Origin of the sequence: Chryseobacterium sp. NFX27, from assembly GCF_049887855.1 — a bacterium.
GTDB lineage: Bacteria > Bacteroidota > Bacteroidia > Flavobacteriales > Weeksellaceae > Chryseobacterium.
The window spans coordinates 1-57,671 of record NZ_JAGEKK010000017.1 but is presented as its reverse complement, the minus strand read 5'-3'; the positions used below and the strand labels follow the sequence as shown (position 1 = coordinate 57,671).

Here is a 57,671-nt window from a genome sequence, read left to right as displayed (position 1 = left end):
CTTGATTGTGAGTTTTAGAATCCTTGTCAAGGTTTTAAACCTTGACAAGAATTTTTACCCTCCATAAAAAATCTTAGTTGAAGAAATGTTTTATTAAAAATGATAATTACTTTTACAGTACAATCAGAATTTATTTATTTAAAACAGGATATGGAATTACAATTTTTCAAAGACTTTGATTTTACGGATTTCTGGAACGAGAGCAGTTATTCCGTAAGAGATTATATAGAACCGTTCCCCGATGATGAACTTATTGCTTCCGTAGAAGAAGAGCTTGGCTACAAACTTCCGGCTTCTTATATCGAATTGATGAGACTGCAGAACGGAGGATTGGTGGAGAAATCATGCTTTCCTACGTCACAAGAAAATTCCTGGGCGGATGATCATATTGCCATTACCGGAATTACGGGAATCGGAAGAGAAAAAACCTATTCCATCTGTGGAGAGCTCGGAAGTCAGTTTATGATTGAAGAATGGGGATATCCGGCAATAGGTGTTTATATCTGCGACTGTCCTTCGGCAGGGCATGATATGGTTTTGCTGGATTATTCCAGTTGCGGAAAAGATGGCGAACCCGAAGTAGTTCATATTGATCAGGAAGATAATTACAGAAAGATATTTCTGGCCAAAGATTTTGAAACTTTCATAAAAGGGCTGAAAAGTGAAGATGAATTTGACAGTGAATAAATAAACCGGTATTTTTAAACTTTAAATCGAATCATAAAAAATAAAGTAATGAACGAAAGCTGGATGCAAAAATGGGAAGTGGTAAAAGATATCCTTACATGTCCCGTAGATTTGGAAACCTATTTTACTTCGGATGAAATTCTGGAGCAGAAAATGGAAATCATGGAGATAGGAAATGTATCCCTGCCGTCCGGAAAAGTGATCGTAAGAGATCCTTTGGTTTTTTTGAGGGCAGGAGAAAAGCCTTATTTTCTTCAGGCTCCAAAAGGAGATTTTCCTGTAAAAATTGCTGTTGTAAAGTCTGAGGAATGGGGTAGCCGTTATGCTGCCGTAAAAGTTGAATTTACCAAAGAAAAACCTGTGCTGTACAGAGAAGCTCTGATCGGGGTGGAAAATCTTGAAGATTTGCATGAAGGAGACTACTTTGGGTTCATGGTAGATGCCGGACTGGGATGTATTACTGATGCAGAAGTGCTTCCCTATTTTGATAAATTCCTTACCGAAGTGAATGTAGAAAATGTTTACGACAATTATTTCGCCGGACAGTTTGCCCAAAGTTACCAAGAGCATCCGCAAAATCAGAGAGAGCTGGGAGACTGGATCAACTGGAAGGTTCCCAATACAGAATATCATATTCCAATGTTTGCAAGCGGTTTTGGAGACGGTGGTTATCCTGTTTATTTTGCATACGATGAAAAAGGAGAAATTTGCGGATTATATATTCAGTTTATTGATATAGAACTGGCATTGTCTGATGATGAGGAATAAAACCTTTGCTGATAAAGTCATAGAATTCAATAAAAATCTTCAGTTTTCAGGAAATCTTCCTGATGGTTTTAAGGCCATGAATCCGTATCTGGACAATCCTGAAACAATGATGGTCATGCAGGAATTTTATCAAAAATACTACAATGACAGGAATCCCCGGAAATTTATGATTGGGATCAATCCCAGCCGGCATGGAGCCGGAGTAACGGGCGTTCCGTTTACCGATACCAAAAGATTGGAAGCTGTTTGTGGAATTAAAATGAAATCGGCCCGTACCCACGAAGTTTCTTCCGTTTTCATGTACGATATGATCGCTGAATATGGTGGAGCAGAAGAATTTTACAAAGATGTTTATATCAATTCACCCTTTCCGCTGGCTATTGTAAGAAAAACAAAAACGGGATGGCTGAATGCTAATTATTATGATGATAAAAAACTCTTTGAAACCATAAAAGAGTTTATGATCGATTCCCTGAAAAAGCATATCAGCCTTGGTGTGGATACTTCCGAAGTCTTTGTTCTCGGTAAAAAGAATTCAGAATTTATTGCTGCATTGAATAATGAGGCGCAGTTATTCGGGAAAATGACCGTTCTTGAGCATCCCAGATATATCCAACAATATAAAACAAAAGAAAAACAGCTGTACATCGACAAATATATTTTAGCATTGAAAAAACAAAAATTCCCTGAATAGTCAGGGAATTTTTCATTTATGCATTAGAATCTTTTCGCGGTACAAAACACTTTTGTAATTTTACTTTTTGATGATTTTCGAAGATCCGGATGAAGTTTTGAAAATGTAAACACCATTTGGAAGTTCCGAGATATCTGCCTGATTGATTCCCTTCTTCATTTCAAAATTTTTCAGCAGTTTCCCGTCCTGACTGTAAATTTCAGCCTGTGTATTGTCTTCCGTTTTAATAGAAAGAGGTCCGCTGGTAGGGTTAGGATAAATCCTCATACCTTTTTGTGAAGAAACAGTTTCACTCGTTGCCAATACAGTACCAATGTCTTTTACCCAGGTGAAAGCATCGAATCCTGCATATCTGTAGTTTCCGCCTAGCGTAATTCTTAGCTCATCAATAACGATATTTGAGTAATTCTGGCCGTTTAAATTGGTAAGATCAATAAGGGTATATCCGTTCGTAGGGGTCATGGAAGTAGCAAAACCTGTAGTTTTTGTCTGGGTAAACTTAGTTACCCCGTTCAGCTTTCCTGTAACAGTTAACGTTCCCTGTACTGCCAAATCTAAGTTAAGAGCAGACAGATACATCCAGAACCGGTTGACCTTAAACAGATTCGATGTGGTTTTAATGCTGAAAGACGGTGGCGATGCAGTATCGTTGGAGTTGTCGATATACCTGTTGTCAACGGATGTTCCATTCCAGCCTGTAGCCGGGTAGTTAGCCTGAATGTCAAAAATTCCTACATGAGAAATGACATTGAATATCACTCCATTATCGGTAAAACTCGGACTTCCGTGAGATTCCGTTTCAAATTGCTCTGTACTGGTCTGTCCAAAAGAAAAGAAAGTTATGAACAGACTACAGATGGTTAAAAAAATAGATCTTTTCATGATTTAGGTTTTAAATAAGTTGTTTTTTTTAATCACGTGGAGGATAAATTCCCTCTACACAAATGATGTAATTAAGCCCTAAATAAGGCGGCATATTATTCATCGGAAGATTCTGCCCGATGTAAGAGATCGATCTTGCATTAAGGGCGGTATCAGGATCAGCCTGTACAAAGCTTGGAATCGCCGTAAAATCTCTTCCTATTTGGTTTCCTGTAATCGCAATGGAAGTGTTAACAGATGGAGCAGGCAAGGTTGCATTGGCGTTCGCCACTTTCAGCTGAAAGCCAGACCCAATGCTTGGAAGATTTTGTGCCATGATCGTATTTTGTGCAGTTCCTGCCACTACTCCTAGAGGGTAATATTCATTACTGTTCACACTTCCGGCACCGATGGCCATTCTTCCTTTTAGATTTGGAAGAGCGAAAGTATTGACTCCATCACCACCATAAATGGTTCCCAAAATTGAAAATAATGCAGAATTAGTTGAGATTTTTAATAAGCTTCCGTCACAGAACATCCAACCCCTAGGAGCAAAATTTCCAGCAAATAGTTTTACAATTCCCATGTATTCTTCCATGATAATAGTTTTTTCAGTTGTTAAATTTTCCTACTCTCTTTTGGCTTTTCGGATTCCGCCTGTGGTTGTTGGTTTTATTAAGCCAAAGGAACAATATATAAGAAGGCAGTACTAGAGTAGAAAATACCAAATTGGGGAGTCCGTATTTATACGTAATGGGAGTTCGTATTTTCTTATGAATAGAGAATATATGAGGCAAAAGGAACAGATATTCTATGGAGTTGTTTAATACGTAATTTATGCCCTATAATTTGCTCAGGAAGATCGGTATTTAGTATTTTTGTAATAATCCAATTAAAATAAAAAATGAACGAATTCGTAAGATCAGAAATTAAAAATAATATCGCCGAAATTACCTTCGGAACCCCAAAAAGCAATTCGCTTCCGGGTGCCATTTTAGAAAAATTGGCTCAGACCATCCTGGATGAAGGAGCTAAAGAAGAAGTAAAAGCTATTTTAATAAAAAGTGAAGGTGAAAAAGCGTTCTGTGCAGGAGCAAGTTTCGATGAGCTTTTAGCTATTGAAGAACTGGAAGCATCTACAAAATTTTTCGGTGGTTTTGCCAAAGTTCTGAATGCGATGAAAAACTGCGGGAAAATTGTCGTGGTAAGAGTTCAGGGAAAAACAACAGGTGGGGGCGTAGGGATCGCTTGCGGAGCAGATTATTGTTTTGCTACTAAAGATTCGGCATTAGCACTTACAGAAATCAATTTAGGAATAGGGCCTTTCGTGATCGGACCTTACGTGGAAAGAAAAATAGGAAAATCCCAGTTCTCTGCAATGGCTATTGATGCAGATTTCAGATCGGCAGAATGGGCAGAACAGCACAATATTTATCATTCTGTATCCGAAAATATTGAAGAAATGGATTCTAAATTAGATAAGTTCATGCAGACACTGGCTTCCAGAAGCAGTGATGCATTAGCTTTGATTAAAAAAGTTTCCTGGGAAGGAACGGATTATTTCAATGAACTGATGCCGGCAAGAATCCACATGAGCGCAAGCTTAATTCTTGAAGATTCTGCTAAGAAAAATATTGAATCTATTAAAGAAAGATTGAGAGCAAAATAAGTTTTGCTTAACATAAAAAGAGAAAAGGTTACCCAGAAGGGTAACCTTTATTTTATTAAAATTTGATGATGAAATTCGATTTTTAATCAAAAAGAGATCCGCTTCAATTACGAAACGGATTCTCTGAAGTTAATATGAATGTTGAATTAAAGTTCGTTTTGTTGTACTAAATTTTGAGATGCATTGATCTCTGCCTGAGGAATCAACCATGTCCATCGCTTATCTCCGGCAGGAACAGTCATTAAATTATTAGTAACAGCAGACACATGATTTGCACCAGTCCTGTTTAAAGGAAGATTTAATCTTTTCAAATCAAGAAATCTGAAGCCTTCTCCCCAAAGTTCTAATCTTCTGCTGTTTAAAATTTCAGTAATATAAGCCTGACCTGTAGTTGTAGCACCAGCATATGCAGGGTTTCTATTTTTTGTAAACTCATTAAATACAATTTTAGAGTCTGCCTCTTTATTGTCTTTTGCTAGTGCTTCGGCCTCTATAAGATACATCTCTGCAGCTCTCATAAATGGGATGTCACCTAAGCTTGAATTATTATCAACTGCTCCTGATGCATTTACAGAAAGAAATTTTTGCGAAGTATAAGTAAATTTGCTGTAGGTAGAAGGTAATGGAAGTGTAGGATGTAATCCGGTAGGATCAATAACCTGTGTTCTCACATCAGTGGCCGGAAACTGCGCATATAATAAATTATTGACAACTTTAGGAGCCTGTCTAATTTGTGTTGAATTATAATTTCTGGACATATAACCCATAAAATTTCCAAAAAAGTCGGTTGTGGCATCAATTGGTTTGTAGCCCCAAACCCATTCTGAATTAGAATAACTATTGAAGCCTGATTTATACTGAGTATTGTTCATTAGTGCAAACCCCTGTCTTGCTTCTTTTGCATATAGAGCTGCGTTAGCATATTTCCCTTGTACTAAAGCCACCCTTGCCATTAGACCTCTTACAACATTCGCGTTGAAGTGAGATTTATCCGACCTTGTTTTACCGTTTAAATAAGTGTAAGCCTGTGCCAAATCTGAATTTATTGAAGTATAAACCTCTTCTAAAGATGCTCTTGGAATAGGATTGAAAGAATCATCCAGCCTAAGTGGTACTCCGGGTTGCGAATTCGTTGTTCCCTCTACATATCTTTTTGCATAGATTTGGGCAAGCATAAAATAGCAATATGCCCTGAAAGCATGAGCTTCGCCCATTACCTTGTCCTTTAGTGCCTGGTCTCCTGTAACATTAGGAGCTGCCTTTATGATAATGTTTGCAATTCTTATCTGTCCATAGAAAAAATCGTATGGATAAAATAAATTTGCAGAAGTGGCATTAGCATTATCCAGCCATCGTAGAGTGGTTACAAACCATCCGTTACCTGTAGTAGGAAAAACCAAGTCCTCTCCCATTACATCCATATAAATCATTACTCCGGTAGCACCATTCTGCCCCTGGCTGCTGTTTTGTCTGTAGTACATATTTCTATGCATCCCATTAATGGCTATATTTAAGTTATCTAAACTTGAGGTTACTAAAAGTTCACTCGCTGCTTCTGTTGGATCTTTCTCCAGATCATCTCTTTCACAGGATGATAAAATACTTAATATGGAAAGACCGGAAATTAAAAGTGTTTTATTTGTAATAAATTTCATTTTGATAATTTTAGAAAGTTGTACTTAAACCGAAAGTAATAATTCTGGAAGGTGAATATCTGTTACTTACAGTACCGTTAAATGTAGAGTAGGGCTCCAAGCCTTTTCTCTTGCTGGCAACCCAAAGGTTTTCTCCACTCACGAACAATTTTAAACTGCTTACTCCTACGCTTTTCACAATATCAGGATTAAAGCTATATCCTATTGAAGCATTTCTCAACAGTAGATAACTGGCATCCACCAGCCATCTTGATGAAGCAGCATTTGAAGCAGCCACTGTTGAGGAGTTTAGAGCAGGTACATCAGTGATCTGCCCGGGAGTAGTCCATCGGTTATAAATATCAGTATGTGATGCTCCGCCCTGTGGAAACGCATCCATTAAACCTGCATAATTAGTATCATATATTTTCCCCCCAAACTGATAATTAAAGGATGCGGAAAGTTCCCAGTTTTTGAAATTAAACGTAGTTGAAAAATTTCCAAAGAAATCAGGAATTGCCGATCCGTGATATTCATATTTTGCTTTGTTCTGGTTAGTTGTAACCAAAACTCCGTTTACAGTTCTAATATCTGCTGTTGTAGTATCAGTAAATAAATCCTGATCCAAAACAAATAGTGGCGATCCATCAGAAGGATCCACTCCATACCATGATCTCAACCAGAAGGCGTATAAATCCTTACCTACCATCAGCTTTTTAGTACCACTGATAAATTCGTTTTGCGACAGGGCGGTAATCTCATTTTTATATGAAGTTCCATAGGCTGATACAGTCCATTTCAGGTTTTGATTTTTAATAATATCTGCGCTTAAAGTGATTTCATATCCTTTATTTACCAGATTGCCTACATTTCTGTCAATACTATTACCAGGAATACCTGCATTTATAGGAGTTTGAAATGGAAAAAGCAATCCTTTTGTTTCAGAATTATAATACTCTACAGTACCACGCACTCTTTTATTAAATAATTCAAATTCTAAAGCAATATCAGATTGCGCTTTAGTTTCCCAGGTAATTAATGGATCACCTACAGTAGTAAGCAAAATTCCTGGTTCTGTACCATTGTTGTAGCCTAAAGAAAATAAGGTTTGATAAGCATAATTCGTATCTAAAGCGTCGTTACCTACTTCTCCGTAAGACCCTCTTAGTTTTAAGAAATTGACGAAGTTGTTATCCTGAAGAAAATTTTCTTTTGAAATTACCCATCCGGCACCTGCTGACCAAAATGATTGCCATCTTACATCTGTGGCAAAACGGGAAGAACCATCCCATCTTACTGAGCCCTCTAAAAGATACTTTTCATTGTAATTATAGTTCAATCTTGTAAACCAGCTTTCTTTAGTTCTTTCTCTAAGATATGAATTAAGGGTATTGTTATCTACAAAGTTTCCGAATTCGTAGAAATTATCCAGTACCTGATTTCGTTTATAACCATATAAGTAATCTTGCTTATAATCAAAATTTTCATGTCCTGCAAGAACAGTTACATCATGTCCTCCTAATTTTTTATTATAAGTTAATACCTGGTTCCAGGTAAAATCTCTTGTCATATACATTGTTCTGGATGCATCACCAATTCCCAAAGCATCACCTATGAGTCTGTTCCCATATGTTTTGTTTAATGTTCCTCTAAAATTATACGCTGCATTGGTTCGGAACATCAATTCTGGTAAAAGTTTAAACTCCGCATATACATTAGACTGGAGGTTGTATGAATTGGTTTTATTATCATTTAGTAATGTTTCCCATATAACATTTCTACCTGCGGCAGCATCGACACCACGTAAAGAACCATCATCATAAAGAACCTCTCCATTTACATCATACAGTCTCTCTCCCGTAACAGGGTCATGTTGGTATGGGCTATAAATTGGTCCCATACCACGCGTCCAGGCATAAGGATTTATATAAGCAGAATTATTGTCTGCTCCATTAACTGCTAAACCTTGGCTCGTAATAACACCATTTAGGCTGGTGCCAATTTTAAACCAGTCTCTAACCTGTGAATCTGCATTGATCCTTAAATTAAGACGTTCAAAACTTGATTTTACAATATATCCTTGTTCATTGGTATAGCCTAATGAACTGAACAATGTAGTTTTATCATTTCCACCTGAAAAACTGATACTATGGTCCTGTCTTATGCCTACACCTATTAAAGGATCTGCCCAGTCAAAATCATTGTAACGCAGCTTTGCCGAAGGGTTAAGTATTCCATCAATAACTAACTGGGCATGTGGCACATCATAGACATTGGTCCTTAGGTTTCCGGAAATTAAATTAGTGCTAGCCCATGCGTTTGAGGCAGCAAGCGTTTCGTTAGGATTTGTAATCCTTCTGCCGTTACGCATTGCCTCCCAGGCAAGTACATAATAATCTGCTGTTCCTACTCTGTCATATTCCTGTACAAATCTATTTACGATACCTGTATTGGAATTAAGGGTAAATCTTGATGAATTTTTTTTACCTCTCTTAGTCGTTACCATAATAACTCCATTAGCAGCACTTGAGCCGTATAGAGCCGTTGATGATGCATCTTTTAACACAGTTAAACTCTCGATATCATTAGGATTCAATGAATTTAAATTTCCAGGAAAAGGAACTCCATCAACAATTAAAAGTGGTTCGTTTGAAACAAGATAAGAGCCTGTTCCTCTGATTCTTATTGATGAACCTTCACCTGGCTGGCCTGTACCTGCAGCAATCTGAATACCTGCTCCGGCCCCATCCAATGCCTGTAAAACATTGGAAATAGGACGATTTTCGATTTTTGCTGCATCTACCTGAACATTGGATCCGGTAATTGTCCCTCTTTTCTGTTTACCATAGGCAACAATTACTACTTCATCAATGTCTTTAGTTTTCGTTGAATCTTTCTGTGCAATTACAGCCTGGGCCGTAAAAAAGACTACTGCAGTAGATAGAATTTTTAGTTTCACATTCATATTAACAAAATTTAATAAATAATTTGTACAAATATGTTGTTTTTTTTTAAAACTGCAATGGTATTTTATTGAAAATCTTAAATTTTTGTTAATTATTATATTTTTTATATTGAATAATTAACGAATGTTGTTTTTTTGTGTGTTATGTATGATAATTTTAGTTAAATATTTTATTTTTAATGTATAATTTTCTCTTTAATAAGATTATAATGCATTGTTGCTGGCGAAAAATAATATATGCTAATAAAGTTCCTTGAGTTAAAGAATTGAATTTTTGACTAAAGACTTAAGATTTTTTGGATTTGAAGAGGCGAGTAGAGAGTATTCACAACTCCCAAATAGAAAGAAGTTTTTTACCATATGGTTATAAGCTTTTTGAAGATACAGCTCAATCCTATTTTATTAAATTTAAGAATTGTATTGAATTTGATGTGAAAAAATTATTATTAAAATGTAAAAAAATAATTGGCAGATTGAAAATAAATTATAACTTTGTAATTCAAAGTTCTTTTTTATGGATTCGAAAAACTATCACGAAGACTTGTCACATATCCGTTCCATGATGGAGCGGTCTTCCAGATTTATTTCTTTGAGTGGGCTGTCCGGAGTTTTTGCCGGTTTGGCTGCACTGATCGGTGCAGGATACGTCTATTTTATTTTTCTAAGGGAGGGAATTGATTACTTTGATGGTGATAGGAATTTCTTTAGTCCGGCATTGGTCAGAGAGCTGGTGATTGTAGGAACTGCAATTTTACTGGCAGCCATATTCAGCGGATATATTTTCACAGCGAATAAAAGCAAAAAGAAAGGCCTTAAGATATGGGATGGCACAACCAAACGTTTACTGTTAACTTTTGCCGTTCCTTTAGTAACCGGCGGAGTATTTTGCCTGGCCCTTCTTTTCCATCATTTATTTGTATGGATTGCGCCGGCGACATTAATATTTTATGGGATTGCTTTGGTCAGTGCAGAACGATATACCTTAACGGATATTAAATATTTAGGATATTGTCAGATTGTTCTGGGATTGGTTTCTCTTTTCTTCTTAGGGTGGGGCCTTGTGTTTTGGGCCATCGGTTTTGGGATTTTACATATTGTGTATGGTATGATCATGCATAAAAAATATAAATAAAGATTAAATTTGCAGCTTTTCCGGGAACAGCTTCTCTAAAACTGCAGTTAGCGACTTATTATGATAAAGATACATCAGCTCAATAAAGAATTCGAAAGCCGTGTGAGATTGGGTATAATGTCCGTTCTTATGGTAAACGACTGGGTTGATTTTTCTGAAATGAAAGGGATTTTAGAGATTACAGACGGGAACTTGGCGAGCCACAGCAATGCTTTGGAGAAAGCTGGATATATCGAGGTAAAAAAAGAATTCGTTGGTAAAAAGCCGAAAACCTCCTATCGTGTTACACAAAGTGGAAGACAGGCTTTTAACGAACATTTGGATGGTCTTGAAAAGTTATTGGGGAGATAGAAGCTATATTTTTTTGAAAATTAACTTTGAAATACAAAGTACTTTATAAATTTAAAATTAAAAAAATGATGACACAAAAACAAAAAACAATTCTTATTTACACTACACCCGCAGTTTTATTATGTATTCCGCTATTGGGGAATATTTTTTCTCAGGAATTCGACTGGTCACCGGGTGATTTTGTAATCGGTGCTGTTCTGCTTTTTGGAACCGCTTTTATCATCGATTTGATTCAGCGGATTGTCAAAAACAAAACGCACAAAATTCTGTTAGGCGGGGCCGTTCTTATACTGCTGTTTCTTGTCTGGGCAGAATTGGCAGTAGGCGTTTTCGGAACTCCTTTCGCCGGGAATTAACTGTAACTGAATCAAAAGTGATGACAAGAAAGCATTTTCTTAAACGGCTTTTTCAGCTTTCAGCAGTGGGCGCATTTCCTTTTCTGTATTCGTGGCAGGTAGAACCTTTCTGGGTAGAATTTGTTCAGAGAAAGTTGCCCATAAAGAATCTGCCTCAATCCCTGGAAGGAAAAATCCTGATGCAGATATCAGACCTGCATGTCGGGGATCGTTTCGACTGGAATTTTCTGATCGAATCTTTTCAAAAAGCGCAACAGTTTAATCCGGATTTTGTAGTCTACACGGGAGATTTTGTGAATCACGGAACCATAGAAGAGCAGGAAGATTTAAAAAAAGTAATGGGGCAGGCAGTCTACGGAAAGCTGGCAACTTTTGGAATACTCGGAAACCATGACTACGGAGAAAACTGGGACGACATTATTTGCTCAGAAAAGATCTGTCAGATTCTCAGGGATTTCGGAATCAATATGCTTAAAAACAGCAGTGAAGAAATTCACGGACTGAATTTTATAGGATTTGAAGATCTGTGGTCACCCAATTTCCATCCGGAGGAAATAATGACTGATTATGATCCCGCAAAAGCCAATATTATACTCTGCCATAATCCCGATGCCTGCGACAGAGATATATGGAACGGGTATCAGGGATGGATCTTAAGCGGACATACTCATGGAGGGCAGTGCAGGATTCCAGGCGTTATCACTCCGGTGCTTCCTGTTGAAAATAAGAAATATGTATCAGGAGAAATAGATCTTCAGGACGGAAGAATGCTGTACATCAACCGGGCTATTGGTCATTCTTTTCAGATCAGATTTATGGTGCGCCCGGAAATTACTGTCTTTACTTTAACTCAAGCTTAAAAATATAATATCGATGAAAGATCATCAAATAATAAACATTGGAAAATCCATTTTCGGATTATGCTTTCTGCTCGGAAATATCTGCCTTTTTGGTTATTTAATAACAGGAAACGAAGATTTTGCAGTCGGAGGCTATATGCTTTTTATTTTCGGAACCCTTCTGAATCTACTCTTTGTGATTGGATTAGTAATTTATGGAATTGCCATTCAATCTAAACTTAACGCATGTCTTAGAGCTATAGGTATTCTTATGATCAATATTCCTATAGCCATTCTTTATGCTGTAATAGGAACTAATATAATCTAAAAAAAATCTTATGAAAAAAGTACGTGTTCAATTTCTGCTTTTTGTTTATGATAAAACCCAGAAACTTTACAGAAAATATTTTAAAAAGAAAAAAAGACAATGGCAGTTCAATGAAGAACAGCTGCTGAAGTTTCAGGAAGATTCTCTCGGAAGAAAACTGGGTGAATTCTATAAAAAACATGGGTTCTCTATGATTCCCAAAATGGAAAACCACGATGTGCATCACCTGATTACCGGATGCGGAACCCAATTTGAAGACGAGATCGCCATGCAGTATCTTCTCCTTGGAAACGGCAAGCTCAATGCCCATCTCCTTGCAGCAATTGTATTGGGAACATTTATTCTTCCGGAATATATGAAACTATATATGAAAGCCTACAGAAAAGGGCAGAGCATGAGACCATTTTATCACTGGGACTTTGAAAGCCTGTTGTGGCAGAACTTCGACCACCTGAAAGATTATATCCAGCAGAAAGAAACACCGGTATTATATTAACGAATGCTAGGGAAAATTAAAGAAATACATTTCTGAACCTCATTCATCTTAATGTCCTGCAATCTTATTCTTTCTTAATGGTTTAAATCATTCAATTTTTAAATATTAAATTTTCCATCATGAAAACACATCATCATATATTTCTTACAGCCGCTTTGTTTGTCATTGTCTTTTACGATCAGGACATCGGACTGAATCTCGGTATTCTGGGGATCGTTTACGCAGTGCTGACCCTGTTCAAAACTCCTGAAAGAAACAGGACAAGAATTTTTCTGATACTTTTTGTTACAAGTATCCTGTCAAGTTTCGCTTTTGCATGGTTCAGAGACTTTCCGTCCCTGTTGGCGGTTGTAAGTTCCCTTCTGTTATTAGGCTATCGTTCAAAAAACAGAAAGCTGAAAATACTTTTCCTTATTCCTGTATTTATCATCAACAGTTTTACTTCCATTTTCCGGTTTTTCAACTTTGATTCATGGCTGCCGAAAAAGAATATTTCCGGTGTATGGCAGAAAACTTTAGCATTTATCATTATTCCTCTATTGTTTATCTCTATATTTTTCGGAATTTATTCTGTGGGAAGTGATCACTTTGCGGCTGTTTTCAGAGATTATGAGTTGGATATTAATATTTGGCAGGTACTGGCCCTTACCGTTTTGGGCTTTTTTATTGCTTTCAATTACTGGAACTATGCGGTGGAGAGATTGATATACCAAAAGAACTGCCTGCTGGATGATGACTTTCCGGATAATTGTAAGGTGCAGAAATCAACGTATTCCTTTCTTGATCTGGATGCAGAAAGAACCAGTGGGGTCATCTCCTTCTTTTGCCTGAATATTTTACTCATATTTTTTATTATCACTTACAATTATGAGCAGTTTTATGAAATTTCAAAAACTCCCGTGCAGCTTTCAGAAGAAACCCATGAAAGAGTCAATGCTGTGATTATGTCGATTATCATGGCCGTATTGGTGATCATGTTCTACTTTAAATCCGGATTTAATTTTGATCCTAAAGCGAAGCTGATGAAGCTTCTGGCCAGAATCTGGATCATTCTGAATGCCATTCTTGTATTTTCTGCCGCATTGAAAAACTACGAATATATTATCAGTTACGGATTGACTTACAAAAGACTGGGTGTATTTGCTTTTCTCCTGCTGGCACTCATCGGGCTGGCCCTTACCTTTATTAAAATTCAGAAGAAAAAAAGAAATGTATTCCTCTTCAATACAATGATCTGGTATTTTTATGGAACAATTTTAGCATGCAGTTATGTGAACTGGGGCGGAATTATTACCTCCCAGAATATGAAACGTAAAGATTTTGCAGTAAACTATCATTTTGAACAAATCAACTTCAGTGAAAGAGGACTGTTGAAGTATGCAGTAGAAAAAAATGATCTGCAGCTTAAAAAGAAAGTGCTGGAAAAAGCCAAACAAGAAAAATCCAAACCTTTCCTTTCAAAGATCCTTTACTTTGAAACATTAAAAGAGTAATTATTATGAAAAAATCCTTATTGTTAATTCCATTGATTATCATTTCATGTAAAAAAGAACCGGCTGTAACAGAAACCCCGGACAGGGACTCTGCTATAGTCACAGAAATGCCGGATTCTACCGATAAAGAAGATTCTGCTGCCCTTAGAAAAAGAGATTCAATCATTAACAATGCTCCCGTCACCAAAGAAGTACTGCGCAAAGGCGTGATGAGAAGCGAAAAAGAAGGCCAGATCATAAGAACGGCAGATGCATCACAGCTTCCTTTCACATTGGGAGAAGAATTTACAAAAGAAGGTCAGGAGCTGATTTTAAAACTGACTCATTATGATAAACCCAATATTAAAGCAAAAATTTCGACCAATGAAAAAGACTTTAATATCAGGTTCAACCAGATCAGACTTCCAAACGGAGATTATGACGGGCCTTTCGGAAGAGAGATTACCTATGAAACCAAAGGGGAAGGGGAAGTATGGCTGATTATAGGCAAAAGTAATATGGCTTCCGGAAACACGAAAGGAGGTTTTAATGTAAGTGTTGAGTAAGATTGACTATTTTGGTATAATTTCTGCAAACTCAATATCAATACTAAAGTTTAAAATTATGAAAAATATATTTTTAATGACAGCGGCGGTTTCAGCAGTAGTAATAAGCTGTGGAACTGTACAGTCACTGGTTCAGAATACATTCCCTTATACAGCCAATGTTTTGGTTTCTACGGGAGTGCCTGCCAATAAAGAAGTCTCATCTACGGCCACGGCCACGAATGTACAGACCTGGTTTGGAGGAAATAATAATGCGAAGATCAAAGATGTAAGAATCTCCGATGCCAAAATCTCTGTAGCTTCTCCTTCAGGCGGAAATCTGAGTGCGCTGAAATCCGTGAAAGTCTATGTGTCATCCAACGGAACAGGCGAAAAGCTTATAGCATCACGTTCTAATATAACAACAGATTCTTCCAGCTTAAACCTGGACCTTAATGATACAGGATATCTGGATGAGGTGGTAAAAAGCACCGGTCTTACGGTAAGAACAGTATATGAGCTGAAAAATCAGACAAGTTCGGATATGACGCTTAAAATAGCACTTAATTTCAATAGCGTTCCTGCGCAGTAATTTTTTGTGCAAATAAAAATAAAAGGTTGTCTGAAAAGACAACCTTTTTTGTTGATTAACAGTATTTCTTATACATCAGGTTATTCTGAGAGTTTTGTTAGTACTCCAATGGCCTTTTCGGTATCTTTTTTATTGATGAAAATATGGTCGTGATAATAGGCGGCTATCACATTACAGCTTATGTCATTCTCGGAAAGAGCTTTTGAAAAAGCAGCCGTTAATCCTACTGCTTCCAGAGAAGAATGTACAGTCAGTGTTATCCACGACATAATAACAGAATATTCAAGGTGCAATCTTTCTGCAATCTCCTTTTTAATAATAATGGTAAATCCTTCCTCTTCCTTAAAGAACATTTCAACATTCGTCAGGTCAAAGTTCTCTAGATTACCCAGCGTGCAAAAAACATAATCACCGGGATTGTGTTTAGGCTTCATACTTTTTAAAAGCTTTGCCAAATCTTTTTCTCCGTTCATTTTTTATTTAAATTAAAAGAAAACAAGATACACATATTTAGCTATTTTATATAATAACAAAACGGCCTGGAAAGTAGGCCGCTTGATTGCTTTTTAATAATCGGTATTAGCTGTTTTATAATTTAGTGAATTTTTCAACCACTCTTCTTGGTCCTTCAGTAATATTGATGATATACTGACCTGCTGCCAGATTGGATGTATTGATTTTTTCATCAGATGCTGCCGAGCCTTTTGCAACGGTTTGTCCATACATATTAATAATCTCAAAATCCAGTTTTTTACCCTCATTACCATGAATCGTAACATAGTTGGTAACAGGATTAGGATAAATCTTTATTTCTAAAGGAAGCGGGATCTCTGTTTTCTTTGTTTTAAGAAAGGAATTGCTTTCCAATTGCAATATGGCATTTTTTACATTCGGAAAAGGTCCTATTTTCTGGCCTGCAACAGTACCACCCTGAGGAATTCCCGTAGATATTAAAAGGTTTTTCATGGCAGCCGGACTTAAATACTGCCCTGTAGCCTGGTGGTAATAAGACTGAATTAAAGTAGCCGCAGATGCTACAACAGGAGTAGCAGAGCTTGTTCCGCTAAAATAATTGTAAGTTCGGTTATTATCGTTGTCATATTTTTGATATGAGCCATATCCTGCTGCTAAAACATTACTTCCCCAGCCCTGTACATCCACTCTGTTTCCGTATGTACTGAAGCTTAGTTTGGAATGGGTAGTATTGGGAGAACCTGCTCCTACAATGATCGCTCCGCTGTTTCCTCTTGCATTATAGGTGGCATAAAAAGGATCATCCAGGTTTTGATTTCCGTTACCTGCTGCTGCAATGATGATAATTCCTGAATCTGTCGCTGCTTTGGTCAAGTCCCAAATCACACTGTCATATTCAGCTGGGCAATACTGACCATCTTTTCCGCCTGTCTGCATTTCATATAAAATAATATCACCGGCCTGCGATGCATTGATCGATCTGCTTACCGCAGCGGCCCTGTTGTAGCCTACAGTCGTCCATTCCATATATCCTTTGATTTCAGAGGCGCTGTAAGCTGCTCCGGAAAGCCCGATATTATCTTTAACAGAACCTAAAATACTGACCACAGCTGTTCCGTGGTCCCGGTAATTGTTGCCCGATAATCCCGAATTCGGGGAATATCCCGGCTCAAGTTGAATCGAATTTTGATTAGAAAGCATCTCATGGGTCTTGTAAAAGCCATATTCTACATCGCGGATACGAATATTCTGGCCTGTAATTCCTCTGGACCATGCATATTTTGCATTGATTCCCGGATTGTCGTTGAGGTAAGTCTGAAGGCTTTCCAGGTCCGGAGTAGTGATAAACGCTTTCACGAATGGAGGCTCGATGGGCGTGCTGCTCATTACCGAAACATATTCTACCTCCGGAAACCTTTCAAGGGTGCGGGCCAGTTGTCCGGCTTCCTCATTAGTGTGTAAAGGGAGATTCACCTTAAAGATACGTTTCAGTTTTTCAACAGATTCACCCGAATTGCCGTTTGCCTTGCTGTTTTGGATCATTTCATCAAGCTTTCTGTCACTGAAGCCAAGATCATTGACGAATGAAATTTCGTTTGTTTTAACAAATTCTGCTAATGCCGGATTTCTGTCAAGTGCTATTTTTTCAGAATGAATATCTTTTGAAAAACACACATAAATGTTAGTGCTCAGCTTATCGTTTTTCTGGCCGAAAGAAAAGAAAAAGATAAAAATAAATAATGTGAAAAGTTTAATTTTTGTTCTCATAATATGATATTAAATGGTTGTTAACCAAATATATAATTTTAATGAGAAATATTAATCACTTTTTTGTGAAATTAAAATAATGATTTAATTTTTAAAAATTTCTAGCCACATATTCTGTCATTTTCAGCCTTTCGTAATCGAATCCATAACAATCGTTACAGGTCCGTCATTGATCAGAGAAACTTTCATATCTGCACCGAAAATCCCGCTTTCGGTTTTTAATCCTGATTGGGCCAGTTCCTCTTTGAAATAATCGAAAAGAGGAATCGCTTTATCCGGTTTTGCCGCTTTAATGAAAGAAGGGCGGTTGCCTTTTTTGTAATCTGCAATTAATGTAAACTGGCTGATGCACAGGATTTCTCCCGAAATATCCTTCACAGAAAGATTAAGTTTATCATCTTCATCACCGAAAATTCTTAGGTTTAAGATCTTCTGGACAAGCCAGTCAGCATCTGCTTTTTCATCATTTTCATCAATCCCGGTAAGAAGCATCAGCCCTTTCCCAATCTCACCGACAATCTTTCCATCTACCTTTACATGCGCTTCAGAAACCCTTTGTATAACGATCTTCATTTCTAGTAATAAATGTTTAAAGTTTTGGTGGAAGGATCATAATTGTAAGGATATGTTTTAGGGGGCAGGGAAGTGGCAGCTCCTGACTCCGGCTGGCCTGTTCTAAGAATCCAGCGGGTATTGTCTTTAGGGCACAGAATACTGATATTGTCTTTAACCTCAAGGGTGGTATTGGCATCAGGGCAAATATGAGGGGCATTCCTGTCGTATGCTTTAAAAGTATCTCCTACCCGGACTACAATCAGTCCTCTTGTTCCGGCCTGTTGCTCGTTTACATAAATCCAGCCTCCATCGTAGTTGAGATTGTTATAAGCGGGCAGATTCAGATTTAAGGTTACGTTAACAGGATTGTTCGGGAAACAGCTGACGGTGTCTTCTCTGCTTCCACATGAGTTTATAGTTAAATTACTGGAAATCAGTAGTATTAAAATAGATAGGATTGAAAAAGTTTTTTTCATTTCAATTTAAATTTTTATATATTTGTAAAAGTTAAACGATTATAACACGTAAAACATTGTCCGGCAAATGTCGGATTATTTTTTTATACCAAACCTAAATTTTGAAAATTATGGCAAGCTATGTAACAAAGGAGGGACAAGAGAAAATGAAAGCTGAGCTGGAACAGTTAGAAACTGTAGAAAGACCAAAAATTACCCAGCAAATCGCAGAAGCAAGAGATAAAGGAGATTTATCTGAAAATGCTGAATATGATGCGGCTAAAGAGGCTCAGGGAATGCTTGAAATGAGAATTTCCAAGCTGAAAGATATTATCGCAACTTCCAAGATCATAGATGAAAGTCAATTAGATACTTCAAAGGTTTCAATCCTTACCACAGTAAAGCTTAAAAACAATGCAACCAATCAGGAGCAGGTGTTTACACTGGTACCGGATAATGAAAGCGACCTTAAAACAGGAAGAATTTCTGTAAATACACCGATCGCAAAAGGATTACTTGGAAAAGTAATAGGCGAAACGGCAGATATTACATTGCCAAACGGAAACAAACTGTCTTTTGAAGTATTAGACATCACTCTATAGTCTAAGTAAGTATAATCCGGAATCAAACTTCTAATTTCTAACTTTTATAAACAATGAGCAGTATATTCACAAAGATCATCAATGGTGAAATTCCCTCATACAAAATTGCTGAGGATGATAATTTCATAGCACTCCTTGATGCCATGCCTTTGGTGAAAGGGCACACCCTTGTCATTCCTAAGAAAGAAGTTGATCTGATCTTTGATCTGGAAAGTGACGAATATAAAAACCTTTGGGGATTTGCCCAGCAGGTCGCCAAAAAGATTAAAAATGCTGTTCCCTGCGTAAGAGTGGGAGTAGCTGTTGTAGGACTTGAAGTACCCCATGCACACATCCATCTTATTCCCTTAAACAAGATGGAAGACATGAACTTCAGAAATGAAAGACTTAAATTAACAGACGAAGAATATAAAGAGATACAAAACTCAATTATTAATTCTTAAAAGCATAAAATCGTAAAAAAGAAATTTTTTACGATTTTCTTTAACATATATTATATAGTATGAATTCAAATCAGTGTTCTTTCTGCGGCAGAAAAAGAAATGAAGTACAGATGCTTATTTCCGGGCAGAGTGGCTTTATCTGCGAGAACTGCATCGAACAGGCGCATGTTATTGTAAAAGACAGCGTTTCTAAAACAGGATCTTCTCCTGCAGCCAATATAGACGAACTTAAGAAACCGAAACAGATCAAAGAATTCCTTAACCAATATGTGATTGGGCAGGATCAGGCCAAAAAGCAGCTTTCGATCGCGGTATACAACCATTATAAAAGACTGCTTCACGCGCAGGACGAAAACAGAGAAGTAGAACTGGAAAAATCGAATATCATTATGATAGGCGAAACCGGTACAGGAAAAACTCTTCTGGCAAAAACCATTGCAAGAGAGCTTAACGTTCCATTCTGTATCGTAGATGCTACTATTCTTACGGAAGCCGGTTATGTAGGGGAAGATGTGGAAAGTATTCTTTCAAGACTTCTTATGGTTGCAGATTATGATGTAGAAAAGGCAGAGAGAGGAATTGTATTTATTGATGAGATCGATAAAATTGCAAGAAAATCAGATAATCCAAGTATTACAAGAGACGTTTCCGGAGAAGGTGTACAGCAGGGACTGCTGAAGCTTCTGGAAGGAAGTATTGTGAATGTTCCGCCTCAGGGAGGAAGAAAACATCCGGATCAGAAATATATCCAGGTAAATACCCAGAATATCCTGTTTATTGCCGGAGGTGCTTTTGACGGGATCAAAGAAATCATCGAAAGAAGAATGAACAAACAGGCCATAGGATTCAGTTCAGAAAAAATCAATAAGACTGATGAAGAAAAATATGTACTGACCCATATTAACGCAATCGATCTTCGTTCTTTCGGTTTAATTCCTGAACTTTTAGGAAGATTTCCAATCATTACTTACCTTGATAAGCTCACTAAAGAGACCATGGTAAGAATCATGAAAGAACCTAAAAACTCGATCATCAATCAGTTTGTGGAACTTTTCAAAATGGATGGCACGAATTTGGTATTTACCGACGGTGCTATTGAAAAGATCGTAGAAGAGACTATCGAAAAAGGATTGGGCGCCAGAGGTTTAAGAGGAACAACCGAAAAGGTATTGGAAGACTATATGTTTTCAATAGGTGAAGAAAAAGAAATTATATTAACTGAAGATAATATTTTTGTTAATAAATAAGATTTTTTTTTTTCTTTAAAAAAAAATCTTACCTTTGCGGGTGAAGATTGTATTAACACACAAATAATTTATACAATGAGAAAAAGTTTATTTGCTATAGGTCTTTTAGCAATTAGTTACTCTGTTCAGGCGCAGATACTATGTCATGTTGACACTAATGCTAATATGTATGTAAGCGAAGGTACCCTAGTTTATAGCGGTGGAGGTGTACAAACAAAAGGAAATGGTCTTTTGGATGTGCATGGAAACGTTATGGTTGTAGGTGTATCTGGAGATGCTTTTAAAACAATTACTGCTACCGGTGCAGATAAAACCGATGGCGGAAATATCATTTTAAGACTTAATACTCCCACAGCTACTGACGATGTGTCTACTTACGGGCAGCTATATGTTGAAGGCTTAAGCCAAGGACAGATTACTGGAATCGTAAGTAAGGAATTCAGAACCAAAAAGAATGGTACTGGAAATTATTATCAACAAGTTGGTTTACCTTTCTTTGGTAAAACCATGAGTACTTTATCCACTGAACTGGGTAAAACATTTGGCACTGTAAGAAGAAGCCAAAACGAAATTTTAAAATGGAACAATACTGCAGCTATTGCTGATCACTATCCAAATTTATCCCTTACAACCAGTAATGGTTCTGCGTACTACATGCTTGGATCTAACAATAACAACTTAGATGTAAGTAGCGCTATGCATACTATTAATGGTCGTCCTTATGCAACATTTGCTTCTGCTACAACTCTTCAGAATGCAGGGAATGTTAATTTTGGGCCAGGTGGTACTGGTATCAACGGATACAATGAAAGGTACAATACCTACCTGCAGGATCAGTTTGAAACTACAATTACTCCTTGGACTCTTACTTATGGTAAGAATATCTACCAGTTCGGAAACCCTTTCCTAACTAACCTTGATTTATCAAGAATAGGTCAGCAAGAACCGGGAGGCGTTGGTGCAGTTAATGACGGAAACTATATTACAAATATCTGGGGTGTAAGATATGACCCGGGAACTGTAGTTGTAGGCTCGCAAGGGAATGCCTATAGTACTGGAGCATTGATTCAGACTTATGATGTAAATGGAGTTCCGGTTGGAGATGTTGGTATGATCATCAAGCCAATGCAAACTTTTGTTTTGAAATTGAGAGATAATTCTTCCCAGACATTAAATTTTAATACCCTAAGAAGATTTAGCTCAACTGTTAGAGCTGCTACTACTGATTACAGTGTTACTGCCGCTAGAAATGGAGCGAAAAGTATCGATGGTACAATAAAACAGCTTGGAGTAATTGGCCTAGATGCCTCAGGGAATGAAGTGGCAAGAACTTATTATGTAGTTTCACCTAATGCTGTTACAGGTCATCAGACTTCTGTAGCAACTACAGTTCAGGCTACGGCAGGAAAAAACATCATCGGTACATTTGAAGAAGCTTTGACTGGTGGTTATGATACAAACTATACTGCTAAATATTGGTTATACATTAATGAAGCCAATGAAAGTAACTTTCAAGGTAAGAATGTTAAACTTGTAAATTATGATACAGGTAAAGTTAAGTCTTACAAATTTGAAATAAGAGAAAATGGAGAGTTAGTTCCAGCAGGAACTCACTTATTATCTGCAGGTATCGGCTTTTACTATAAAGCATCGGACGGTACTCTACAGCCTGCAACACAAAATGGTATTGCATCTAATGCTGTTGCATCTTATGATTTATATTATGGTGAGCCAAGTAATGTGGTGTTAGCTGCAAAAGAAACGGTTGCTACACCTTCAAGAACAATGGTGGTATATAATCCAGAAATTACCAACTACATTGTTAGATTCGATCCAAACTGGAAAAAAGCAGATATTGAAGTTTATGATATGAGCGGTAAACTGGTTATCTCTAAAAAAGCAGTTAATACATCTACGGATTTTGTAATTGAGCTGAATGGAGCGATTAAAAATTCTTATGTTGTAAAAATTGTTTCTGATAAAGGAGAAACTGTTAACACTAAAATCTTAAAATAAATATTATGAAAACTATTAATAAACTAGTACTTGCTCTTTTCTTTTTTGGTGCCCTACTGGTCAAGGCGGCAGATGAAATACCACCAGCGCCAGAAGATGGTGGTACCGGCGGGGTAGGCCCCGGAGGAGTTGCATCACCTATCGATATGTATGTTTATGCACTGTCTGTAGTTGCCATTGCGCTTATTTTATTCTATACAAAGAAATTCAAGAGCCTAAAAGCCTAAAATTTTATTAAAATAACATTAAACTCTCTGATTAGTCAGGGAGTTTTTTTATTTTTACTTTATGAAAAAGATTTATATATTATCTGCAGTATTAACTGCATTTTCTTTGCAGGCTCAGTTTACTGTTACAATTCAGGCTCCTGCAGAATTCAAAGATCAGGATGCCATTCTATATACACTAAACGGTTCGAAAGATATAATCGTTACCAAAGAACAGATCAAGAATAATACATGGACCTTCAAATATCCAAACCATTATATGGGAATGATGAAGGTTTATTTTCCGGCTTCAAATAATGCGGTAAGCTTTGTTTCGGAAAATAAAAATGTAAGTATTAAAATGGATGTTCAGAATAATAAGCTCAAAGATGTTATCTATCTTGATGAAGTTAATGATCTGATGAGCAAGCAGCAGGAAGGTTCTCAGAAAAAAGAACTTATTCTTCCGGCTTTGGCGCAGATTAAAGAATATTATAAAGATAATACTGAGTTCGGAAAAGCGCTGAAAAGCGAGATGGAAAGACTTTCCGGAATGAGTAACAGTATTGATGCAGCCCAACATCCATTTATTTCTTATTATAATACCAACTATAATAAATTTCTGTCTAACTCGACAGATCCTGCTAAAAAGGTCAGCCAGGATGATATTGTCAACTTCCTGGATAAATCCAACGACATGCTTGAATCTTCTTCGCTTTTAAGGCCAGTTTTGGTTTCCTATCTTAATTCAGGAGGTAATACCAATGTGGCAGGCTCAGTAGATACCCTTTTAGACCGTTTAAAAGTCGAAACTCCCAGAGGACAGACCGTTTTGTCGGAGCTGATTGATATTTTTGATGTCTACGATATGGCAGAGCTCAAAACCAAATATCTTACACTTGCAAAAAACCTTAAATGTACCATCACTGACAGATTGGCCACAACTTTAAAATCCAATGCTAACGTGGAGATTGGGGCAGCATTTCCCAATGTTAAATTCCAGTCACCGGCCAATACAACTGCAAAATCACTGTATGATGTGAAAGCTGATAAGAAAGTAATTGTTTTCTGGTCATCCACATGCTCTCATTGCGAAAGCGAGATGCCTCAGCTTCTGGCAAAATACAATGATTTAAAAGCGAAAAATATACAGATTATCGGGCTGTCTTTAGATACGGATAAGAATTCCTATACCCAGAAGATTGCTGCATTTCCTTGGATCAATGATTCTGAATTAAGAGGATGGAACAGCAGTTATGTAGATACCTATAATGTTCATGCAACGCCTACCTATTTTATTTTAGATGCTAACAATAAGATAATCAATAAGCCAGACCATGTAGGTAATGTTTTGGAATATTTTAAGCTAAAATAATTTTGGTGGTAAACAAATATTTTCTATATTTGCACCACCAAAACGGCGAGGTAGCTCAGTTGGTTAGAGCGCAGGATTCATAACCCTGAGGTCACGGGTTCAATTCCCGTCTTCGCTACAATAGAAGGGAAAGTAATACATATTACTTTCCCTTTTTTATTTTGAATAAAATAATTATTATACTTTTTTAAGATGGATTAAAACTATTTACTCTAAGTTTTCAGTAATTCATTATCATAATTCGGATCCTTTTTACTCCGGGACTTTGGCCAAGGTTAGTAGTAATGTGAAACTGTCCTACGATTATGCTTCAACTTCACTCTTCGGGCTGGCAACATCAAAAAGACTTTATCGAACTCTATTAATATTATAAATAGAAAACCGTAGCTTATAACGGCTACGGTTTTATTCATATGTTTAAAGGGCAGATTAACTTTGGTACCCCAGTAATTTTCTGATCTGGTAGAAAAACCTCTCAATAAGCCGCAAATCCTGTGTTACAATCTCTGCATTACCTCTAAGCTCTTTATCAAAGGTAAGATTTCTGTTATAACTTGTTTTTAATCCCTTAGGAAGTGTGATATCTACATAATAATTTCCTTTATCATCAGGAATCAGGGAAATATTCTGTACTTTTCCTTCTACAATACCATATTCCTGGAAACGGTAGTTATCAAGTTTAATCAATACCTTTTGGCCTGTAGTTACCTTTCCTGAGTTAATAGTAGGGACAGACATTCTTCCTACCAGCTTTTCCTTGTTTGTAGGAAGTATGGAAAGAATAGGTTCTGCCACTTTTACGAATTGATTTTCTCCGAAAAACTGTTGAAAGCTGGCCATACCATCAGTGGAAGAAATAACAAGATAATTTTGTTCCCACTGCTTTAAAGATTTGCGAAGCTGTTCAAAAAGCTGTAAAGTCTGTGAAGAGTATGTAATTTTGTCTTTTTCCGTATTAATGGCTGTTCCGCTTTTAGTTTTATTCAGATTGGAAATTCCTTCATCCATTTGAGATATGGAAATATTAAGATTTTCAAGATTCTGCTGGGCCTGAAGATATTTTATTTTTTCATTTTCAAGTTCTACGGAAGCAATTACTCCCTGGTTGAAAAGTTCCTGTGATCTCTGATAACTTTTCTTTGATAATTCATATTTAGCTAATTCTAAGCTTTTCTGTTGTTTTAAGGTTGCAATTCTTCCTCTGTATTCTGAGATACTTTGATTGGCTGCAATATTTTCCGGGGCGTAAGGCTGAAGTCTGGTGAAAAGTTCCTCATCCTGAAAAGCCTTTGCAAAACTATTGTAATCCCCCTGCAATTCGCCAAGTTTGAACCTGGATGTCTGTGCAATCGGAAAAGAGCTGAGCTCATTGGGAGAAATAGAATCTACAAGTTTTTTCAGTTCCAGAACATCTTTATAATTTGCTGTAGACTGCATCACCATCAATACATCATTTTTCTTAACCTCCTGATGATCCTTAATAAAGATCTTTTCAATTTTTGAGCTGGTTCTGGCTTCTATTTTTTCAGGTGGATTTTGGGATGTAACAATAACGGGGGCGGAAACAAATTCCGGGTACTTGATGATATAGCTCATCACAAGGATAAGCAGGAGTATAATTAATATAATGCTGTTCCCCCAGCGTATCATCCAATGAGGAGGCTGCGTGAGAATGTCCTGAACACTTTCAGAGCGGAGTTCTATGTTATCTAAGATGTCTTCTTTCATGTTGTAAAATAGAATTTCCCTGTATTTAGGGAGGATATTATTAATTTCCTAATTCCAGCTGATTCTTAACCAGTCTGTAGTATTCTCCTCTTAGGGAGACCAATTCAGCATGGCTTCCTTCCTCTACCACTTTGCCTTTATCTAAAACTATAATTTTGTCGGCGTGTTTTACTGTTGATAATCTGTGGGCAATTACGATTGCCGTCTTCCCTTTAAAGAACTGCTCCAGATTCTCCATGATCACTTTTTCATTATTGGCATCCAAAGCAGAAGTAGCTTCATCAAAAAAGATAAATTCAGGAGATTTATAAACCGCTCTGGCAATGAAAAGTCTCTGCTTCTGGCCGCCACTGACTCCCACACCTTCGTTTCCTATCTTTGTATTATAACTTAACGGAAGGCTTTCTATGAAATCTTTGATATTGGCAATTTCAACGGCGCGCCTCAGTTTCTGTTTGTCAACGTGGTCTTCACCTACCGCAATATTATTGGCTATGGTATCATTGAAAACATAGCCTTCCTGCATGACTACTCCGCAATGATCTCTCCAGAATCTTGGAGAAATATTTCGTAACTGCGTATTTCCAAGCTTAATTTCTCCCGAATTAGGTTCATAAAATTTCATCAGAAGTTTCAGAAGAGTAGTTTTTCCACTTCCACTGGCGCCTACGATAGCTGTAGTTTTCTGGTAAGGAATGGTAAGGCTGAGATCTTCAAATACAGGAACATCAGACCCAATGTACCTGAATGACATATTATTGACATCAATGTCTTTCTGAGGTATCTCTCCTGCATACTGCTCATTTTTGTCTTCTTCATCTTCTTTATCATGGATCTCGCCCAATCTTTCCAGGGAAATCTTAGCATCCTGAGTCTGTTTGATAAAATCAATAAGTTGCAGCAAAGGACTGTTCAGCTGTCCAATGATATACTGCACCGAAAGCATCATCCCCAGAGTAAGGTTGCCACTCAGAACCAATTTAGCAGAAAGGAAACTTACCAGAATATCTTTCATCTGGTTGATGAAATTTCCTCCTACAGACTGCCATTGTTCCAGAGAGAGAGATTTTATTCTGATTTTAAACAGTTTTACCTGTAAGAATTCCCAGTCCCAACGTTTCTGCTTTTCTGCATTGTGCATTTTAATTTCCTGCATACCGTTGATCAGCTCAATAACTTTACTCTGCTCCTGTGAAACCTGAGAGAATCTTTTATAATCCAGTTCTTTTCTCTTGTTAAGGAAGAAACTGATCCATCCGATATATAAAGCTGCTCCTACAAGATAAACAATAAAAAGCCTGTAATCATAGAACAGCAGGACAATACTGAAGATAATCAGGTTGACAAGTGAAAAAAGCGTATTTAACGAGGAACTTGTCAACAGCTGTTCTATTCTATGGTGATCGTTGATCCTCTGCATGATATCTCCCGTCATTCTGGTGTCGAAAAAGCTTATAGGCAGCTTCATCAGTTTGATAAAGAAATCCGAGATAATAGAAATATTAATCCTTGCGGAAAGATGGAGGAGGATCCAGCTTCGTATCACTTCAATTCCCATTCTCCCTAAGAATAACATAACCTGGGCAAGAAGCACAACATAAATAAAGTTGAGATCCTGGTTCTGTATCCCGACATCTACAATACTCTGGGTAAGAAACGGGAAAATAAGCGAGAGTAAACTTCCAGCCAAAAGACCTACGGCAAGCTGTATAACAAGTGACTTGTATTTGAGCAGGTATTTCGAAAGGAAAGAAAAACTGGCTTTACTTTCTGTCGCGTCAAACTCCGTTTGGAAAAATGCGGGTGTTGTTTCAAGAATAAGGGCAATTCCTTCTTCTGTATTTTCGTTGGCATTTTCCCCGATCCATAATTTAATAAATTCTTCGCGGGTATAGGTAATCAGTCCGTAACTCGGGTCTGAAATATAGACTTTATTATTTTTATCAATTTTATAGACTACAACAAAGTGGTTCTTGTTCCAGTGAACAATGCATGGGAAGGGGACTTCTTCTGCAAGGGTATTAAAATCGATCTGGACTCCAAGAGAACGGAATCCTAAATTTTCTGATGCATCGCTCAATCCTAAAAGGCTGCTTCCTTCGCGGGTCGTTTCAGAAAGTGTACGGATTTGCTGCAGAGAGATACTTCTGCCGTAATATTTACTTACGATTCTAAGGCAGGTTGGTCCGCAGTCTTTAGCATCCGGCTGTTTATAAAAGGGAAATTTCTTCAAAATTTATACTCATTATAAAATGCCGTCACGATATGACGACATTTTTTACTTTATTCATTGTTATACTTAACTAATCATCGGCTAATAATAGCACCATTTATTGCATGCATTGACACAGATGAACATTTCCTGATCAGCTGCTGAGCACTGGCCCTGCGTTTTAAAAACACAGTAGCTGGCGGAAGACTGAATACGGGCACATTCTTCGGTGATTCCTCCTCTAAGTATTCTCAAGTTTTCTCTTGAAAGTTTCTTCAGATTTTTCATGGTGTTATTAAGTTTTGTTTTCCTACTCTTTAAAGCTTTTCAGAATCCGCTTTTATTTTTTCCTAAGATAGTGAATTTTTCAATTCCGAAAAGATTCTTATTGAAAGTCCTCATCTTCCATTAATTCATCAACGAAAAACCAAATATCTTCACGATCATATTTGTCCGGAAACTGGTGTCCGTTCAGAATGAAAATAGGGGTAAAGTTTAAACCGGAATTGTTATTATCTTTCGTTATTTCAATAAATGGCGTCAAATCTTCTGTTGCAGCCGATCCTGACAGAGAAACGATCTTGTTTTCATCTCTGGTCTCGAACCATTCTTCAACAGCTTTCAAAAATTCTTTTTGAGGTTTGTTGTCATACATATGTTTAAAGGCTGAAAGTAATTTGGTGTATTTCTCATCAGCTCTTTCCGGAGAATAGTTGAAACGGATCTGTACAGAAATATCATCAGGATATTTTTCAAGAAGTCCTTCCATGATCTTATGGCCGTCTTTACAGAAACCACAATAAGGATTGGAGACGATGGAAAGACGAAGCTTAGAGTCTTTATTTCCCAATACGAAAGTCTCGGTATCCTGGAATTCTATTTTTTCATTTTCTAAAAGCTGGCTTTTGAAAAGTTCATAGTTTCTTTTAAATCTGAGGTTTTTAGCGTTTGATTTCTGAAGACTTTCTTTTTGGGAAAGTATGTTGCTGAAATATAAAACAGCAGAGAAAACAAGAATCCACAGAACAGCTGTTAATAAAAGTATCCCTATACTGAACGGTGTGCTCTGGAAGAACAGAATGCTAAGCACTAATTGCCCGATCAAAATTGAAATAATCAGAAGACATACTCTACAGAAAGTCTTTTCTACAAAAGCCTGGATATATAATGAATAGGCAATGGCCAGTACGGAAACAAGTGTAAACCCTTTCACAATATAAGCTGTCGCCGGTAAAAAAATCCCCAGTATAGCAAGCCCTGTAAAGTAAATCAGAGAAAAATCAGAGAACTTTAAACCGAGAATACTTGTTTTATCCTGTTTGATGATCTTGTCACATGAATTGGTAGTCTGTTTGGCAGAGGTATCTCCACAGATACTTCCGATTACTGTAGAAGTACTTCCGAATTTCTGGTTGAAAATTTCCAGCGAAATATAGACTCCAGCCAGGGAAAGAACATTAAAAATAGCTTCGAATATTGTTTGGGTGAAAAAAGAATAGCCCAGAATGATTGCAAAAACAACATACAGAAGAGGTTTAAAATCAAACGCCGCCTTACTTTCCGCATTTTCAGTCTTTTCAAAAAGCAGGACGAAATCTGTTGATTTTTTATGAAGTTCTTCTTTATTAAGTGTCTTAGCTTTTTCAGAATAAACCGAATAACTGGCTCCAGATTTCTTTACCAGAGAAAAGGAGTTATCTACGATCGCGATAAACTCTTCCGGCAGCTCGTCCCAATATTCCTTATCAAGTTCGTAAGCATCATTTTTTACGCCCATAAAGTTAAGCGTATCGCTAAAAGCCAATGCTGAAGGATAGTTGGGGTGAGAATTGAACTGGAAAGAAAATTCCTGTTTATCGAGTTTTAGATAGTTAATTAGCTTGTCGAAAATCATAGTAATATTTTTAACTAAAATACGTAGATGTTTTAAAAAAACAAATTTTTTTTCTATTAATGGTGAGATATAAGGATGTGTTGGTGGATTTGATTTGAATATCAATAATTTGTTAAAGAAAAAAAATGTTTTAGTTTTGATTTATCAGGTGTATCTTTTTTTAAAAATTAGGTGTTCTTTAGCTTTTTATCAACTCAGGTAAGTGGGGCAGTCTGTGCAGATATATCTGAATTCACAGTCTTTACACACTTCATATGATCTTTGGTGAGATTCCAATATTTTTAAAGCCAGGTATTTCTAATGTTTCTTTCTGGGTTAATTCATAAATGTTTCCGGTACTTTCGGACATTAGAGGGCAGTTCTTTATATTACCGTACATATTAATTCCTATTTTTTTGTGTAAAGCATGAATTATGATTGACCGCTTCAAGAATTTTTGAGAGATTGGTGGTGAAATATTTTAGATCTACTTTTCCGCAAGCGGATATTTTAATGTTTTCATGGCTAAAGTTAATACTAAATCCAAATATTTCTATGGTCTTAAAAGCAATTTCTTTACAGTTGTAAAAATAAAACTATAAATTCTTGAAGTGGTTTCATTGAGAATCTGAAAAGAGGATTGATCAACAGCTTGATAAAAAGGAGCATATATTTCAATCACTTCTAGAACTGAGTCTTTAAACTTATTGTCAATATCCTGATTATCATTCATGGAAAGTTCTTTCAGCTTCTTGGATTTACATTCTGTACTGTACACATACAAAAGAATAAATTTGTGTTTTTACCTGGAACAAAGATGTGGGAATGAGGGTAATTATCCAAGAAGATGATTTATAAATTCATAAAATTATGAGATGTTTTTATGAATTAATAAATGTTAATTATCAGATATTCAAATTGTTGTTGTTGTTTTAGGTTTTATTCTTCCACTTTGTCAATTTCTTTCAAATAGGAAGAAAGTGGAATTCCTGTCCTTTTTTTGAATGCTAAAGTGAATGCCTGCTCATTATTATATCCTAGCTCCTCGGCTATAACAGGGAACTTATAAGAACGAAATTTTTTATCTTTTGCCAGTCTGGTGATAGCATAGTCGATGCGGAGATCATTAAGATACCCCGCGAAATTTTTTCTTTTTTGGGTATTAATGATTTCAGACAAATATTTAGAATTGGTTTTGATTTTTTTTGCAAGACTGCCTAACGTTATTCCTTTATTGAGAAAATGCTCTTTAGTTTCAAAAATTTCAAGTTCTTTTAAGATAGCTTGAGTTAGATCCTGAGAAATAATGCTCACGTTCTTATCTTTAACTTCCTCCAGTGGTATCTCAGTAAGAGTATCTTCTTTGTGATGATCAGTTGCACCTTGGTCTTCATGAACTTTCTGAATAAGTTCCTGGGCAATTCTTCTATGTTCTTTTTCTTTTTTCTTAGACTTAGAATAAAGGTAGGCAAGAAGTATAAGTATTGCAATAAGAAGACCGATTGAGCAATATAAAATGACCCGCTTATACTCTAAATCTTTAATAATGCTTTCCTTTTCTTTAAGTAAGTTGGGAGTATCGTAGGTTTTAGGGAGTTCCCTCGATAAAACCCAAAGCTGAGAATCCAGGATTTTGTCTATTTTTAAAAATCTTTCGATATAATAAAGCTGATTTTCTTTATCATTTTTCTCTTTATAATAATCTATTAAATAGGTATATACATCACGAAGCTCCGGAAAAGTATTATTTGTTTTCTGTATAACAGAATCTATCCTGATGAAGTTTTTTACAGCGTTCTCTTTTTGGTTTGCTCCGGCATATGCCTGTCCCAGATACATCAGAGCATAATTAAGAGCCATATCATTATGTTTGGTCAAAAAGAAGCTAGTACTTTTATTCAGGCTGTCAATAGCAACCTTGTAATTTTTCTGTTTTAAACTGGATAATCCAAAAAGAGATAAATATTTATTGTGGAGATACTCATCATTTTTTGAAGAAAGCAATCCTTCTTTGATTAGAATATTGGCAGAATCTATTTTATTAATGTCCTGATAAGAGCTGGCCAGATTTAGATGAATATCCTGAAGCTCAGATTCATATAAATAATCAGCATTATGCAGATAATATTTCAATGTTTTTATCGCATCGTGATGTTTTCCTATATAGTTGTGAAGATTTGCAATACTGATATCGGCAATAGCAATCTGCCTTTTATTTTCCTTTTCTTTAGCATATTTTAATCCCAGAATATAGTTTTCTAAGGCCTTTACCTGGTTGTCGGAATTGAAAAATACATTGCCTTTTAGTAAATACACTCTTGCAGGATAAGTATTTTTCGTTGAATTTTTTGTGATGACTGCAAGGCTGTCAAGATATTTTAAAGCATTTGGAAGGTTTTCGTTAAAGTGCATCAAGACATATCCCTCTGCTATTTGATCATTATCTTTTTCCTTTTTGGCCCTTTGTAGGTAATATTTAGCAAGATTTTTAGCTTCATTAGTTTTCTCTATTTTACCATACTCGTAAAACTTTTTTTGAAGATCCGTATATGTATATTCTTTTAAGGAATTAATAGAATTCTTTTGAGCGGAAACTAAATTGATAAACAAAAAGAATATATAATATTTAAATCTCGTCATCGTGGATAATTATCTTACAAAAATATTCATTTTAGTTTCTAAATTTAATTTTCCTTCTTTATTTATGATTTTATTTTTAACTATTTGTTATAGTGCAGTTTATATTGTTAAATTCATGAATCTATAAAGTGAAATCATCTGCAGTAATAAAAAAATCGTTTTCTTTGTTATCTAAAATTAAACTTACATACAATGAAAAAAGAAAACAAGAGTGAGAAAAAGTTATCATTAAAGAAATTACAAATGGCCAAAGTAACTAATCCAGGAAAAATATATGGAGGTCTTACTTTACTGCAAGGTACTGAAGGTTTTGAAGGAGTTGAGTGTACAAATCCTGAAAACGCAAGTAAACCCCAAGGTGGCGGCCAGCTTCCTACTCAATAGTATTTTCAAATCTATTTTCAATTTCTTATTATTGTTCAATAAAATTGAACCCGTAATTTCTGAATTATGATAAAAAATAGAATAACTACTATTCCTATCTTATTTTTTTCTTGTTTATTAATAGCTCAGTCTACTTATTTGGCTCCTTCTGTCCCGGTTATTGATGACTATTTTGATACTAAAATAGTTGATGAATACAGAAATTTAGAAAAACTTCAGGATCCTGAGGTGGTAAATTGGATGAAATCTCAAACGAGTTATTCCAATTCTGTTCTAAGTAAGATTCCAAATAGAGATTATTACATGGTCCAGAGACTACAACTGGATAAAAGACAGGGCTATTCAATATCTAATTTAAGAATTACAGCTGGAGATAAGTATTTCTATTTAAAAAAATATGGGAATGAGAAGATTGCCAGGGCGTTTTATAGAGAAGGTTTTTCGGGAAAAGAAGAGCTTCTCTATGATCCTGTTAATTTCAGTTCATCATTTAAAAAGGATAATTCAGAAACCGGACATGATTTTATTATTAATCTCATAAGTCCCAGTTGGGATGGGAGCAAAGTGGCAATATCTTTATCCGAAAAAGGAAAAGAGTTGTCAGAAGTAATTGTAATTGATGTTAAAACTAAATCTATAAGTTCTGAGACTATTACCAACGCAGACCCTTCCAGTATTGCAGGGATTAATTGGCTTGAAGATAATTCCGGCTTTTTTTATATTCACTATCCGGTTATAGATCCTTTATCTGAACATCTCAATAAAAATACTCAATCTGTCCTGTACAAAATTGGCCAGGATCCTAAAAAATTAAATGATGTTTTTTCAAATGTCAACAATCCTGAGCTGAAAATTTCAGAAGAAAAGTATCCTGCTATTTTGGTTTTTAATCCTGAAGATCAATATTATATCGGCATGCTGGTAGATGCCGAGGATTACAGAAAAACATTTATTATTAAGAAAGATGAACTTCTGAAAGGAAAGAAAAATTGGAAACCATTATACAATAAAGAGGATAAGGTTTACTTTATTCGATTAGTAGGTGAGGAGATCATCTTTTTATCAGGATATAATTCTCCTAATTATAAATTGTGTAAAACCAATCTGAAAAATCCCGATTTTAAGAATCCCGAAGTTTTAGTACCGGAGAAGAAGGATGAAGTATTCAAAAGTCACGTTATAACGAAAGATGGGATCTATTATGTAACAGTAAAAAATGGTGTTGAAGCCAAATTGTATTTCTATAACAAAGGAACCGAAACATCTATAAAACTTCCCTACGTATCTGGTGATATTAATCTAAAAACAAAAGGGAAGGATTTTTCAGATATATGGGTAAGTTGTTCAGGTTGGGTCAATCAGGAACAGCGGTTCCGGTATGATTTACAGAAAAATACATTTACTCTTGAAAATCTTGTTCCTGCAGTTGAATATCCTGAATTTAAAGATATTACTGTAGAAGAAATTACCGTTAAATCTTATGATGGTGCAGAAGTTCCTTTGTCATTAATCTACAATAAGAATATCAAAAGAGATGGGACGGCTCCTGTACTCATGCAAAGTTATGGAGCTTATGGAGAATCGTTTTATCCCTTCTTTGCCATTAGCTATTTATTATTAGCGAAGCAGGGAGGGGTAATTGCTGTTCCTCATATAAGAGGAGGCGGTGAAAAAGGAACCAACTGGCATATCGACGGGCAAAAAAATAAGAAACCCAACTCGTGGAAAGATCTGATTGCTTGTACAGAATATTTAATCACCCAAAAATATACATCGTCAAAGAAAATAGCAATTTGGGCCGGTAGTGCAGGAGGAATTACGGACGGAATGGCAATGATTGAAAGACCGGATTTGTTTGGTGCTGTCATAATAGAATCAGGTATTTTAAATGCGCTAAGAAATGAATTGGGTGGAGTTGGTAAAACCTCGGTACAGGAATTTGGTTCAGTAAATAAGCTGAACGAATTTAAAGATTTATTCCAAATGGATGCCTATCAGAATATTAAAAAAGGAGTTAAATTCCCTGCTGTTTTAATTACTACAGGAATTAATGACCCAAGAGTTACTCCTTGGCAGTCTACTAAATTTATGGCTAAATTATTGGTAAATAATACCTCTGACAAGCCTATACTTTTGAAAGTAGATTATGAAGGCGGGCACGGTGGAGATATTCCGGCTGTTCAGCGATATTCCAATCTAAGTGATATCTTTGCATTTGCCTTTTGGCAGTTGGGACATCCCGACTACCAACCTAAAGACCAGCCCCGTAAATAATGCCCCGTTTCCCTTACCAATTTTTTGATCAATATATTTTCCGATCATCCCTGTTTTCACTCAAAGATTTTCTGAAAAAGGCACAATATGATGAATTTTCAGAAGATGAATTGAAGGAGTTTTGTATGGATCCTGTATTTCAGGAGGCCATTTATCTTGCATCTCCTTACCTTTATGAAGAGGTTGAAAAATGGGTACATACCGACAAAAGTTTTCCAACAAAGAAAATTGAAAAGCTGAAAGATACAATCAGAAAATACCATAACCGGATGAGTCATCGTTGTACACCATTCGGATTATTTTCAGGTATTGGCTTAGGTATTTTTTATGATACAACTATTGATAGCTTCGATAGAGAGTATACCAGGGATACAAAACTGGATATGCATTTTTTAGTGGGACTGGCGGAAAGTTTGTCTAAAATTACTGAAATAAAGAACAGGCTAAGCTATTTTCCCAATAACAGTATTTACAATGTGGGGCACCGGATTCGGTATTTGGAATATGAATACTCTGAAGGAAAAAGAGAATATATCATTTCATCAGCATATCGATCTGTAGAATTGGACGAAGTTCTAAATTTCTGCAAAGCAGGAAGTACTATTGATCAAATGATTCAAGTACTGGTCAATGAGGAAGTCACATACGAAGATGCATCAGAATTTATTAATGAGTTAATTGAAAATCAGGTTTTGATCAGTGAACTAGAACCTAATGTTTCTGGTGACGATTTTCTGAACGTAATTATTAAAGTTTTAAAAAAAGTAGAAGCACAGAGCCAGATAAAGGTTCTGAACTCTATTCAAGAAAAGCTGGAAGAAATAGATCGAAATATTGTAAATCCAGTTTTGTTGTACAAAGAAATTGAAGAATCTATTAAAACGTTTAGCACAGACTATGAACAAAAATACCTGTTTCAGACAGATCTGTATTTTCAGAATAAATATAAGCTGCCTGTATATTGGAAAAAAGAATTAAAAACAGCTGTTGCTTTTTTAAACAAGCTCACACTGACTTCCCAAGAAAGTATTTTTGAAAAATTTAAAAAAGCTTTTACTGAAAGATTTGAAACAGAAGAGGTATCACTAGCCTATGTAATGGATACAGAGATCGGAATTGGATACAGCCAGGGGAATCAAACAAAAGGAATCCACTCTTATTTAGACGATATCTTCATTCCACAAATTCAAATAAAGCCCGAACTCAACATTCATCTAAGTCCGGTTCAGGTTATTTTAAATCATAAAATACAAGCCTGTTCCTTGGAAAGAGGATATATTATTCAGCTCGATGATCATGATTTTAAGGATTTTGAAGAACGATGGGCTGATCTTCCGGATACATTGTCGTTGATGGCGGAAATAATTTCCGATGAAAAAGGGGAAAAACTATATCTCAGTAGTAGTGGTGGAAGCAGTGCTGCCAATCTGTCGGCTAGATTCTGTTCAGAAAAATCAGCAATAAAAAACTTTACAAAATCAATAGCAAACTGTGAGAAAGAACAAAATCCCAATATAATATTAGCTGAAATTGTTCATCTTCCTGAAGCCAGAATAGGAAATGTCATCAGACGTCCATTACTTAGAGACTATGAAATTCCTTATCTTGGGCGTTCCATATTGTCAAAAGAAAAACAAATTGCCATTGATGATCTGTGGATTTCTGTCAAGAATGATAAAATTATATTACGTTCAAAAAAATTGAATAAAGAAATTAAGCCTTACCTGACGAATGCGCATAACTACTCATTTAATTCGCTGCCAGTCTATCATTTTCTTTCTGATTTTCATGCTCAAAATAATCGCCCTGCTCTAAGTTTTAATTGGGGAGATCTTGAAAATATTTATCATTTTCTACCCAGAGTGGAATATCAAAATATAATCCTTTCAAAAGCCCAATGGAAGATCAGACGAGAAGAAATCAGCCCGTTACCGACATTCATTGATAACAAAGAACAGCTTTTATCTGCATTAAAGCAATGGCGGCGAAAAAGACAAATTCCTCAATGGGTACAGTGGGTACAAAGCGATAATACTTTAATATTCAATCTTGAAAATTATGTATCTTCAAAATTATTCATTGAAACAATACTTCTAAAGAAATCAATAATTATTAATGAATTTCTCTATAACGAAAAAGAAGATTTTGCATATCAGTTCGTTTTTTCTCTTTATAAAACCCCATAGATGCAAGAGATTATAAGAAAGTTTGCTCCAGGAAGTGAGTGGCTGTATATCAAACTGTATACAGGAATAAAAACTGCGGATATCATTCTGGAAGAAGCTGTAAAGCCTCTGATACAGAAGCTTCAGAATGACAACTTAATAAAGAAATGGTTTTTTATACGCTATAATGATCCAAAACCCCACTTGAGAATACGCTTTGAACTCTCAGATCTTGATAACTTCAGTAAGGTCATTACATTAATAAAAATCTCTTTGAAAGATTTTATTGACTCAGGAGAGATTTCCGAACTTGTGTTAGATACCTATCAGAGAGAAATAGAAAGGTATGGCGGAATAACAATCCAAGATGCTGAATTTTTGTTTTGGAAAAATAGTGATTATATACTTCATAAATATCTTCATTTTGAAGATGAAGAAAAAATTATAGTATCTCTTTTTTACATTGATACAACTTTACAATATCTTGGTTTATCCGTTCAGGAAAAATTAGATTGGATTAGAGAATTTGATCGTGCTTTTAAACTGGAATTTAAGGCAGATAAGAGACTTAATACTGTATTGGGTAAAAAGTACAGAGCTTTTGTCTCAAAATATGATGAATTTACAGATACGGATGAGTATTTACCTTTTAGCGAGGATATTATTACAAACATCAATAATTGTTCAGATGTGCTACAACATGTACTAAAATATTATCCCAATCCGGCGCATATTTTTTTTCAAAGTATATTTCATATGAATATCAACCGAATGTTTGTATCTAACCAGCGAATGTTCGAGATGATTATCTATGATTATCTGCTCCGATATTATAAAAATATTTCCTTTAAAAATGATTTGACAAAAAAGAGACTTATCTGAAAAATTAGTGAGTTGAATTTAAAAAATATCTTTATTCGGAATAAGATAACTCTAATTTTATAGCTATGAAAAAAATACAAAAACATAAGTATTTTATCTTTAAACAATTGTTTTGTTTTGTAGGTTTTTGCTAGGTTAATTTAAGTTTTTATACTGATTGATTATTGAAAGTTGTCTTTTGTTAAAGTTCTAATTTTCAAGACTGAACACAAAAAAACTTAAAAAGTCATAAAGTTTTCTTAAAGTTTTAAAAAACAATATAAATGTTTTTGTATTTATAAAATATATTGTACTTTTACATCGCCTTGAATGAGGGAACAAGTCAAGGTAATAAATTTTTTTTCATCATTTGTGTTTTTAGAATCGTATCGCCTGATACGATTCTTTTTTTGTTTATTACTTTTCGTAGTTTAAAAGGAGATCAATAAAGTAAGAATAGGTAACCGCACCTTCCTGTTGGTTGCTTTTCAAGAACAGGTTGTTCGTAAACCCGAAAAAGTCATCCAGCCAGCCCTGGTGTCTTAAAATAAAGCTTCTTTCGTACATCCGGTCTCTTTTCATTGCAGGAGAATATTGTCTGAGGACTGATTTTACAAATTCAGGATCTTCTTCAATAATAAATCTTAAAAGACTTTTTAATGTAAAATATTCAGTACTGTATCGTAGATCTGTATTGTTAGAATTCACGCCCATCAGATAGCCTATGAAATTGGCTTCCTGCTCTCTGGCAAAACCAAGCTGGTGAGAGCTTTCATGTGCAGAGGTAAACGGAATGAAGGTATGGGGAAGCTCTGCATTATACTGAGCTTCTGCTGTAAAAGGATTGTAATAGCCCAGTATTCCGGTGAAATTCATCACACTTTTAAAAAGGCTGGGCTTAAAAGTATTGATCTTCGGAGCATTTTTATCCGATATATATTTCGGTAAGCGTGTCTGCTGATATAAAATTTCTGTCTGAATAGAGGTAAGATCAGTAATAATGAATATGCCGTTTTTATCTTCCCGCACCGATTGGCGGGTAGCTTTGCATTTTTCTAAATAGCGTAAGGCTAATGTTTTTGCTTTGCTAATTTCAGGTTCTTCCTGACTGGAGAGCTTCTTGATGACAGGAGTCTGAAAATACAGCATTCCCCAAAAGATCTGGTAGACGAAGTAAAAGATATTAATTGTAGCCAGAAGCTTCAAAACAGCCCCGTTTCTGCTTTTCTTTTTTAAACATAAAACAAGACAGTACAAAATAAAAATTCCCAAAAGAATATAGATAAGATCTCCGAAAGAAAAAGGAATCCAGCTGAAAAGTATCTGATGGATCTTTTTCTGATATTCAAAAAAAAGTTCAAAGAAATAGATCATCGTTCCGGACTTGGAGAAGCCATAGAACAAAAGAAATTGGGCAAGTAATACACCTGCCCAAAATCTCTTCTTATATATTATTTTTGTTGTATTAGTGCCCACTGCCTTTAGAGATTTTATCCAGATCAATGCCCTGGGATTTTAAGATCCCCGTTACACGGATTGCATAGAATGCAAGATAAGCAAAACATACTACACCCACGATGTAGCTGAACTGGATATCGGTCTTATCAGCAATATACCCCTGGATAAAGCTTACAATACCACCACCCATGATCATCATGATCAGATAGCCTGAACCCTGGTTGGTGTGCTTCCCAAGACCGTTGATTGCAAGAGCAAAAATACAAGGCCATAGGGTAGAGCAGAACAGTCCTACACTGGTAAGAGCATATACGGATACCATTCCTGTTGTAAACATTCCTATCAGTAGAGCAGCTATACCTGCTACAGAGAAGATCAAAAGCATTCTCGCAGGGTTTCCTTTACTCATAATGTCACAGATGATCATCACAATGATAACAGCACCGTACACGTAGAATGGAGAAAGATCATGCTTTGCAATCGCATTCACCAACAAGAATACACCGAATGCAAGATAAGGGGCAAGGAATCTAAGGATCTTTTTGAAGCCGGCACTCAGGTCAAATGCTTCTACCGCACCCGTCCAACGTCCAATCATCAATGAAGCCCAGTATAAGGAAATATAGGGTGCTACATCTTTGGTTTCGAAACCTAAGCTTTTTTCCATATAGGCAGGAAGGTTACTTGCTGTAGAAACTTCTACACCTACATATACAAAAATTGCGATCATACCCATCACAAGCTGAGGGTATTGAAAGGCCGATTTTTTGTGATCTCCCGGAATAACATCGTCTGTATCCTCTATAATGGTAGGAGTAATTGCAGGAAGAGAAGAGAACTTAAGCATGATTGCCACCAGCACAAATGCAACTCCCAGCATCAGATAAGGGATTTTTACACTTTCGATGCTAGCTTCTGTATTGGCTGCAGACGCGGCACCAAAAATAGCAAATGATACAATAAGCGGTCCGATGGTTGTCCCAAGGTTATTAATTCCTCCAGCCATTGTAAGCCTCTGGGATCCTGTTTCAGTAGGTCCTACTTCAATAGCCAGCGGGTTGGCAACAATCTGCTGTAATGAGAAGCCAAGCCCTACAATGAAGAGGCCGGAGATCATTAACGGAAACGATGCCATATTAGCTGCCGGATAGAACAATAAAGTCCCTGAGGCAGAAATAAGGAGACCTAAAATAAGGCCGTTTTTGTAACCTATTTTATTAATAAGATCCTGTTTCAAACCTTTTGAAACAGCCATATAAATTAAAGAACCTACGGTGTATGCTACATAAAAGCAAATCTGTACGAGCATACTTTCAGTCTGGCTTAATTTAAAGGCCTTTTGGAAAACTGGTATGAGAATGTCATTACTTGCCGCAACAAATCCCCAGAAAAAAAACACAGTAACCAAGGGAATAAACTGTCCCCAATTGGTTTGTTTAGAATAATTTGACATGTTTGTTAAAAATTTCGCAAACAAATATAACTATTTCTTTTAAATAGAATGTTCCAGCAATGTTTTTTTTATCTCTTTATAGGCTTCTGCTTTCAGATCTCTCGGAGAATCTGATGGTTCCATGATTCCGTTAAAATATACTTTCACCTTCCCAGGGTAGCCTTTTGCACTGTCGAAAGGGAAAATTTCCTTCAAACCTACAAAAGTATAGACTGCGATTGGGGAGTGATGTTTTGAAGATAAAGTAAATGCCCCGTCTTTAAATTCATCGAGAATAATAGAAGTATCGTCCGGAACACCGCCTTCCGGGAATATGGCGATGCTGTTTCCTTCTTCCATTTTTTCTGCACACCTTCTGTAGACATCTGCACGGCTTCTTGCGCTGCCTCTGTCTACCATTACGCATATCCTTTTATATATGGTACCGAAGATCGGAATTTTTACCAGTTCTTTTTTGCCCACAAAACAGATCGGATGATGGGGCATCAGGATACAGGTAAGCATAATATCCATAATGGAGGTATGGTTGGATATAAAAACGTACGGTTTACTTTTGTCTTTTTTCTGGTCGGAAAGATGGGTGAGGTCATACCTCAGACCCATGCCGTAAAACATTCCGAAACACCAGATACGGATAAATTTGTAAGCGTATTTGTAATGTTTTTTATTAAAGGATAAAATATAGACAGGTATCCCTAATGTGACTGTTAAAACAAACGCCAGTAGCAGCAGCCAGAATCTCCAGAGATAATTTAAAATTTTCGTCACTGCTTAACCGTTAAAAATTACTTTCTTTTTCACTGAATAATTAAGAATGGAAACCAGCAGGATTGCTGCAATCTTACTGATCATTTCAGGGCTTAAGGTATAAAAAATTAAATTGATATTATCCTTGAATATAAAGCTGTAAAAAACCTGGAAAAAGCCCAGACTTAATAAGGTTGAAATGAAGGAAACGCCCATAAAGTAAGCAAATTCTTTTCTTTTGGAATGCTTTCCTCTTTCAAAAACAAACCAGATACTTAGAAAATAGTTGGTGATAATCCCACAGCTCGTAGAGAAAATATTACTTAAAGGATAATGGATGCCATGAAAATTGGTTTCTCTGGCGAAGACATGCGGAAGGTAAGTGCTGAATGCTTTAAAGCTTCCAATCTCTACAATGGCACTGAGCCCACCGGCAATAATGAAGAACAAAACCTGTTTCTGGCGTATTAGTAATTCTCTCATTCAATAGATATGAAGTGCAAATTTATAACTATATGTCTATAATGTAAGAATAAAAGGTTATTTTAAAATAAAAAAATAATATAATAAATTGATTTTTAATTAAATATGTCTCTTTTTGAGTCTGATGTAGAAATGTATTCTATAAAAATAAGTGTATGATTATCCGTTTTCTAATTATTCATAATGAATGGAAAATGTCTTTGTCATTATTTTAGGAAGTATAAAACCATAACAACAGTGATGGTTAAAGGAATCTGAAAGTTTGAGCCAGATCATATGGCAATAAGCATATGTTAAACAATGAAAAAAGTTGTTAAATTATTTTTTTGAACCAAAATAATTTCTAAATTTAATATTCAGAATGATGTAATTATAACCTGATAATAAATTCATTTTCAACTTCTTGTGTTGATGGTTTTTTCTATCTTGTAATGTGCGGTATAACGCATACTACCTTAATCTTTACGACCCAAATTATAACAATATTTGTATGAAAAGTCAAAACAAATACAGAAAATTCCAGCTTCAGCAAAAAAATATTGAAGCTCTTGAGAGAGAAAATTCCCGCTTCAAAAGAGTGTATTCAGAATATGAAAATATGGCAGACGAATTGTGGAACCTTGAAAACTCTACCAATGAGCCCGTGCCTGATGATTTTATCAATGCTATCATGCTTCAGAGTTCCTATCTGGAAGATGAAATTGAGGACTGGCTCATCAAGTTCAATAATCAAAAAGCTGATATAAAACATTAGAAGCTTCCAGTCTGTTTTTAAACGCTATTTGAAGATAAATTCATAATTTAGCATCCTTAAACTAAAATGTAAAATATGGTTGCTATTGTTGATAGTGGGTCTACCAAGTCAGATTGGGTAATACTGGATGATTTCAAAAAAGTGTTTTTAAAAACAGAAACCATCGGTTTTAATCCTAATTTTATCAACAGAGAACTTATTGTTCCTGAAATAGAAAAGAACAGCAGCCTTATATTAGTCAAAAATTCAATAACCAAGATTTTCTTCTATGGCTCAGGTTGCGGTGTGAAAAAAAACTGTGAAACTATTGAAGAAGAGCTTGGAAGAATATTCACAAAAGCTGACATTGTTGTGAAAGAAGACCTTATGGCCGCAGCTTATGCCGCATACAGCGGAAAGCCGGCTGTGGTATGTATTTTAGGGACAGGGTCAAATTCCTGCTATTTCGATGGTCAGAATCTTAAAATAGAACTTCCTTCCCTAGGGTTTCTTATGGGAGACGAAGGAAGCGGAAGTGCTATCGGAAAACAGCTTGTACGCAGATACTTTATGAAAAAACTGCCTGCAGATCTTCATACAGCATTCGAACAGACTTACAGACTTAAGATAGAAGATGCTCTGAAAAACATGTATCACAGCCCAAGACCGAATGCCTGGCTGGCAGATTTCAACAAATTTGTAATCGAAAGAAAGGATCATCCTTACTTTAAAAATATGGTATACGAAGAAATGAAAAATTTCTTTGAATATCAGGTTATTCCATATCAGGAATCAAAAGAAGCCGAGATCAATTTCATCGGCTCTATCGCTTATTATTACGAAACTATTCTCCGCTCTGTTGCGGCAGAACTTCATTTAAATGTGGGGCACGTTGTCCAGAAACCTATCGAAAGTTTAGTAGACTACCATATTAAGTATATACTTTAATAAAAAACAAAATTCTATGTCAAGTAAAAACAACCGCGACGAAAAGAACTTTAATCAGGCCGCGTTAGATTATCATAAAGCCGAACCTAAAGGAAAAATCGAAGTTATTCCTTCGAAGCCTCACTCTTCTCAGAGAGATTTATCATTGGCATATTCACCTGGAGTGGCAGTTCCTTGTATGGAGATCCATGATAAACCGGAAACTGTGTATGACTACACGGGTAAAGGAAACCTGGTAGCTGTAATTTCCAACGGAACGGCTGTATTAGGACTTGGAGACATCGGAGCGGAAGCTTCAAAACCGGTAATGGAAGGGAAAGGTCTTTTGTTCAAGATCTTTGCAGATATCAACGTTTTTGATATTGAAATTGATGAAAAGGATCCGGAGAAATTCATTCAGATTGTAAAAGGAATTGCTCCCACATTCGGAGGAATCAACCTTGAAGATATTAAAGCTCCTGAAGCATTCTATATTGAGCAGAAATTGAAAGAAGAGCTGGATATTCCTTTAATGCACGATGATCAGCACGGGACAGCAATTATTTCTGCTGCTGCCCTGATCAATTCATTACAGATTGCCAATAAAAAAATTGATGAAGTAAAAATGGTGGTTAATGGAGCCGGAGCGGCAGCCATTGCCTGTACCAACTTATATATTTCTCTGGGTCTAAAAAGAGAAAACGTTTTGATGTGCGACAGCAAAGGAGTTATCAATCATAAAAGAGAGAACCTTACGCCTGAAAAAATAGATTTCATTGCCAATACCGATATCGAAACACTTGAAGATGCCGTAAAAGGTTCAGATGTTTTCATCGGTCTTTCAAAAGGAAATGTAATGACCCCTGAAATGCTTTCCAGCATGAATGAGAATCCTATCGTTTTTGCTTTGGCAAACCCGGATCCTGAAATTGCTTACGATCTAGCCCTTGAAACCCGTAAAGATGTGATCATGGCAACCGGTAGAAGTGATTATCCTAACCAGGTAAACAATGTATTGGGATTCCCTTATATTTTCCGTGGTGCTTTGGATGTTCAGGCGAAAGGAATCAATGAAGAAATGAAGCTGGCAGCCGTACACGCTATCGCGGATCTTGCAAAAGAGCCCGTACCTGAAGCGGTAATCCTTGCTTACAATGTTCAGAACTTACAGTTCGGAAGAGAATATTTCATTCCAAAACCGTTTGATAACAGATTAATTACCAAAGTATCCAGTGCGGTAGCCAAAGCTGCTATTGAAAGCGGAATTGCAAGAAAGACCATCGAAGACTTCGAAGAATACGAAAACCAGCTGCTGGACAGAATGGGAAGAGACGAGAAGTTGGTAAGAATGATGCAGAGCCGTGCAAAATCCAATCCGAAGAGAATCACTTTAGGAAATGCTGAAGAATACAATGTATTGAAAGCAGCGCAGATTCTTTATGAAGAAGGAATTGCTCTCCCAAGTCTTTTAGGAGATAAAAAATACATCAAAGAGCAAATGGAACGTTTCGGGATCACCCTGGATATCCCGATTATAGATCCAAGCGATGACGATCAGAAAGAAAACAGAAAAAAATACAGAGAAACTCTTTGGAAACTTCGTCAGAGAAAAGGAATGAACGAGTACAAGGCAAAAAGATATGTACGCCAGAGAGATTATTTCGGTCCGTTAATGCTGAGACATGGAGATACAGACGGTCTTATCGTAGGCTTCTCTAAAAATTATACTTCAGTGCTTCGTCCAGTTTTAGAAGTTATTGAAAAAGATAAAGGAGTAGACAAAATAGCGGCAATGATGATGATCCTTTCAGAAAAGAAACCTATCTTCTTCGCTGATACATCTATCAATCAGAATCCTACTGCAGATGATCTTGTGAATATTGCTAAAATGGCAGAAATCACGGTAAAATCGTTTGCCATTGAACCTAGAATTGCAATGCTTGGTTTCGAAAATTTTGCAGCGATTTCCGATACTTCCAAAAAAGTAGCCAAAGCAGTAAGCATCCTTCACGAGAAATATCCTAAAATGATTGTTGATGGTGAAATTCAACCGGATTTTGCCATGAATGCTGATCACTTAAGCGATTATCCTTTCTCAAAATTAGGAACAACGCCTGCCAATACCTTCGTTTTCCCTAATCTTGAAAGTGCCAACCTTTCTTACAAGATCATCAGAGGAATGAAAGTGGCACAGGTAATCGGGCCAATCCTGATGGGATTGAAGCAGCCTGTCCATGTTTTACAGATGCGTTCAAGCGTAGATGAGATTGTAAACTTAGCTACTGTAGCGGTTCTTGATGCACAGAGAAGGGAAAACAAAAAATCATAAAGTATCTATCTTTATAAATAAAAAAGCAGTACACCAAATTTTGTGTACTGCTTTTTTATTATTTAAACTTAAGGTAACAATTATGAATGTAAGGATTATATCTTTCTGAAGGGCTTGTTCAACAATAATCAATAATTAGAAATGAATAGCTGTCTTTTTAAAAAGACAGATTTAGCTGGCGTTACAATTCTTTATTTCCTAAACAAAGGAAAAAATATTTTTGAATAAATTTAAATTTTTATCATCGTTTAGTGAAAAATAAATATATTTACACTTATCAAAAAATAATACCATGAAAAACATTAAAAGACTTTCAAGAGAAAATTTAAAACAAATAAGTGGAGGATTCAGAGGCCAGCCTCTTCAGTCTCCGGATGGAGGTTATTATTGCCTTCCATCTCAAGGGCAGCTGTGCTTAGTAGGCTGTACACCAACTTGTGTGAATGGCGCATGTCATCTCACGATGTGTCTTGACATAAATCCCTAAGATATGGATCAGTTTAACCACTAATTTAAATCATAAGCCTATCCGTTTTGGATAGGTTTTTTGTATTTATTGTTTTTAGAGTAATTCCTTGAATTTACGATCAGAATTTAAGTTAAAAATCATTCGCACGTGAAATGAAAATATTAATTAGTTTAAATTGCTATATTTGGGAGTTTTAAAAATTAATAATGATATTTTCCTTACAAGGCAGTGTTCAAGAACTTACGCCCGCTTACGCAGTGATCAATGTACAAGGAGTTGGTTACTATGTAGGTATCAGTTTGATGACCTCCCAGGCCCTGGCCCTGAATAAGCCTGCATTCTTATTTACTCAGCAGATCATCCGGGAAGATGCTCATCTTCTCTTTGGATTTAACACTCGTTCAGAAAAAGAAATGTTTAATCTGTTAATAAGTGTTAACGGAGTAGGTGCTGTTTCTGCCCTTATACTTCTTTCCACTTTAAGCCTTGAAGAGATCGCTTCAGCCATTCTCTCCAAGAACAGTGCACTGATTCAAAAAGCCAAAGGAATAGGTGCCAAAACTGCAGAAAGAATTATTGTAGATTTAAAGGATAAAGTCCAAAAATTCAGCATTGGAGAAGAAAATATTTCTTCTTTTGTGGATAATAAAGTCAAGGAAGAATCGTTATCTGCATTAGAAGTTTTAGGGATTCCGAAACGAATGAGTGAGAAGATCGCGGATAGGATGATGAAGCAGAATCCTGAGATCTCCGTAGAAGAATTGGTAAAACAAATTTTAAAAAACATTTAACATTTGGTGGCGAATAATAAGCATCTGAAAATATTTTTGTTCCTGTCGTTCCTGTGTCTGTCAGTAAGTGCCTTTGCACAACAGGTACGTGATACGGCGATCATAAAGAAGGATTATCAACTGGCCGACCCTACAAGGTACGAGGCCTTTTACGACATAAAAACAGGTATGTATTATGTATATCCCAAAATTGGAAATACATTTACAGGCCCTCCTACAGCAATGTCTCCCGAAGAGTATAAAGAATTTATGCTCGCAACACAGTCAAAAGCTTACTACAAGGAGAAATCCGATAAATACAGTCTCCTGTACAGACGAGATAGAACTGATGCCCGTAAGAAAGGCCTCATTCCGTCTTTGATGATTAATAACAGGCTGTTTGAAACTATTTTCGGAAGTAATAAAATAGAGATTATTCCTTCTGGGTATGCCTCTTTAGACTTTGCCGGACTTTATCAAAAAATAGATAACCCACTGATCCTGCCACAGAACAGGACCAGTTTTACCTTTGACATAGACCAGAGGATACAACTTGGATTATTAGGTAAAGTAGGAGAAAACTTACAGTTGAAAGCCAATTACGATACCCAGAGTGGTTTTGCATTCGAAAACAGGATGAATCTTGTATGGCAGGCAAAAGGAAACTGGAAAGATCTTCAGACCAAAGGTCTTGGTGAAGTAGATAAACCCAGTGCAGGAGGAGAAGATAAAATCATTAAGAGAATAGAATTCGGTAATGTTAATATGCCGCTTTCTACCAGTCTTATCCGTGGCTCACAGTCGTTATTCGGGGTGAAAACAGAATTCCAGTTAGGAAAAACTTATGGAACAGTAGTGCTTTCCCAACAACAGGGGGAAGCCCGTAATATTGTAGTACAGGGTGGAGGTGTTATGAATAACTTTAAAGTTAATGCTATTGACTACGAAGAGAATCAACACTTCTTCCTGGGACATTACTTCCTGGACCGTTATGATAATGCATTGGCCAATTATCCGCAGATCAATTCCACAGTAAACATTACCAGATTGGAAGTCTGGGTACTTGACCAGGGGAACAGCAATCTGGCATATCAGAAAAGTATTATCGGTATCAGAGATTTGGGAGAAGGTGTTTCAGGATTGCCGGACAACTCTCAGAATGGATTGTACCCGTCTATTAATGCAGCAATAGGACCAAGAGAAGCCGGTAAAAATTATGCAACTACCTTTCAGGGACAGATGTTCCCGGGAAGTGCACAGCCCTATGACAACGGAGAGCAATTCATTTTTAATACAAAAGCAAGAAGGCTGAATGCCAATGAATATACATTGCAGCCACAGTTAGGATATATTTCATTGAATCAGAAGCTGAATGAGAATCAGCTTTTAGCCGTTTCATATTCCTATACCGATGGTACCAATAAAGTCTATAAGGTAGGGGAATTCTCCGAAGAAAGTCCCGTACTGGTAACCAAGGTTCTTAGAGTAAATAACAAGGTGAATACAGAATCTCCAATGTGGGATCTGATGATGAAAAATATTTATTCTCTGGATGCAGGACAGGTAGCACAGGACGGCTTTATTCTTAATGTATTCTACAGAGATCCGAAAACAGGCGGTAAAGTGAATTATCTACCCGGAACCAGTGTCCAGGACAAAAACTTACTGAAATTGCTCAACTGGGACCGTCTCAACATGAACGGTGATATCCAGGCCAGCAGTGGTATATTGGGAGACGGTATCTTTGACTTTGTCAACGGAATTACAATCAGACCGGAAACAGGAAGGATTATCTTTACCAAAGTACAGCCTTTCGGCAGTTTTATGCAGGGGCAGGTCGGAAATGATCCGCAGTTTGTCTTTACAGACCTCTATAGACAGCAGAAGCAGGTGGCATCTTCCAGTAACCTTGCACAGAGATATACCATAGAAGGACGGTATAAAGGCACACAGGGGCAGGGAATTTCTCTTGGCGCTGTAAACGTTCCGCAGGGATCTGTAAAAGTTTCGGCGAATGGTGTTCAGCTGACAGAAGGGGTGGACTACACCGTGGATTATATGCTCGGAACCGTAACGATCATCAATGAAAATGTTAAACAGTCCGGACAGGCTATCAATATCTCATTAGAAAATCAGCTTACCTTTAATACCCAGAGAAAAAGATTCTTAGGACTAAACCTGGAAAGAAGATTCAATGAGAACTTTATAATAGGAGGAACGGTTGTTAATTATTCCGAATCTCCGCTTACCCAGAAAGTAAATTACGGACAGGAGGCGGTTAATAATACCATGGCCGGGATCAATATGATGTACAACAATCAGATTCCTTTCCTGACTAGGCTTACCGATAAGATTCCGTTTGTAAATACCGAAGCTCCATCGAACCTGAATTTTAAAATGGAAGGGGCATACCTTCTCCCTGGATTAAATAAAGGAACAAATGACCAATCTTATGTAGATGACTTCGAACAGACAACCTCTAAAATATCCTTAAAAGAACCTGCTGCGTGGAGTTTAGCTTCAAGACCGGAGAAAAACCTGGCGGCACCATTTAACGGAGCTCCAAGCGATGATGCCCTAACCAGTGGTTACGGAAGAGGGCTTTTATCATGGTATAATATTGACCCTAGATTCTGGGGAGTAGGAGGCCGGGCGCCTGCAGGAATTACAGCGCAGTCTGTATCCAACCACGCATCCAGAAGAGTTCAGTATTCCGAAATTTATAATAACAGAGATTTTGTAGCGGGCGAGCAGACCTTTACCAATACTTTAGATATTTCTTATTATCCTCAGGAAAAAGGTCCATATAACGTTAATCCCGGTTCTGAAGCAGCGTCTTCCAGATGGGCAGGGATCATGAGACCGATCAGTGTTTCCAATTTCGTTAATTCAAATATAGAATATGTTGAATTCTGGATGATGGACCCTTATGCGGATGGAACTGTCTTGGGAGACAGGGCGAGACTTTTACTTCAGTTAGGAAACGTTTCCGAAGATATCCTGAAAGACGGCAAAATGCAGTATGAAAATGGCCTTCCTACTCCGGGAGCACCTTCTACTACCACAACTTCCAACTGGGGAGTACAGCCGAAGCAGCCGCCAATCCTTTATGCGTTTTCAAGTGAAGGCGATGACAGAAGATCTCAGGATTTAGGATATGACGGTTTAAACTCAGATCAGGAATCTATGAGATTCGGAAATACATTTGTTAACCCGGTTACCAACTTAGTTGACCCAGCGGTAGATGATTTTGTATTTTTCATGTCGGATAAATTTACAGGTAATCAGGCGGCATCTCTTGTTCAGAGATATAAATATTTCAGAAACCCGGAAGGAAACTCACAGGCTAATTCATTGGAAGTGGCTTCACAGACTCCGGACGCAGAAGATATCAACAAAGATTATAACCTTGACCAGACAGAAAGCTATAATGAATATGTTGTAAAACTGGATAAACCAAGTCTTGCTTTAGGGCAGAATAATATCGTAGATGTAAAAACTGTAAAGGCTACTTTCCAGAACGGACAGTCTTCTGATGTGAAATGGTATTTGTTCAGAATCCCTGTTTCAAAATATGATGGAACGGATGCAGAAGGTGAGCGAAGTGCATCAGTACTTAACAATGTGAGATTTGCGAGACTAATGCTTGCCGGTTTCGAACAGACTTCTACTTTAAGATTCGGGACAATGGATCTTGTAAGATCAGACTGGAGAAGATATCCAAATCAGATCGCCAGTCCATCAGTAGCTTCAGAAGAGGAAGGGGTAGGAATAGCACAAAATAATAACTTCGAAGTTGGAAGTGTGAATATTGAAGAAAACGCTCTGAACCAACCACCTTATGTACTGCCTCCGGGAATTGACAGACAGGTACTGAGTGGAAATGCAGGAGCGCAGAGACAGAATGAAGCTTCACTTTACATGAAGATAGATGGTCTTGCCGGAGAAGCAAGAGGAGTTTTCAAGAATACCACTCTGGATATGAGAAGGTATAAAAAGTTAAAACTTTTTGTACATGCTCAGGACCCTACAGACAGATATCAGGGTGTCGATTCTGAATCTAAATTCTTCATCCGTTTCGGAAGTGATGCTACGGACAACTATTATGAGTATGAATCGCAAATGATGCTTACACCTAGGACAGCAACTACACCTTTTGAAATCTGGCCTGTTGAAAACAATGTTGATTTGGAGATCCAAAACTTTGTAGATGCAAAAATCCGGAGAGATAAGAGCTCATCCAATATTGTAGATAGAATCATGGATCCTAACTTTGGAGATGAATCAAAAAGAATTTATATCAAAGGACGTCCGAGTTTAGGAAATATTACCACCATTATGATTGGGGTAAGAAATACAAGTCGTTCAAACTCTATTACCAGAATTCTTTGGGTAAATGAGATCCGTCTTTCCGAAATTGAAAATGATGGAGGATATGCAGGTAACGCAAGTCTGAACTTTAACCTTGGAGATTTTGCGACCGTCAATACGAGTGCATCTTATACTTCTGTAGGTTTCGGTAACATAGATTCAAAGCCGGCAGAAAGAAATCAGTCTACACAGTCAGCATTCAGTATCAATACTGCTGTAAACGTAGATAAATTCCTTCCTGAAAAAAGTGGGATGAAAATTCCGTTAAACTATTCCTATTCACAGACTATCGAGGATCCTAAATATAATCCTCTGGACACCGATGTGGAATTCAGCAAAGCGGCTAACAAGGAACAGCTTAAAAAAGTAGCGAGAACCTATACGCAGCAAAGAAGTATTGGCGTTGTCAATATGCATAAGGAAAGGATGAATCCAAACAAGAAACCTAAATTCTATGATATTGAGAACGTTTCCGTAACTGCAGTTTATAATGACGATTATTACCGGGATATTTATACTTCAAGAAACTACAGACAGTATCTGAGAGGGTATGTTGATTATAACTATACTTTCAAACCGTGGGTAGTTAAGCCGTTCAACAAAATGATCAGCGATACGGCGAAATCTACAAAATATCTGAGATGGATCAAAGAATTCAATTTCAATCCGATTCCTACAAGACTATCTTTCAGAACGGAAGTAGACAGAAATTACAACGAACTTGAATTTAGAAATGTAGAAGCAATATTAAGCGGAAATACAGGTGACAGTTTTGCTGCAATTAAAAACAGAAACTTCTTCTTCGGGTGGCAGTACGGTTTAGGATTCAACTTTACAAAATCATTAAAACTTGAGATCAACTCTGCAACAAGAACCCTTAATGATAATGTAGATGTGAACGGCATGAGTGACAAATCCATCTTTGGAAATGTATTCAGAGCAGGTAGGCCGGTATTGTACAATCACAGAGTACAGGTTAATTACAAACTGCCGTTCCAGTACCTTCCATATTTGGATTTTATTGATGCGGAAGTTGGGTATGGACTTACTTACAACTGGAATGCAAGATCTACCGCACTCCTTTCAAGTCCGGAAGGAAGCTTAGGTTCCGTAGGTCAGAATACGAATGTGATCCAGGCTACAGCCACTGCGGATATTCCGAAATTCTTCGGACAGTTTAAATATTTCAAGAACATCTCTGCAAAACTGCAGAAACGTAAACAGGAGATTGATTCCTTGAACAACGTGTATACACAGCAGTGGGAGAAGAAAAGATACAGATATAAGAGCTATAAATTCAAGAATAAACTGACAATACTGCAGAGCGCAGCTTTTGCACTGACATCGTTCAAACAGTTAGATGTTAATTACTCTGAAAATAACGGAACGGTACTTCCAGGTTTACTTTCAGCACCAAATATGTATGGTTATGGCCAGACATTGGGAGGCCCTACGATTGGATTCCTTTTCGGATCACAGGCTGATATCAGAAGAACTGTTCTGGAAAACGGATGGGTAAGTGATTCTCCTTATATGACCGATCCTTATGTGAAGATGTCAACAAAAGAATTAAGAGCCAATTTACAGATCGTTCCGATTAACGATTTCAGAATTGATCTTAGTGCACTGCACAACTACAACAGAAACTTCTCCCAGTCTGGATTTAATAACCGGAATAACCTTGGAACAGCAAACCATGATTATGCATTTGCCAATGATCAGGTGACCTATTCCAACTCCGTGGTTCTTCTTAAAACGTCATTCAAAGAAACCCAGGCCGTTTATCAGGCGATCAGGGAAAATGCAATGATACTTTCCCAGCAGATGGGGTTAGGAGAAATCCTGAACAGCGATGGCTTTGCAGATCATTATAGTATTGCCAATGCCTATGTATTGATTCCTGCATTCAGAGCGGCAGTCGAAGGAAAATCCGTTAAGCAGATGGGAAATGCTAAAAAAGCCGGGCTTCCGATTCCAAACTGGAAGATCACTTATTCAGGTTTAAGAAACATTCCGATCGTTAATGGTCAGTTCTCCAAATTTGATATTCTGCACGGATATACGGCGACCTATACAGCGGCCGGTATCCAGTCAAGTATTGATTACTTTAACAGGCTTTCCGGTGGAAATGCATTCGATGTTAATAATGATTACATCAATCCGTTTACATTCTCGCAGGTTGGTTATGTAGAGTCTTTCTCACCACTTATCGGTATAGATGTTACCATGAGAAACAATATGCAGTTTGGACTTCAGTATAACAGAAACAGAATGATGCTATTAGGACTGGTCAACCATACCCTTACCGAAGATTCCAATACGGAATATGTAGTAAGGCTTGGGTATATCGTTAAGAATTTCAGATTAGGTATGGCCAATACAAGAGGATCCAGAGGAAAAGGAAGTGACCTGAACATCAGAGGTGACATCTCATTGAGAGACAGCAAAACGTCCATCATGAATATCCTGTTGAATGATTCACAAATCACCGGGGGACAGAAACTCATGAATATAAAGCTTTCTGCAGATTATAACGTCTCAGAAAATCTGAACCTGAGAGTATTCTATGAGCAGATGACTTCTAAATACAAAATATCAACGGCATTTCCGCTGTCTACCATTAGAGCCGGTCTGTCCGCAACATTTACATTTGGAGACTCAGGTGGTGGTTTCTAAGAAAAAAATTAATACATAATTACTAAAATAAGAATCCCTTTCTGTAAAAGAAGGGGATTTTAGTTTTAATTCACGTTTTTTGGAATAGCTTGTTTTATATGATATCTTTGTTTAAGAATTTTTAAAAATATGAAAAAAATTACTTTATCTTTTTTTAGCCTATTGTCTATAATGTCTGTAGCACAGAGTCTGTCACCCACAGTGTCAATTACAGCCCCTGGGTCAGCTGATAATTTTAAAGGTGGTTACACTTTTGCCTATGCTACTTCTGGAACGCCTTGGAATGGATCATTAATAAGTTTTGGAGGTTTTGCAAATCAGTATGATACACAAATAAGCTCGGCCTATAATGGAAACAACATATCTTTTAGAACAAGAAACGGGGACTTTAATGTTTGGAATTCTTGGAATGAATTGGCAACTAAAGGAGCAAATGATTTTATAGGTAAACAAACAATTATGGGGAATTTAGGTATAGGAACCCAAGCCCCATCCGAAAAACTTACTGTTTCTGGCGACCATCAAAACTCTACAATTCTATTGCATTCTTCTGGAGATGGAGTAAATAGCCCTGCCAATCTATCACTTTGGGCTTCAGAGCCTCAAGAGACATATACCGGTGTAGGAATCGGTAATAATGTTAGAAACTATGTTACTGGGCAATCATTTCCACGTATAAATACAAACTTAGGAGGCTCCTTCATAAGATTGTTAGAAAATCAGATTAATTTTAATTTGATTTCTAATACGGGTGATAAGAAACTTATAGCTACTTTAAGTAGAGACAGATTTGAAGTTAATGGGCAGCTCTCTTCTCAAATGAGTTCGAATGAAGGAGGGATGATTGTTTTAGAAAATCCAACAAAAACAGCATCAAATACTGCTGGAAAATGGGTTATATATAATATGACTGGAAACTATGGGAATGCTTTACAATTTTGGAATTACTCAAATGATGGGACAATGTCTGGAGCAAGGTTAAGGCTTTCCGATGATGGAAATATGGCTTTATTTGGAAAATTTGAAGTAAAAGAAGTAAAAGTAACCTTAACGCCAACAGCTGATTTTGTTTTTGATGAAGAGTATAAACTGCCAGAATTAGATGAGGTAGAAAAGCATATTAAAGAAAAAAAACATCTTCCTGAAATTGCATCAGCAGCACAGATGAAAAAAGAAGGAGTGAATATTGGAGAGTTTCAGATTAAGCTTCTTCAAAAAATCGAGGAGCTTACGCTGTACACTATTGAGCAAAATAAACAGCTTAAAAAACTTCAGGAAAATAATGATAGGCTTATGAAAGAAATGGATGAGCTAAAAGCAATAAAAAAATAATAATCATACCATACTCAATCGTTGCTTCGGCAGCGATTTTTTATTTTGTTTTCAAAATTCAATTAAGATATTCATTACCTCTTTGAAGCTTTTATTATTTTGAATACATTTGTACAAAATAAAAATTAAAATGAATACACCATCAGAATTAAAGTACACTAAAGATCACGAATGGATCAAGATTGAAGGTAATGTTGCTACAATCGGTATTACAGACTTCGCACAGGGGGAATTGGGCGATATCGTATATGTAGATGTAGATACTGTAGATGATGATCTTGAGGGGGCAGCTGTTTTCGGAAGTGTAGAAGCAGTAAAAACTGTTTCAGATTTATTCCTGCCTATTGCCGGAAAAGTTATTGAATTTAATTCAGAGTTGGAAGATCAGCCTGAGCTGTTAAATACAGACCCTTATGGAAACGGATGGATCATTAAATTAGAAATTGCTGATGGTGCAGATCATTCAGAACTGCTTACTGCAGAAGAATACCAGGCAATCATTGGATAAGGTTTCAAAAATATTTAGTAAGATTTTGCCCATTTATTGGGCATTTCTTACTTATATGCTGCTCAAACCGGGCGAAGAGAATAACGAATACTGGTTTATGTTCAACGGTATTGATAAAGCCTTACATGTAAGCATATTTGCAATGCTGGGTTTCTGCTTCATTGCCACCTTTCCCAAAATTAAATTCTCCTATTTCTTTCAGATCATCCTTATATATGCCTTCCTTACTGAAATCTTTCAGGAAGAAATGGGCCTGGGCAGATCCATGGAATCTCTGGATATTGTTGCAGATACTATAGGATGCCTGATGGGATACTCTATATATAAGGTATTAATCAAACGTTTTTTCTAAATTAAATCTTTATATCCCTTCTCACCGATGATTGTGGATAACTCCAATAACCTTATAACATATTATAAACTAATATCATACAGATCTATTTATCCCCAATATTAACGTGATGTGATATTTATGTTAAATAAGTTTGTTTTGCGTGGTATTAAGTTGTTATCTTTGCCCCACTGAAAAACGAGAGTATGACAGTAGCGCAGGAGAGCTTTTAGATAAGCATAACTATTTATAAAGAGCTTACGTATTACATGAAAAAATAGCTTAACAATATTTTAGAAATAAAAGTTGCAGGGTTTAATTTTTTTTGTATCTTTGCAGTCCGGTTAAACGGAGCGCAGGAGTAAGTAAAGATTAAGGTGATAGAGGGAGTTAAGGTTACTAAAAAAACTTTAAAATT

At 36.6% G+C, this 57,671-nt stretch carries 51 protein-coding genes and 1 tRNA gene (1 of these 52 running past the window's edge); 34 read left to right on the top strand and 18 right to left on the bottom strand.

The annotated features are described in order from the left end of the window. The 4 genes from J4Q03_RS16935 to J4Q03_RS16920 all read left to right on the top strand — a co-directional run. Nucleotides 1-18, top strand: partial view of a transposase gene (locus tag J4Q03_RS16935; RefSeq protein WP_426049300.1) — the final stretch only. It extends 612 nt beyond the left edge of the window; only the last 18 of its 630 coding nucleotides appear in the window; its start codon lies off the left edge, out of view; its stop codon occupies nucleotides 16-18. Between the two features lie 132 nt (nucleotides 19-150). Then, complete coding sequence (locus J4Q03_RS16930) at nucleotides 151-687, top strand: SMI1/KNR4 family protein (RefSeq protein ID WP_426049299.1); 537 nt, start codon at nucleotides 151-153, stop codon at nucleotides 685-687. Between the two features lie 48 nt (nucleotides 688-735). Continuing rightward, a complete protein-coding gene (locus J4Q03_RS16925) occupies nucleotides 736-1,455 on the top strand; it encodes a DUF4241 domain-containing protein (RefSeq protein ID WP_426049298.1) in 720 nt (239 codons plus the stop codon). Further along, nucleotides 1,442-2,149: an SMUG2 DNA glycosylase family protein gene (locus tag J4Q03_RS16920; protein WP_426049297.1), complete on the top strand. Its 708-nt coding sequence runs from the start codon at nucleotides 1,442-1,444 to the stop codon at nucleotides 2,147-2,149. The genes J4Q03_RS16925 and J4Q03_RS16920 overlap by 14 nt, the downstream gene beginning before the upstream one ends. A 60-nt stretch (nucleotides 2,150-2,209) precedes the next feature. On the opposite strand, the gene J4Q03_RS16915 is transcribed toward J4Q03_RS16920, so the two are convergent. Further along, entirely contained in the window at nucleotides 2,210-3,031 is an 822-nt protein-coding gene (locus tag J4Q03_RS16915; RefSeq protein ID WP_426049296.1) for a T9SS type A sorting domain-containing protein, read from the bottom strand. Nucleotides 3,032-3,059: 28 nt separating this feature from the next. After that, entirely contained in the window at nucleotides 3,060-3,608 is a 549-nt protein-coding gene (locus tag J4Q03_RS16910) for a phage tail protein (RefSeq protein WP_426049295.1), read from the bottom strand. Nucleotides 3,609-3,914: 306 nt separating this feature from the next. Between J4Q03_RS16910 and J4Q03_RS16905 the strand changes: the two genes are divergently transcribed. Next, on the top strand, nucleotides 3,915-4,679 hold the full coding sequence (locus tag J4Q03_RS16905; protein WP_426049294.1) for an enoyl-CoA hydratase/isomerase family protein: 765 nt from the start codon (nucleotides 3,915-3,917) through the stop codon (nucleotides 4,677-4,679). A gap of 146 nt (nucleotides 4,680-4,825) precedes the next feature. On the opposite strand, the gene J4Q03_RS16900 is transcribed toward J4Q03_RS16905, so the two are convergent. Continuing rightward, complete coding sequence (locus J4Q03_RS16900) at nucleotides 4,826-6,334, bottom strand: RagB/SusD family nutrient uptake outer membrane protein (RefSeq protein ID WP_426049293.1); 1,509 nt, start codon at nucleotides 6,332-6,334, stop codon at nucleotides 4,826-4,828. A gap of 10 nt (nucleotides 6,335-6,344) precedes the next feature. Beyond that, on the bottom strand, nucleotides 6,345-9,278 hold the full coding sequence (locus J4Q03_RS16895) for a SusC/RagA family TonB-linked outer membrane protein (RefSeq protein WP_426049292.1): 2,934 nt from the start codon (nucleotides 9,276-9,278) through the stop codon (nucleotides 6,345-6,347). Between the two features lie 514 nt (nucleotides 9,279-9,792). On the opposite strand from J4Q03_RS16895, the gene J4Q03_RS16890 reads away from it, so the two are divergent. From J4Q03_RS16890 to J4Q03_RS16850, 9 genes are all read left to right on the top strand, one after another. Beyond that, nucleotides 9,793-10,410, top strand: a complete 618-nt coding sequence (locus tag J4Q03_RS16890; protein ID WP_426049291.1) for a hypothetical protein — start codon at nucleotides 9,793-9,795, stop codon at nucleotides 10,408-10,410. 60 nt (nucleotides 10,411-10,470) lie between these two features. Next, a complete protein-coding gene (locus tag J4Q03_RS16885; RefSeq protein WP_426049290.1) occupies nucleotides 10,471-10,761 on the top strand; it encodes a winged helix-turn-helix domain-containing protein in 291 nt (96 codons plus the stop codon). A gap of 65 nt (nucleotides 10,762-10,826) precedes the next feature. Beyond that, nucleotides 10,827-11,117 carry a hypothetical protein gene (locus tag J4Q03_RS16880; RefSeq protein WP_426049289.1) on the top strand — a complete coding sequence of 97 codons (291 nt, stop codon included), beginning with the start codon at nucleotides 10,827-10,829 and terminating at the stop codon, nucleotides 11,115-11,117. Nucleotides 11,118-11,137: 20 nt separating this feature from the next. Then, a complete protein-coding gene (locus J4Q03_RS16875) occupies nucleotides 11,138-11,977 on the top strand; it encodes a metallophosphoesterase (protein ID WP_426049288.1) in 840 nt (279 codons plus the stop codon). 13 nt (nucleotides 11,978-11,990) lie between these two features. After that, a complete protein-coding gene (locus J4Q03_RS16870) occupies nucleotides 11,991-12,284 on the top strand; it encodes a hypothetical protein (protein ID WP_426049287.1) in 294 nt (97 codons plus the stop codon). A 10-nt stretch (nucleotides 12,285-12,294) separates the two neighbouring features. Beyond that, complete coding sequence (locus tag J4Q03_RS16865) at nucleotides 12,295-12,780, top strand: Coq4 family protein (protein WP_426049286.1); 486 nt, start codon at nucleotides 12,295-12,297, stop codon at nucleotides 12,778-12,780. A gap of 119 nt (nucleotides 12,781-12,899) precedes the next feature. Next, nucleotides 12,900-14,273 carry a DUF4153 domain-containing protein gene (locus J4Q03_RS16860; protein ID WP_426049285.1) on the top strand — a complete coding sequence of 458 codons (1,374 nt, stop codon included), beginning with the start codon at nucleotides 12,900-12,902 and terminating at the stop codon, nucleotides 14,271-14,273. Between the two features lie 5 nt (nucleotides 14,274-14,278). Then, complete coding sequence (locus J4Q03_RS16855) at nucleotides 14,279-14,818, top strand: hypothetical protein (RefSeq protein ID WP_426049284.1); 540 nt, start codon at nucleotides 14,279-14,281, stop codon at nucleotides 14,816-14,818. 58 nt (nucleotides 14,819-14,876) lie between these two features. Continuing rightward, entirely contained in the window at nucleotides 14,877-15,389 is a 513-nt protein-coding gene (locus J4Q03_RS16850; protein WP_426049283.1) for a hypothetical protein, read from the top strand. Between the two features lie 80 nt (nucleotides 15,390-15,469). Here the strand turns inward: J4Q03_RS16850 and J4Q03_RS16845 are convergent, their stop codons facing one another. From J4Q03_RS16845 to J4Q03_RS16830, 4 genes are all read right to left on the bottom strand, one after another. Then, complete coding sequence (locus J4Q03_RS16845) at nucleotides 15,470-15,862, bottom strand: ACT domain-containing protein (protein WP_426049282.1); 393 nt, start codon at nucleotides 15,860-15,862, stop codon at nucleotides 15,470-15,472. A gap of 115 nt (nucleotides 15,863-15,977) precedes the next feature. Continuing rightward, on the bottom strand, nucleotides 15,978-17,630 hold the full coding sequence (locus J4Q03_RS16840) for a S8/S53 family peptidase (RefSeq protein ID WP_426049281.1): 1,653 nt from the start codon (nucleotides 17,628-17,630) through the stop codon (nucleotides 15,978-15,980). A 123-nt stretch (nucleotides 17,631-17,753) separates the two neighbouring features. Continuing rightward, nucleotides 17,754-18,203: a D-aminoacyl-tRNA deacylase gene (gene dtd / locus J4Q03_RS16835; RefSeq protein WP_426049280.1), complete on the bottom strand. Its 450-nt coding sequence runs from the start codon at nucleotides 18,201-18,203 to the stop codon at nucleotides 17,754-17,756. Between the two features lie 2 nt (nucleotides 18,204-18,205). Continuing rightward, nucleotides 18,206-18,661 (bottom strand): hypothetical protein, encoded by a 456-nt coding sequence (locus J4Q03_RS16830; RefSeq protein ID WP_426049279.1) that lies wholly within the window; start codon nucleotides 18,659-18,661, stop codon nucleotides 18,206-18,208. A gap of 110 nt (nucleotides 18,662-18,771) precedes the next feature. Between J4Q03_RS16830 and greA the strand changes: the two genes are divergently transcribed. The 7 genes from greA to J4Q03_RS16795 all read left to right on the top strand — a co-directional run bounded on the left by greA (nucleotide 18,772) and on the right by J4Q03_RS16795 (nucleotide 24,647). After that, on the top strand, nucleotides 18,772-19,242 hold the full coding sequence (greA, locus tag J4Q03_RS16825) for a transcription elongation factor GreA (RefSeq protein WP_116011920.1): 471 nt from the start codon (nucleotides 18,772-18,774) through the stop codon (nucleotides 19,240-19,242). 53 nt (nucleotides 19,243-19,295) lie between these two features. Beyond that, entirely contained in the window at nucleotides 19,296-19,685 is a 390-nt protein-coding gene (locus J4Q03_RS16820) for an HIT family protein (protein WP_426049278.1), read from the top strand. 59 nt (nucleotides 19,686-19,744) lie between these two features. Next, entirely contained in the window at nucleotides 19,745-20,932 is a 1,188-nt protein-coding gene (gene clpX / locus J4Q03_RS16815; protein WP_426049277.1) for an ATP-dependent Clp protease ATP-binding subunit ClpX, read from the top strand. Nucleotides 20,933-21,007: 75 nt separating this feature from the next. Continuing rightward, the gene (locus J4Q03_RS16810) at nucleotides 21,008-22,948 is read left to right on the top strand and encodes a T9SS type A sorting domain-containing protein (RefSeq protein WP_426049276.1); all 1,941 of its coding nucleotides are present in this window, start codon (nucleotides 21,008-21,010) and stop codon (nucleotides 22,946-22,948) included. A 5-nt stretch (nucleotides 22,949-22,953) separates the two neighbouring features. Then, complete coding sequence (locus J4Q03_RS16805) at nucleotides 22,954-23,175, top strand: signal peptidase (protein ID WP_426049275.1); 222 nt, start codon at nucleotides 22,954-22,956, stop codon at nucleotides 23,173-23,175. Between the two features lie 61 nt (nucleotides 23,176-23,236). After that, nucleotides 23,237-24,529: a TlpA family protein disulfide reductase gene (locus J4Q03_RS16800; RefSeq protein ID WP_426049274.1), complete on the top strand. Its 1,293-nt coding sequence runs from the start codon at nucleotides 23,237-23,239 to the stop codon at nucleotides 24,527-24,529. Between the two features lie 44 nt (nucleotides 24,530-24,573). After that, a tRNA-Met gene (locus tag J4Q03_RS16795) sits at nucleotides 24,574-24,647 on the top strand. Nucleotides 24,648-24,958: 311 nt separating this feature from the next. Here the strand turns inward: J4Q03_RS16795 and J4Q03_RS16790 are convergent. From J4Q03_RS16790 to J4Q03_RS16765, 6 genes are all read right to left on the bottom strand, one after another. After that, a complete protein-coding gene (locus tag J4Q03_RS16790) occupies nucleotides 24,959-26,257 on the bottom strand; it encodes an HlyD family secretion protein (protein ID WP_426049273.1) in 1,299 nt (432 codons plus the stop codon). Nucleotides 26,258-26,297: 40 nt separating this feature from the next. Beyond that, the gene (locus J4Q03_RS16785) at nucleotides 26,298-28,490 is read right to left on the bottom strand and encodes a peptidase domain-containing ABC transporter (RefSeq protein ID WP_426049272.1); all 2,193 of its coding nucleotides are present in this window, start codon (nucleotides 28,488-28,490) and stop codon (nucleotides 26,298-26,300) included. Between the two features lie 81 nt (nucleotides 28,491-28,571). Then, nucleotides 28,572-28,757, bottom strand: a complete 186-nt coding sequence (locus tag J4Q03_RS16780; RefSeq protein ID WP_426049271.1) for a bacteriocin-like protein — start codon at nucleotides 28,755-28,757, stop codon at nucleotides 28,572-28,574. A 97-nt stretch (nucleotides 28,758-28,854) separates the two neighbouring features. Continuing rightward, complete coding sequence (locus J4Q03_RS16775) at nucleotides 28,855-30,363, bottom strand: vitamin K epoxide reductase family protein (RefSeq protein ID WP_426049270.1); 1,509 nt, start codon at nucleotides 30,361-30,363, stop codon at nucleotides 28,855-28,857. A 532-nt stretch (nucleotides 30,364-30,895) separates the two neighbouring features. Further along, nucleotides 30,896-31,075 (bottom strand): hypothetical protein, encoded by a 180-nt coding sequence (locus tag J4Q03_RS16770; protein ID WP_426049269.1) that lies wholly within the window; start codon nucleotides 31,073-31,075, stop codon nucleotides 30,896-30,898. 206 nt (nucleotides 31,076-31,281) lie between these two features. Beyond that, nucleotides 31,282-32,982, bottom strand: coding sequence for a helix-turn-helix domain-containing protein (locus J4Q03_RS16765; RefSeq protein ID WP_426049268.1), 1,701 nt, complete (start codon nucleotides 32,980-32,982; stop codon nucleotides 31,282-31,284). A gap of 192 nt (nucleotides 32,983-33,174) precedes the next feature. Between J4Q03_RS16765 and J4Q03_RS16760 the strand changes: the two genes are divergently transcribed. From J4Q03_RS16760 to J4Q03_RS16745, 4 genes are all read left to right on the top strand, one after another. Further along, the gene (locus J4Q03_RS16760) at nucleotides 33,175-33,366 is read left to right on the top strand and encodes a hypothetical protein (RefSeq protein WP_426049267.1); all 192 of its coding nucleotides are present in this window, start codon (nucleotides 33,175-33,177) and stop codon (nucleotides 33,364-33,366) included. 66 nt (nucleotides 33,367-33,432) lie between these two features. Continuing rightward, nucleotides 33,433-35,640 carry a prolyl oligopeptidase family serine peptidase gene (locus J4Q03_RS16755; protein ID WP_426049266.1) on the top strand — a complete coding sequence of 736 codons (2,208 nt, stop codon included), beginning with the start codon at nucleotides 33,433-33,435 and terminating at the stop codon, nucleotides 35,638-35,640. A gap of 125 nt (nucleotides 35,641-35,765) precedes the next feature. Further along, on the top strand, nucleotides 35,766-37,826 hold the full coding sequence (locus J4Q03_RS16750; protein ID WP_426049265.1) for a lantibiotic dehydratase family protein: 2,061 nt from the start codon (nucleotides 35,766-35,768) through the stop codon (nucleotides 37,824-37,826). After that, nucleotides 37,827-38,687 carry a thiopeptide-type bacteriocin biosynthesis protein gene (locus J4Q03_RS16745; RefSeq protein ID WP_426049264.1) on the top strand — a complete coding sequence of 287 codons (861 nt, stop codon included), beginning with the start codon at nucleotides 37,827-37,829 and terminating at the stop codon, nucleotides 38,685-38,687. Between the two features lie 396 nt (nucleotides 38,688-39,083). Here the strand turns inward: J4Q03_RS16745 and J4Q03_RS16740 are convergent, their stop codons facing one another. Genes J4Q03_RS16740 through J4Q03_RS16725 form a run of 4 tightly spaced genes read right to left on the bottom strand, consistent with a single transcriptional unit; the run spans nucleotide 39,084 to nucleotide 42,807 of the window. Further along, entirely contained in the window at nucleotides 39,084-40,142 is a 1,059-nt protein-coding gene (locus tag J4Q03_RS16740; RefSeq protein WP_426049263.1) for a DUF3810 domain-containing protein, read from the bottom strand. Beyond that, nucleotides 40,132-41,577, bottom strand: coding sequence for an MFS transporter (locus J4Q03_RS16735; protein ID WP_426049262.1), 1,446 nt, complete (start codon nucleotides 41,575-41,577; stop codon nucleotides 40,132-40,134). Before J4Q03_RS16735 ends, J4Q03_RS16740 begins: the two co-directional genes overlap by 11 nt. 39 nt (nucleotides 41,578-41,616) lie before the next feature. Continuing rightward, nucleotides 41,617-42,345 (bottom strand): lysophospholipid acyltransferase family protein, encoded by a 729-nt coding sequence (locus tag J4Q03_RS16730; protein WP_426049261.1) that lies wholly within the window; start codon nucleotides 42,343-42,345, stop codon nucleotides 41,617-41,619. 3 nt (nucleotides 42,346-42,348) lie between these two features. Further along, the gene (locus J4Q03_RS16725) at nucleotides 42,349-42,807 is read right to left on the bottom strand and encodes a GtrA family protein (RefSeq protein WP_426049260.1); all 459 of its coding nucleotides are present in this window, start codon (nucleotides 42,805-42,807) and stop codon (nucleotides 42,349-42,351) included. A 490-nt stretch (nucleotides 42,808-43,297) separates the two neighbouring features. Between J4Q03_RS16725 and J4Q03_RS16720 the strand changes: the two genes are divergently transcribed. The 9 genes from J4Q03_RS16720 (at nucleotide 43,298) to J4Q03_RS16680 (ending at nucleotide 57,274) form a co-directional block, all read left to right on the top strand. Then, nucleotides 43,298-43,561 carry a hypothetical protein gene (locus J4Q03_RS16720; RefSeq protein ID WP_306840290.1) on the top strand — a complete coding sequence of 88 codons (264 nt, stop codon included), beginning with the start codon at nucleotides 43,298-43,300 and terminating at the stop codon, nucleotides 43,559-43,561. A gap of 75 nt (nucleotides 43,562-43,636) precedes the next feature. Next, nucleotides 43,637-44,488, top strand: a complete 852-nt coding sequence (locus tag J4Q03_RS16715) for an ATPase (protein ID WP_426049259.1) — start codon at nucleotides 43,637-43,639, stop codon at nucleotides 44,486-44,488. A 16-nt stretch (nucleotides 44,489-44,504) separates the two neighbouring features. Beyond that, on the top strand, nucleotides 44,505-46,796 hold the full coding sequence (locus tag J4Q03_RS16710; protein ID WP_426049258.1) for an NADP-dependent malic enzyme: 2,292 nt from the start codon (nucleotides 44,505-44,507) through the stop codon (nucleotides 46,794-46,796). A 292-nt stretch (nucleotides 46,797-47,088) separates the two neighbouring features. Next, nucleotides 47,089-47,283, top strand: coding sequence for a bacteriocin-like protein (locus J4Q03_RS16705; protein ID WP_426049257.1), 195 nt, complete (start codon nucleotides 47,089-47,091; stop codon nucleotides 47,281-47,283). A 188-nt stretch (nucleotides 47,284-47,471) separates the two neighbouring features. Continuing rightward, complete coding sequence (gene ruvA, locus J4Q03_RS16700; protein WP_426049256.1) at nucleotides 47,472-48,056, top strand: Holliday junction branch migration protein RuvA; 585 nt, start codon at nucleotides 47,472-47,474, stop codon at nucleotides 48,054-48,056. Nucleotides 48,057-48,062: 6 nt separating this feature from the next. Beyond that, nucleotides 48,063-55,082: a cell surface protein SprA gene (gene sprA, locus J4Q03_RS16695; RefSeq protein ID WP_426049255.1), complete on the top strand. Its 7,020-nt coding sequence runs from the start codon at nucleotides 48,063-48,065 to the stop codon at nucleotides 55,080-55,082. A 129-nt stretch (nucleotides 55,083-55,211) separates the two neighbouring features. Next, on the top strand, nucleotides 55,212-56,414 hold the full coding sequence (locus J4Q03_RS16690) for a hypothetical protein (RefSeq protein ID WP_426049254.1): 1,203 nt from the start codon (nucleotides 55,212-55,214) through the stop codon (nucleotides 56,412-56,414). A 130-nt stretch (nucleotides 56,415-56,544) separates the two neighbouring features. Continuing rightward, nucleotides 56,545-56,922, top strand: a complete 378-nt coding sequence (gene gcvH, locus J4Q03_RS16685; RefSeq protein ID WP_111957411.1) for a glycine cleavage system protein GcvH — start codon at nucleotides 56,545-56,547, stop codon at nucleotides 56,920-56,922. 25 nt (nucleotides 56,923-56,947) lie between these two features. After that, nucleotides 56,948-57,274 carry a VanZ family protein gene (locus J4Q03_RS16680; RefSeq protein ID WP_426049253.1) on the top strand — a complete coding sequence of 109 codons (327 nt, stop codon included), beginning with the start codon at nucleotides 56,948-56,950 and terminating at the stop codon, nucleotides 57,272-57,274. Nucleotides 57,275-57,671 lie beyond the last annotated feature (397 nt).

Bases quoted from the DNA above. Each gene is read 5' to 3' on its own strand.
- J4Q03_RS16930 (WP_426049299.1), top strand. From the start codon at position 151: ATGGAATTACAATTTTTCAAAGACTTTGATTTTACGGATTTCTGGAAC.
- J4Q03_RS16925 (WP_426049298.1), top strand. From the start codon at position 736: ATGAACGAAAGCTGGATGCAAAAATGGGAAGTGGTAAAAGATATCCTT.
- J4Q03_RS16920 (WP_426049297.1), top strand. From the start codon at position 1,442: ATGATGAGGAATAAAACCTTTGCTGATAAAGTCATAGAATTCAATAAA.
- J4Q03_RS16915 (WP_426049296.1), bottom strand. From the start codon at position 3,031: ATGAAAAGATCTATTTTTTTAACCATCTGTAGTCTGTTCATAACTTTC.
- J4Q03_RS16910 (WP_426049295.1), bottom strand. From the start codon at position 3,608: ATGGAAGAATACATGGGAATTGTAAAACTATTTGCTGGAAATTTTGCT.
- J4Q03_RS16905 (WP_426049294.1), top strand. From the start codon at position 3,915: ATGAACGAATTCGTAAGATCAGAAATTAAAAATAATATCGCCGAAATT.
- J4Q03_RS16900 (WP_426049293.1), bottom strand. From the start codon at position 6,334: ATGAAATTTATTACAAATAAAACACTTTTAATTTCCGGTCTTTCCATA.
- J4Q03_RS16895 (WP_426049292.1), bottom strand. From the start codon at position 9,278: ATGAATGTGAAACTAAAAATTCTATCTACTGCAGTAGTCTTTTTTACG.
- J4Q03_RS16890 (WP_426049291.1), top strand. From the start codon at position 9,793: ATGGATTCGAAAAACTATCACGAAGACTTGTCACATATCCGTTCCATG.
- J4Q03_RS16885 (WP_426049290.1), top strand. From the start codon at position 10,471: ATGATAAAGATACATCAGCTCAATAAAGAATTCGAAAGCCGTGTGAGA.
- J4Q03_RS16880 (WP_426049289.1), top strand. From the start codon at position 10,827: ATGATGACACAAAAACAAAAAACAATTCTTATTTACACTACACCCGCA.
- J4Q03_RS16875 (WP_426049288.1), top strand. From the start codon at position 11,138: ATGACAAGAAAGCATTTTCTTAAACGGCTTTTTCAGCTTTCAGCAGTG.
- J4Q03_RS16870 (WP_426049287.1), top strand. From the start codon at position 11,991: ATGAAAGATCATCAAATAATAAACATTGGAAAATCCATTTTCGGATTA.
- J4Q03_RS16865 (WP_426049286.1), top strand. From the start codon at position 12,295: ATGAAAAAAGTACGTGTTCAATTTCTGCTTTTTGTTTATGATAAAACC.
- J4Q03_RS16860 (WP_426049285.1), top strand. From the start codon at position 12,900: ATGAAAACACATCATCATATATTTCTTACAGCCGCTTTGTTTGTCATT.
- J4Q03_RS16855 (WP_426049284.1), top strand. From the start codon at position 14,279: ATGAAAAAATCCTTATTGTTAATTCCATTGATTATCATTTCATGTAAA.
- J4Q03_RS16850 (WP_426049283.1), top strand. From the start codon at position 14,877: ATGAAAAATATATTTTTAATGACAGCGGCGGTTTCAGCAGTAGTAATA.
- J4Q03_RS16845 (WP_426049282.1), bottom strand. From the start codon at position 15,862: ATGAACGGAGAAAAAGATTTGGCAAAGCTTTTAAAAAGTATGAAGCCT.
- J4Q03_RS16840 (WP_426049281.1), bottom strand. From the start codon at position 17,630: ATGAGAACAAAAATTAAACTTTTCACATTATTTATTTTTATCTTTTTC.
- dtd (WP_426049280.1), bottom strand. From the start codon at position 18,203: ATGAAGATCGTTATACAAAGGGTTTCTGAAGCGCATGTAAAGGTAGAT.
- J4Q03_RS16830 (WP_426049279.1), bottom strand. From the start codon at position 18,661: ATGAAAAAAACTTTTTCAATCCTATCTATTTTAATACTACTGATTTCC.
- greA (WP_116011920.1), top strand. From the start codon at position 18,772: ATGGCAAGCTATGTAACAAAGGAGGGACAAGAGAAAATGAAAGCTGAG.
- J4Q03_RS16820 (WP_426049278.1), top strand. From the start codon at position 19,296: ATGAGCAGTATATTCACAAAGATCATCAATGGTGAAATTCCCTCATAC.
- clpX (WP_426049277.1), top strand. From the start codon at position 19,745: ATGAATTCAAATCAGTGTTCTTTCTGCGGCAGAAAAAGAAATGAAGTA.
- J4Q03_RS16810 (WP_426049276.1), top strand. From the start codon at position 21,008: ATGAGAAAAAGTTTATTTGCTATAGGTCTTTTAGCAATTAGTTACTCT.
- J4Q03_RS16805 (WP_426049275.1), top strand. From the start codon at position 22,954: ATGAAAACTATTAATAAACTAGTACTTGCTCTTTTCTTTTTTGGTGCC.
- J4Q03_RS16800 (WP_426049274.1), top strand. From the start codon at position 23,237: ATGAAAAAGATTTATATATTATCTGCAGTATTAACTGCATTTTCTTTG.
- J4Q03_RS16790 (WP_426049273.1), bottom strand. From the start codon at position 26,257: ATGAAAGAAGACATCTTAGATAACATAGAACTCCGCTCTGAAAGTGTT.
- J4Q03_RS16780 (WP_426049271.1), bottom strand. From the start codon at position 28,757: ATGAAAAATCTGAAGAAACTTTCAAGAGAAAACTTGAGAATACTTAGA.
- J4Q03_RS16775 (WP_426049270.1), bottom strand. From the start codon at position 30,363: ATGATTTTCGACAAGCTAATTAACTATCTAAAACTCGATAAACAGGAA.
- J4Q03_RS16770 (WP_426049269.1), bottom strand. From the start codon at position 31,075: ATGAATGATAATCAGGATATTGACAATAAGTTTAAAGACTCAGTTCTA.
- J4Q03_RS16765 (WP_426049268.1), bottom strand. From the start codon at position 32,982: ATGACGAGATTTAAATATTATATATTCTTTTTGTTTATCAATTTAGTT.
- J4Q03_RS16760 (WP_426049267.1), top strand. From the start codon at position 33,175: ATGAAAAAAGAAAACAAGAGTGAGAAAAAGTTATCATTAAAGAAATTA.
- J4Q03_RS16755 (WP_426049266.1), top strand. From the start codon at position 33,433: ATGATAAAAAATAGAATAACTACTATTCCTATCTTATTTTTTTCTTGT.
- J4Q03_RS16750 (WP_426049265.1), top strand. From the start codon at position 35,766: ATGGATCCTGTATTTCAGGAGGCCATTTATCTTGCATCTCCTTACCTT.
- J4Q03_RS16745 (WP_426049264.1), top strand. From the start codon at position 37,827: ATGCAAGAGATTATAAGAAAGTTTGCTCCAGGAAGTGAGTGGCTGTAT.
- J4Q03_RS16735 (WP_426049262.1), bottom strand. From the start codon at position 41,577: ATGTCAAATTATTCTAAACAAACCAATTGGGGACAGTTTATTCCCTTG.
- J4Q03_RS16725 (WP_426049260.1), bottom strand. From the start codon at position 42,807: ATGAGAGAATTACTAATACGCCAGAAACAGGTTTTGTTCTTCATTATT.
- J4Q03_RS16720 (WP_306840290.1), top strand. From the start codon at position 43,298: ATGAAAAGTCAAAACAAATACAGAAAATTCCAGCTTCAGCAAAAAAAT.
- J4Q03_RS16715 (WP_426049259.1), top strand. From the start codon at position 43,637: ATGGTTGCTATTGTTGATAGTGGGTCTACCAAGTCAGATTGGGTAATA.
- J4Q03_RS16710 (WP_426049258.1), top strand. From the start codon at position 44,505: ATGTCAAGTAAAAACAACCGCGACGAAAAGAACTTTAATCAGGCCGCG.
- J4Q03_RS16705 (WP_426049257.1), top strand. From the start codon at position 47,089: ATGAAAAACATTAAAAGACTTTCAAGAGAAAATTTAAAACAAATAAGT.
- ruvA (WP_426049256.1), top strand. From the start codon at position 47,472: ATGATATTTTCCTTACAAGGCAGTGTTCAAGAACTTACGCCCGCTTAC.
- J4Q03_RS16690 (WP_426049254.1), top strand. From the start codon at position 55,212: ATGAAAAAAATTACTTTATCTTTTTTTAGCCTATTGTCTATAATGTCT.
- gcvH (WP_111957411.1), top strand. From the start codon at position 56,545: ATGAATACACCATCAGAATTAAAGTACACTAAAGATCACGAATGGATC.